The following is a 56,754-nucleotide window of genomic DNA, read 5'->3' as shown; positions in this document are numbered from 1 at the left end:
ATGGGCGCCGGCCGTTGCCGTCTATGACGCCTGGACCGGCCACGGGGTTCCGGGGCGGTCCCAACTGCCCCTGCCCTTCTCCGAATGTGTACCCGCCGCGGCGGAGACGACGCGCTGTCGAATGACGCCAGTCGACCCTAAATAGGCAACGTAACGACCTCTTTTCGGCCAAGTTCAATTCAGCACAGACACCAACAAGACCACCGGGACAATGCTGGACATCGCCTCTCGGGTGCGTGTACATCTGGAGACAGTAGCGGCACCGTAGCGGCGCAGCACGACAGGGGGTTTGCGATGCTATTGAGCAAGCCGGAGGCCGCGTGCGAAGGCAGTGGGCCATGAGCTCACCTCACCCGCCGAAAGTGGCCGGAATCGATCCTTCCCTCCCCGCCCCCACGCACACTTCCGACCCCGTCACGCCGCCCCACGCCCCCAACCCCGCCCCCGATCCCGCGGTCCAGGACCACCTGGCCGGGTGGCTCTCGGACCTCACCACCCTCCACGAACTCACCGAGCGGCTCGCCCTTACGGGCACGCTGGACGACGCGCTGGACGAACTCCTGCGCGCCGGAGCCTCGCTCGTCGGCGCCCGGCGCGGGCTGGTCGCGCTGGAACCGGCCGACGGGCTCGGCCCGGTCACCACCGTCGGCCTCGGCCTCGGGCGCGCCGACCTCGGCCATATCGAGACGATCCCGCGCAGCACCGCGTCCGCCGGCCACCTCCTGGACGGGCTGCCCGAGCCGGACGGCGAGCCGCGGCCCGGCGTCGCCCACCCCGACATCCCGGGCGAGGCCGAACTCGACCCGCGCCACCGCGAAGTCGCCGCCCGCCTGGGCTACTCCGCGAGCTACGCCGTGGCCCTGGACCCGCTCGCCGACCCCAGCACCGCCTCGAACAGTCACACGGGCGCCACCGGACCCCTCGGGCGGCTCGGCGCGGCCGCGTGGCTGTACGACGAACCGGCCGAGCCCGCGGAGCGCCAGCGCCACCTCGTGGGCCTGTACTGCCGCTACGCCGCCGCGCACCTCGCCCGGCTGGTCGAGCTGGCCCGCGCCCGCGCCACCGTCGCGACCGTCCAGGAGGAGCTGCTGCCCACGCGGCTGCCCCGGATCCCCGGAGTCCGCCTCGCCGTACGCCACCGCGCCGCTCCCCGCGGGGGCGGCGACTGGTACGACGCGCTGCCGCTGCCCGACGGCGCGCTCGGCCTGTCCGTCGGCGGGGTGACCGGATCCGGACCCAGCGCGGTCGCCGCGATGGGGCGGCTGCGGGCGTCCCTGCGCGCGTACGCCGTGATGGAGGGCGAGGATCCGGTGGCCGTGCTCTCCGACCTCGAACTGCTGCTGCGGCTGACCGAACCCGCCCGCTCCGCGACCGCGCTCTTCGCCTACTACGAGCCTCTACCGCGCAGGGTGGTGCTGGCCGGGGCCGGACACTGCCCGCCGCTGATCACCGGCGAGCGGCGCACCGAGTTCGTGGAGACCGCCCTGTCCGCGCCGCTCGGCATGCTCTCCTGCTGGGAAGCGCCCAGCGTGGAGCTCGAACCGGGCCGCGGAGAAACGCTCCTCTTCTACAGCGACGGGCTGCTCCACCGCACCGGAGAGCCCATGGACCGGGCCTTCGCACGGCTGCACACGGCCGCCGCGAGCGCCCCCAGGGCCGTACGGAGCGACCCGGACGGTTTCGCGGACCATCTGCTGCGCACGGTCCTCCCCAGCGGCGGGACGGGCCAGGGCGCGGGCGCGGACGACGGCACGGAGGACGTCGTCCTGCTCGTCGCCCGCTTCGACTGACCGCGCCGACCCGCCATCCACCAGCCGATCCGCCACCAACCACCTGAAACCGGCCATAGCCCGCGATCACCGGTGGATCATGCACATCCCGGCTGTCACACCCCCCACCTACCATGGACCCGGTCCAGCTCGAGGAGGATGACGTGACCGAGGAGCCCACTTCCGAGGCCCTGGAGACCCCAGAGGCCGGGGAGCAGCCCATCAAGCAGCGGAAGAACAGCCTTTACACAGGCATTTCCGACGAGCTCACCGAAAACATGAGGTCAGGCTGGGACGACACCGAGCTGCGCGGCCTGGAGCCCATCGAGCAGGCGCCGCACACCGCCCGCCGCCGCGCCGAGCTCTCCGCTCGATTCCCCGGGGAGCGCCTGGTCATCCCCGCCGGCAATCTGCGCACCCGCTCCAACGACACCGAGTACGGGTTCCGCGCCGCCACGGAGTACGCGTATCTGACCGGCGACCAGACCCACGACGGCGTCCTGGTCCTGGAGCCGGACGGCGCCGAGGGCCACACCGCGACCGTGTACCTGCTGCCCCGTTCCAACCGGGAGAACGGCGAGTTCTGGCTGGACGGCCAGGGCGAGCTGTGGGTCGGCCGCCGGCACAGCCTCGCCGAGGCCGAGCAGCTGCTGGGCCTGCCGGCCAAGGACGTGCGCGAGCTCGCCGACGCGCTGCGGGCCGCGACCGGCCCGGTGCGCATCGTGCGCGGCCATGACGCCGGTCTCGAAGCGGCGCTGACGGACAAGGTCACCGGCGAGCGCGACGCCGAGCTGCGGACGTTCCTCAGCGAGCAGCGCCTGGTCAAGGACGAGTTCGAGATCGGCGAGCTGCAGGCGGCCGTCGACTCGACCGTGCGCGGCTTCGAGGACGTGGTCAAGGTCCTCGACAAGGCCGAGGCCACCTCCGAGCGCTATATCGAGGGCACGTTCTTCCTGCGCGCCCGCGTCGAGGGCAACCACGTCGGCTACGCCTCCATCTGCGCCGCCGGCCCGCACGCCACCACGCTCCACTGGGTGCGCAACGACGGCCCGGTCCGCTCCGGGGAGCTGCTGCTCCTGGACGCGGGCGTGGAGACCCCCACGCTCTACACCGCCGACGTGACCCGCACGATCCCCATCAACGGCCGCTTCACCCCGCTGCAGCGCAAGATCTACGACGCGGTGTACGAGGCGCAGGAGGCGGGCATCGCCGCGGTCAAGCCGGGCGGGAAGTACCTCGACTTCCATGACGCCGCCCAGCGGGTCCTGGCCGCGAAGCTGGTCGAGTGGGGCCTGATCGAGGGCCCGGTCGAGCGCGTCCTGGAGCTGGGCCTGCAGCGCCGCTGGACGCTCCACGGCACCGGCCACATGCTCGGCATGGACGTCCACGACTGCGCCACGGCCCGCCGGGAGGCGTATGCGGAGGGCACCCTGGAGCCCGGTATGTGCCTCACGGTCGAGCCCGGCCTGTACTTCCAGGCCGACGATCTGACCGTGCCCGAGGAGTACCGGGGCATCGGCGTCCGTATCGAGGACGACATTCTGGTCACGGAGGACGGCAGCCGAAACCTCTCGGCCGCCCTGCCGCGCACCTCGGATGACGTGGAAGCATGGATGGCCGCGCTCCTTCAGGGCTCGCAGGGCTCGTAAGACCCGCGGGGTTCGGTCAGGGCTCGGACAGGACTCGGGCAGCGGTCGGTCAGGGCTCGCGGGGCTGGTGACCAGCGGTATCGTCCGGTTCCATGGCGGAATCCTGGGTCAATTCGGCAGACGGCCTCGGCAGTGACCTCCACCTGGAGCTGTCCGGTACGGGCAGCCGCCGGGCGGCCCTGATGGGGGCGCTGCGCGAGGCCATCCGCAGTGGCCGGCTCGCCCCCGGCACCCGGCTGCCGCCCTACCGCTCGCTCGCCGTCGACCTCGGCCTGGCCCGGAACACCGTGGCCGACGCCTACGCCGAGCTGGTCGCCGAGGGCTGGCTGACCGCCCGCCAGGGCTCCGGCACCCGGGTCGCGCCCCGCGCCGCCCCGCCCCCGCCCAGGCGTGCCCAGGGACGGGGACGGGGGCAGGGGCGGGGCCGACCGGCCGTCGGCACCGGCGCGCCGTCCGCCGCCGCGCCGGCCGGAGGCGGGCCCGTACGGCGGGCCCGGAGAGCACCCGCGCGCCCTCCCGAGCCCGTCCACAATCTGCTGCAGGGCCAGCCCGACGCCGCCTCCTTCCCCCGCACCGCATGGCTGGCCTCCGGCCGCCGCGCCCTGACCGCCGCGCCCAACGAGGCCTTCGGCCCCGGCGACCCGCAGGGGCGCCCGGAGCTGCGCCTCGCGCTGGCCGAGTATCTGGCCCGCGTCCGCGGGGTGCGCACCGACGCCGGCCGGATCGTGATCTGCTCCGGGTACGCCCACGCGCTGCGGCTGCTGGCCGGAACGCCGGCGCTGCGCGGCACGGCGGCCGTGGAGGCGTACGGCCTCGGCTTCCACCGCTCGCTGCTCACCGCCGCCGGGATCCGCACCGTGCCGCTGTCCCTGGACGCGGACGGCGCCCGCACCGAGGAGCTGGCCTTGCACCAGGGCGTACGGACCGTGCTGCTCACCCCCGCCCATCAGTTCCCCACCGGCGGGCCGCTGCACCCGCGGCGCCGGGCGGCCGCCGTCGACTGGGCCCGGGCCCGCGGCGGGCTGGTCCTGGAGGACGACTACGACGGCGAGTTCCGCTACGACCGCAAGCCCGTGGGCGCCGTCCAGGGCCTGGACCCGGACCATGTGCTGTACGTCGGATCGGTCAGCAAGAGCCTGTCCCCGGCCCTGCGGCTGGGCTGGATGGTGCTGCCCGACCATCTCGTGGACGAGGTCCTGGCCGCCAAGGGGGAGCGGGAGGCGTGGGCGAGCGCGCTCGACCAGCTGACTCTCGCCGACTTCATCGAATCGGGCGGGTACGACCGGCACATCCGCCGGATGCGCCAGCGCTACCGCCGCCGCCGGGACCAGCTGGTCGCGATCCTCGCCGAACGCGCCCCGCACATCCGCGTCAGCGGTGTGGCGGCGGGGCTGCACGCGGTGCTCGAACTGCCGCCGGGCACCGAGCGGTCCGTCGTCCAGGCCGCCGCCTGGCAGGGCCTCGCCATCGAGGGCCTGGCCGACTACCGCCACCCGGACGCCGCGGGTCCGCCCCGCGAGGGCCTGGTCGTGGGGTACGCCACCCCGCCCGACCACTCCTTCACGGGCGCGCTGGACGCGCTGTGCCGCGGGCTCCCACCCGACCTCGGCGACTCCACCGCAACCCCGACCGCAACCACGACAAGCACCACAACGGCCCCCGCAAGCGCGCGGGGAGACGCGACGGTCAAACGCCCGTCAGGGAGTCCTCGCGCCACTTGAGGACCTTGTCGAAGCTGACCACCACACCGCCGTGCCCCGGGCGGTCGCGGTAGCGGACCCGGTCGGTCAGCGCCTCGATCAAAAAAAGCCCTCGCCCATGCTCTGCCTGGGCGGGGGCCGGCTGTCTCGCGGTGGGCTGGGCCTGGGGGGTCTTGGCCCAGTCGCCCCGGTCGGGACGGGAGGGGCGGCGGGGAAATCCGGGACCGGAGTCGGTGACCTCGATGCGGCAGGTGTCGCCGTCGATATAGGCCGTGACTCTGTAGTCCCCGCCCGCGCCGTCCGCGCCACCGCCGTGCTCGACCGCATTCGCGCAGGCCTCGGAGAGGGCGACCGACAAGTCGTAAGAGATTTCGGGATCGACCCCTGCTGTCTCCATGGTGCCGAGGAGCAGGCGCCGGGCGAGCGGGACGCTCGCCGCCTCACGCGGCAGATGGAGTGACCACCAGATGCTCATGCTCCAGCCTCCCGGCCACGGCTCGACATACCGTTACGTATTGCCTGGGTCCATGGTCCGTAAGCGTGCGATTGACGTGACTCCGCTCATTCGGCGGAAGCGCGAATTCCGCATACCGGTGTATGGGGCTGTCCAGGTGTGCGTCGGTACGCCCCACCCGGCGTAGGGGAAATCCGGGCCCAGTGGGATGATGGCGCGGCCATGTCTGCCCCCCACGGTCGCGCCGGAGCCGATCTGCGGATACTGCGGGCCGCGGTTTTCACCGCGGTCTGCGTCGTGCTGTCCGCGGGCGGGCACATGCTCGCCTCCTGTACGACGGTGCCGCTGTGGACGGTCGGCGTGGGCTGCGCGGTGCTGTTCGCCGCGGTGGCCCCGCTGGCCGGGCGCGAGCGGTCGCTGCCGGGCATCGCGGCGCTCCTGGGCGTCGGCCAGCTCGCGCTGCACGCGCTCTTCGCGCTCGGGCAGAGCACCACCCAGCAGACTTCCATGACCCCGGGCACGGGCGGCTCCGGGGGCGGGGTGACCGCCATGGCCGGAAGGCTGCTGTGCGGCGCGGGCCCCGTCCGGCTGGACGCCGCCGCGGCGCACCGCATCGTCAGCCACGCCGGGCTCGACCCCGCCGCGGCGCACCAGGCGCCGTCCGGGCCGGTCATCGCGCACCCGGGCGCCCTGCTGCCGTCGCCGCCGATGGTGCTGGGGCATCTGCTCGCCGCCCTCGCCGTCGGCTGGCTGCTGCGGCGCGGCGAGATGGCCGTGTGGCGGGCGGTGCGGCTGTCGGCGGACGGGGCGCGCGGGGTCGCGGAGGCCGCGCTCGTACGGGCGCTGCGCGCCGCGCTGCGGCTGGTACGCGCGCTGCGCGCCGGTCAGCACAAGCCGGACCCTGCTTCCGTACGCCGTCCGCGCACGCCCGGACGAGACGATGACGGTGCGGGCGCCGGGGCCAAGACGTTCGTACTCCAGCACAGTGTGATCAGGCGGGGCCCGCCGCGCTTCACCCTCGCGGCTTGACCGACGCGGCGCACTCCGGCGGGCCCGGGGCGTTCGCGCGCTCGCCGCACGCGCGCCACTCACCCACCCTGATTCATTCCTGTCCATGGAGTGTTTTGTCATGAACGCCATGCGTCTTCCCCGTCTACGCCGCCTTCCGATCATGGGCGGCATCGCAGCGGGAGCCCTGGTGGTGCTCGCGGCCACCCCCGCCTTCGCGCACGTCAGCGTGCAGCCGGGCCAGGCCGAGCAGGGCAGCTACAGCACCATCGCCTTCAAGGTGCCGAACGAGAAGGACGACGCCTCGACCGTCAAGCTCGAGGTGACCCTGCCCGCCGACCACCCGCTGGCCTCGGTGATGGCGCAGCCGGTGCCCGGCTGGGACGTGAAGCTCACCAAGACCAAGCTCGCCAAGCCGGTCGAGGTGCACGGCGAGAAGATCAGCGAGGCGGTCACCAAGGTCACCTGGACCGGCGGCAAGATCGAGCCGGGCACCTTCCAGCAGTTCCCGCTGTCGGTCGGCGAGCTGCCCGAGGACGCCGACCAGCTCGTCTTCAAGGCCCTCCAGACGTACGACGACAAGGAGGTCGTGCGCTGGATCGAGGCGCCCAAGGAGGGCGCGCCGGAGCCCGAGAACCCGGCGCCGGTGCTCAAGCTCGTCAAGCCGGCCGAGGGCTCCGACGGCCACGGCGGCTCCAGCGCCTCGGGCGACACGGACAGCGCCGCCGAGAAGGCGAAGGCCGAGAAGACGGAGGAGACCGCCTCCGACTCCAGCAGTGACAGCAGCGACACCACCGCCCGTGTGCTGGGCATCGTGGGCATCGTCATCGGCATCGCCGGCGTCGGCTTCGGCGTCCTCGCCGGCCGCCGCCGCAACGCCTGAGCCCCCTCAAGGCCCCTGAGGGGTGGCGGGCGCCATGCCCGCCACCCCCGTACCACCGATCCATCAGTCTTCTTCGGAGAACGACTCCATGCGCACCAAGTCCCTGGGCGCGGCCCTCGTCACCGCCGCCGCGCTCACCCTCACCGCCTGCGGCAGTTCCGACGGCGACAGCGACAAGACAGAGAAGGCCGCCGAGGTCTCCGGCGGCAGCAAGCCCGGTCAGGCGATCGTCCTCGACAAGCCCAAGGCCAAGCCCGATCTGGTCCTGACCGACACCGACGGCAAGAAGTACGACCTGCTGAAGGAGACCAAGGGCAAGCCCACCCTGATCTACTTCGGCTACACCTACTGCCCTGACGTCTGTCCCGTGGTCATGAGCAACATCGGCATCGCGGAGAAGAAGCTCTCCAAGGCCGAGCGCGACAAGCTCCAGGTCGTCTTCGTCACCACCGACCCCGAGCGGGACACCCCCAAGAGGATGCGCTCCTGGCTGAACGGGCAGGGCGGGCAGGACTTCGTCGCCCTGACCGGCGACTTCGACACCATCCAGGCCGCCGCCCGGCCGCTGGGCATCCTCGTCGAGAAGCCGAAGAAGGAGAAGGACGGCAGCATCACCGTCAACCACGGCGCCGAGGTGCTGGCCTTCTCCCCCAAGGACGACAAGAACCACTGGCTCTACACCACGGAGACCACGGCCGACCAGTACGTGAAGGACCTGCCCAAGATCGTCGAGGGGCGGAACCCGTGACGCGGACCGGGGCGGGGCCGACGACCGGCGTGCGGCGGCGGACGGCCGCCGCCGCGCTGGTCCTCGGCCTGTCCGCCGTCCTCGCCGCCTGTGGCGGCGAGGGCGGCGGCGACAGCCCGAAGCTGTCCGTCAGTGGTGCGTACGTACCCCAGCCCCCGACGCAGGACATGGCCGCGGGCTATGTGACGGTGACCAACAAGGGCGGCGCCGAAGACGAGTTGACCTCCGTCACCACTCCGCTGGCCGCCGAGGTCACCATGCACACCACCACCGGCACCCGGATGAAGCAGGTGCGATCGCTGAAGGTCCCGGCGGACGGCGAGCTCAGGCTGGCCACCGGCGGAGATCATCTGATGCTGACAAATCTGACCCACAAGCCAAAGGTCGGTGACAAGGTCAGTTTCACCCTGCACTTCGCCACCTCCGACCCCGTCGAGATCAAGGTCCCGGTCGAGCCGACGACGTACCGCCCCAAGGACTGACGCCCGATGACCTCGCGCACCCCCTCCCTGACCAGGCCGACCGCCAGGCGACTGCTGTCGGTCTGCGGTGCCCTGCTCGCCGCGCTGCTGTGCGCGCTGAGCTTCGGCGCGTCCCCCGCGGCCGCGCACGCCGCGCTCACGGCGACCGACCCCGCCGACGGCGCGGTGGTCAAGACCGCGCCCGAACAGGTGCGGCTCACCTTCTCGGAGGGGGTGCTGCTGTCCCGCGACTCGGTGCGCATCCTCGACCCGAAGAGCAACCGGGTGGACACCGGTAACCCCGCCCATGTGGGCGGCAAGTCGTCGACGGCCGCCGTCGCACTGCGCCCCGGGCTGCCCAACGGCACGTACACGGTGGCCTGGAAGGTGGTCTCGGAGGACAGCCACCCGGTCGCCGGGGCGTTCACCTTCTCCATCGGGGCGCCGTCCAAGACGAAGGCGAAGGTCCCCTCGGACGCGGGCGCCGACGGCACGGTCGAGACGCTGTACGACATCGTGCGGTACGTCGCCTACGGTGGCTTCGCGGCGCTCGTCGGCGGCTGTGTCTTCGCCGGGCTGTGCCGCTCCTCGCGCGCGGTCCAGAAGCTCGCCGTCGGCGGCTGGGTGGCGCTCTTCTCCGCGACCCTGCTGCTGTTGCTGCTGCGCGGCCCGTACACCAACGGCGGGGGCATCGGCGGGGTCTTCGACCTCGGCGGCCTGGGCGATGTGCTGTCCACCAAGCCGGGCGCGGCGCTGCTGTCGCGGCTGCTGCTGCTCGGCGCGGCGGCGCTCTTCCTGGCGGTTCTCTTCGGCTCGTACGCGCGCCGCGCCGCGGACGAGGACCCGGGGCGGCGCCAGGACCTGGCCTTCGGGCTCGCCTTCGGCGGCACCGTCCTCTCGGTGGGCATCGCCGCGACCTGGGCGATGGCCGAGCACGCCTCGGTCGGCATCCAGGCCAAGGTCGCGATGCCGGTCGACGTGGTCCACCTGATCGCCGTGGGGGTGTGGCTGGGCGGCCTCGCGGCGCTCGTGGTCACGCTGCGCACGGGGGAGCCGATCGGGCGGTCGGCCGTACACCGCTTCTCGCGGCTCGCCTTCGGCTCGGTCGTCGTCCTCGTCCTCACCGGCGTCTACCAGTCCTGGCGGCAGGTCGGCTCCTGGGACGCGCTGACCGACACCGAGTACGGGCGCTGGCTGCTGGTCAAGGTCGGCCTCGTGGCGGTGCTCATCGCCATCGCCTCCGTCTCGCGCCGCTGGACGGGCCGCCTCGTGGACGCGCCCGCGGCCGGAGCTGACGACAAGGATGACAAGGCCGACCAGAAGGCCAGCAAGAACGCCGACGTAAAGGCCACCGAAAAGGCCACCGAAGAAGAGGAAGACGGGGACGAGACGGCGGAAGGGACGGCCGCCGACCCCGTGCGCACCGCTCAGCTCGCCCGACAGAAGGCCGCGGTCGCCAAGGCCACCACCCTCCGCGCGCGCTACGGCGACCTCGCGCGCGGCTCGCTCTACCGCTCCGTGCTGGCCGAGACGGTCGTGGCCGTCGTGCTGCTCGCCGTCGCCACCCAGCTGAGCACGACCCAGCCCGGCCGGGCCGCGAGCGCCGTGGCGAGCGCGAAGGACGGCGGCACGGCCGCGGACACCAGCCCCACCGTCGACCCGATCAGCGTCGAGATCCCGTACAACACCGGGCCCAAGAGCGGCCGCGGCAAGGCGATCTTCATGCTGGACCCGGCCCTCCCCGGCGACAACCTGATCCATGTCTTCACCTTCGACCTGGCCGACCGCCCCGTGGACGCGGCCGAGGCGAAGGTGACCCTGACACTCCCGAAGAAGAACATCGGCCCGCTGTCCGTGCCGCTGGAGCACGTCGCCACCGGCCACTGGAGCGCGAAGAGCTTCCAGCTGCCCATGGGCGGCACCTGGCGGCTCGCCCTGACCGTACGGACCTCCGACATCGACCAGGTGACGGAGACCAGGACCCTGAAGATCGGCCAATGAGCAAGACCCCGAACACCCAAGGCGCCCCGAACACCCAGCGCACCCCGGACACCCCGGACACCCGACGCACCCCGGACAGCACCCAGCGCACCGCGCACGCCCAGCCGGAACCCCCTTCCTCGATCTCCCGGCGCCGCCTGCTGGGCACGGCCGGCGCCGTCGGCGCGGCCGGGCTCGTCGCGGGCGGCGCGGCCGGGGCGTACGCCGCCGAGTCGGTACGCAGCGACCCCGACCCGCTCAGCTCCGTCGGCTCGACCACCGTGCCCTTCCACGGTGAGCGCCAGGCGGGCATCACCACCCCCCTCCAGGCGCACGGCCACCTCGTCGCCCTCGACCTGGTGCCCGGCGCGGACCGCAAGGCGGTCGCCGCGCTGCTGCGCCGCTGGTCGAAGTCGGCCGAGGAGCTGACCGCGGGCAAGGCCCCGGCCGATGACACCGGTATCGCGCTGGACGCGGGCCCGGCGTCGCTGACCGTCACCTTCGGCTTCGGCCGCGCCTTCTTCGGCAAGGTGGGGCTGAAGGACCGGCTGCCCGAGGCGCTGGCCCCGCTGCCCGACTTCTCGGCGGACGTACTCGACCCGAAGCGCAGCAACGGTGACCTGTGGCTGCAGATCGGCGCCGACGACGGGCTGGTCGCCTTCCACGCGCTGCGCGCGCTGCAGCGCGAGGCCCGGGAGGTGGCCCGGGTGCGCTGGCAGATGAACGGCTTCAACCGGACGCCCGGCGCGACCTCCCGCCCCATGACGGCGCGCAACCTGATGGGGCAGGTCGACGGCACCAACAACCCCAAGCCCACGGACGACGACTTCGACCAGCGGATCTTCGTCCCGGCGAAGGGGAAGCCGGACTGGATGGCGGGCGGCTCGTACGCGGTGGTGCGGCGGATCCGGATGCTCCTGGACTCCTGGGACCATCTCTCCCCGGAGCGGCAGGAGCGGGTGATAGGCCGCCGCAAGTCGGACGGCGCCCCGCTGTCCGGCGGTACGGAGACCACACCGGTCGAGCTGGCCAAGGTGAACGCGGACGGCTCGCTGGCCATCGCGGGCGACGCACACGTACGGGTCGCCGCGCCGGCCTCGAACCAGGGCGCGGCGATGCTGCGCCGCCCCTTCTCGTATCACGACGGCTTCCGCGAGGACGGCGCGCCGGACGCCGGGCTGCTGTTCGTCGCCTGGCAGGCGGATCCGATGAAGGGCTTCGTCCCGGTGCAGCGGAAGCTGGACCGGGGGGACGGGCTGTCGCGGTTCCTGCGCCACGAGGCGAGCGCGCTCTTCGCGGTGCCGGGCGGCTGCGCCCCCGGAGAGTACGTCGGTCAGGCACTCTTGGAAGGGTGAACCGCAACGTCAGGGGCCGGGCGCTGGGTATCGTGACGGTTCTCGTCCGTTCCAGGGAGTCAGCGTGATGTCGGCCAGTGTTTATACCTACCTCGGTCCCGAAGGCACCTTCACGGAGGCCGCGCTGCGGTCGCTGCCCGAGGCCGCCACGCGCGAGCTGATGCCCATGGTCTCGGTGCCGACGACGCTGGACGCCGTGCGGTCGGGGGCGGCGGCGGCCGCGCTGGTCCCCATCGAGAACTCGGTGGAGGGCGGTGTGACCATCACGCTCGACGAGCTGGCCACCGGCGAACCGCTGATGATCTACCGCGAGGTGCTGCTGCCGATCGCCTTCGCGCTGCTGGTGCGGCCGGGCACCCAGCTCGCCGATGTGAAGACGGTGACGGGCCATCCGGTGTCCCAGCCGCAGGTCAGGAAGTGGCTGGTGGCGAATCTGCCGGACGCCGTATGGGAGTCGGCCGCCTCGAACGGGGACGGGGCGCGGCTGGTGCAGGAGGGGCGCTACGACGCGGCGTTCGCCGGCGAGTTCGCGGCGGCCACGTACGGGCTCGAGCCCCTGGTGAGCGCCATCCACGACGCGGAGAACGCGACGACCCGCTTCGTACTGGTCGGCCGCCCGGCGCAGCCCGCGGTCCGCACCGGCGCGGACAAGACGTCCGTGGCGATCTGGCTCGGCGACGACCACCCGGGTGCGCTGCTGGAGCTGCTGCAGGAGTTCGCGGCGCGCGGGGTCAACCTGGTGCGCATCGAGTCGCGCCCGACGGGTCAGGGCATCGGCCGTTACTTCTTCTCGGTGGATCTCGAGGGGCACATCACGGACCGGCGGGTCGCCTCCGCCCTGATGGGGCTCAAGCGGATCTGCCCGAACGTGCGGTTCCTGGGCTCCTACCCGCGGGCGGGGTTCGAGCCGACGGAGATGTCCCCGCTGCGGAACGGCACCTCGGACGAGGACTTCGCGGTGGCGGAGGAGTGGCTGGCCCGCTGCCAGGACGGCCGGGCCTGACGGCCAGACCAGGGCCTGGGTGAGTTATCCACAGGCTTGAGGCGCAGGCTGGGGACAAGTCGACACATCAACCCGACGTAATCGACGTATCACCCAGCTCGCCTCAACCCACCTACCATCACATCTATCACTCACGTCATCACTTATCTCTTGACCGACGCTCCGGTGTGAGCAAATCCCACCCGAAAGAGTGTGTGAACGAGGTTTGAGTGGGGAATCCATCGCCGAGCACTTCGCGTACCAGATGATCAGCCCGACATCCACAGAACTCACACACAGCCTGTGGATAACTCCGGCCGGAACCACCCCCGCCTGTGGACAACGCAAGGCCAACTCCCCCTTCGCATAAGGGAAGCCGAACGCCCACACCCACCCCTTTGCCCCTTTTCAGGGAATGCGCGCGCCGTCATCGCCGGCATGCGGATGCACAGACGGGCGAATTTCCACGAATCCATACCGTTCTAAACGGGGTGAAGCGTGATGAAAGGGAATATCGGGTCGAGCGCCGGATGTGCACACCGGTAACCTGGTGGGGTGATTGACCTTCGTCTGCTCCGTGAGGACCCCGACCGTGTGCGCGCCTCTCAGCGCGCCCGTGGAGAGGACGTCGCCATCGTCGACGCCCTGCTCTCCGCCGACGAGCGGCGCAGGTCGTCCAGCGTCCGCTTCGACGAGCTGCGCGCCGAGCAGAAGTCGCTCGGCAAGCTCATCCCCAAGGCCTCCGGCGACGAGAAGACGGAGCTGCTGAAGAAGGCGGGCGAGCTGTCCGCCGCGGTGAAGGCCGCCGACGCCGAGCAGGACCAGGCCGCGGAGGAGACCCAGCGGCTGCTGCTCCAGCTCGGCAATCTGGTCCACCCGGACGTGCCCGTCGGCGGCGAGGACGACTTCGCCGTCCTGGAGACGGTCGGCACCCCGCGCGACTTCACGGCCGAGGGCTTCGCCCCCAAGGACCACCTGGAGCTCGGCGAGCTGCTCGGCGCCATCGACACCGAGCGCGGCGCCAAGGTGTCCGGCTCGCGCTTCTACTATCTGACGGGCGTCGGCGCGCTGCTCGAGTTCGCGCTGGTCAACGCCGCGATCGCGCAGGCCACGGCGGCGGGCTTCATCCCCGTCCTCACCCCCGCCCTGGTCAAGCCCAAGGCCATGGAGGGCACCGGCTTCCTCGGCCAGGCCGCGGACGACGTCTACCACCTCGACAAGGACGACCTCTTCCTGGTCGGCACCTCCGAGGTGCCGCTGGCCGCGTACCACATGGACGAGATCCTGGACGTGTCCCAGCTGCCGCGCCGCTACGCCGGGTTCTCCTCCTGCTTCCGCCGCGAGGCGGGCTCGTACGGCAAGGACACCCGCGGCATCTTCCGGGTGCACCAGTTCGACAAGGTCGAGATGTTCGTCTACACGACGCCGGAGGAGGCGGAGGCCGAGCACCAGCGGCTGCTGGAGTGGGAGAAGCAGTGGCTGACCTCGCTCGAGCTGCCGTTCCGGGTGATCGACCTGGCCTCGGGCGATCTGGGCGCCTCGGCGACGCGGAAGTTCGACTGCGAGGCGTGGATCCCGACCCAGGGCAAGTACCGCGAGCTGACCTCGACGTCCAACACGACCGAGTTCCAGTCGCGCCGGCTGTCGATCCGGATGCGCGAGGACAAGCGAGTCCGCCCGCTGGCGACGCTGAACGGCACGCTGTGCGCGGTCACGCGGACCATCGTCGCCCTCCTGGAGAACCACCAGCAGGCCGACGGCTCGGTGCGGGTGCCCGAGGTGCTGCGCCCGTACCTGGGCGGGCGTGAGGTCCTGGAGCCGGTCGCCCGATGAGCGACAGCCCCTCGGTGCCCCTGCCCTACCGGCTCATCGCCACCGACCTCGACGGCACCCTGCTGCGCGGCGACCACACGGTCTCCCAGCGCACCAGGGCGGCGCTCGCCGCGGCCACAGCGGCGGGCGCGGCGCATATCGTGGTCACCGGGCGGACGGTGCCGGTGGCCCGGGGCATCCTCGACGACCTCGACTACCAGGGGCTCGCGGTGTGCGGGCAGGGCGCGCAGGTCTACCACGCGGGCGAGCACCGGCTGCTGACCTCCGTGACGCTGGACCGGCAGCTCGGCGCGCTCGCGCTGGAGAAGATCGAGTCGGAGATCGGCCCGCTCTTCCTGGCCGTGGCCCGCGACGGGCTCGACGGCAAGGTGCTCTTCGGGCCCGGCTACGGGGTGCATCCGGCGGAGCGGGCGGCCCGGTCGCTGGAGGACCGGGCCGACCTGTGGTCCGCCCCCGTCAGCAAGATCTACATCCAGCACGCGCGGCTGGGCGACGACGAGCTGGCCGAGGCCGCCCGCACGGCAGCGGGCGGCCTGGTGGGAGTGACCGTGGCGGGCGAGGGCCTGGTGGAGCTGTTGCCGCTGGGGCTGACCAAGGCGACGGGCCTTTCGCTGGCCGCCCGCCGCCTCGGCCTCACCGCCGAGGACACCATCGCCTTCGGCGATATGCCCAACGACATAGCGATGCTCCGCTGGGCGGCCCACGGCGTGGCCATGGCGGGCGCCCACGACGAACTCAAGGCCGTCGCCGACGAGGTCACCGCGTCCAACGAGGCGGACGGTATCGCCCTCGTCCTGGAGCGGCTGTTCAGCCCAGCGCCTTGACCGCCTGGTAGTACGTCCAGGCGGTGCTGTTGCAGGCGGTCTTCGACGCCCCGCTGTAGCCGTTGCACACCCGCTTCAGGTCCTCGTAGAAGGCGCTGTCGATACGGGCCTTGTTCGCGCTGAAGGTGCCCATGGCCTTGTAGTTGCGGTAGCCGAAGTCATGCCGGGCGCAGGCGGTCTTGAACGGGAAGCCGAGGGGGTTGTCGGGGGACTTGCTGCAGTAGTCGGTCGACCAGTCGAACTGGTAGGCGGACCAGGCGCCCTGGTTGTTGCGCGCCGCGAGCCAGGCGTTGTAGCTGCTGGCGCTCGTCTGGGTCCAGCTGGAGAGCACCTGCGGCTTGTCCGCGGGGGCGGCGTGGGCGGGCCCGGAAAGGGCCATGGTGGCGGCCGCGGCGACCGCGGTGGCGGCGAGGCTCGTGGCAAGACGACGCATCGGTTCCTCCGATGTCTCTGACGGCCCCTCATCAGGGCCGTAGGGAAGGGAGTTGGAACGGGTACGAGGAGTTGCGCTGGTGCACGCCAAGAGTTCGGCAGGTCCCTGACAATCGTCAAGATTTATTGAGTCGTCTGCTTGAACAGAGTTCAACCAACGGGAGTTGGGATCTTCCTCCAAGTGACCCTGCTGACCAGGGGTTTCAGCGGCGAGGTCAGGGAACGCGCCGCGCCGGGCCGCGCGGAGACGGCGGCAGCGGCCCCGCGCCCTTGACCCGGCGGATCGTCGGGGAGGTCTCCATGCCCCGCACCCCGGGAAGCGCGGCGACCCGCGTGGTCAGGTACTCGTACAGATGCTGGACGTCCCGGCACACCACGACCGCCAGCAGATTGTGCGGCCCGGTGGTCGCACAGACGAAGGCCGCCTCCGGGTGCTCCGCCACCGCCTCCCCGGCGGCGGCGAGGTGGGCCGGCAGCACCGACAGCCACAGCACGGCCGTGGAGCCATGGCCGAACATCCGGTGGTGGTAGTCGACGTCGAAGTAGAGGGTGCCGTCGGCGCGCAGCTCCGCCAGGCGGCGGCGTACCGTCGACTGCGACCAGCCCGTGGCGGCTGCCAGCTCAGCCAGCCCCGCCCGCCCGTCGCGCGCCAGCACGGCCAGAAGCTGACGGTCGCCGTCGTCCAGCCGGGCGCGGCCGTCCGGCGGGCGCTGGACCACAGGGACGACCAGCCGCTCGATCTGCCGGGGCGTCAGCGTGCCCGACTTGCTGACCAGCCCCTGCGGCCCGCCGAAGTACTCGTGCAGCACACAGTGCGCGGTCACGCCCACCACCCGTGGAGTACTCGGCAGTTTGCGCAGCAGCAACGCGTCGCTGTCCTCTCCGGACGCCGCGCGCGTGATGCCGGAGATCTCGGTGCCGCCGGACATCAGGCTCACCCATGAGGTGTCGGAGCGGCGGGCCATCGCCTCGGCCACCGACACGGCCGCGTCCGGGGTGCACTGCACCCGCAGCAGCCAGACGACTTCGCCGAGCGCGGCGGGGTCGGTGAGCCCCAGCACCCGGATCGTCCCCGTCGTGCGCAGCCGGGTGTAGCGGCGCGCCACGGTCTGGTCGGAGACGCCGAGCACATCGGCGATCCGGCTGAACGGGGCCCGGCCGTCGAGCTGGAGGGCCTGGACGAGCTGCCGGTCCAGGTCGTCGAACGCGTCGGAATTCACCGCAGCAGGCTAGCCGTTGTCGGATAGCGCCACAGCTGCGGCGCTGGCTGGAAGGGGTGGGGTCCGCTGACGGACTTTGGGATCACGGGGGGTACGGCGTCGGGCCGGGCCCCACTCTCTGTGGAACTCGGAGTTCGTCATGCGGAGCAAATGGTGGCCGCTCGCGGCCATCACCCTCGGCAATTTCATGCTGCTGATCGACGTCACGATCGTGAACACGGCGCTGCCGGAGGTGGCGCAGGGCCTGGACGCCTCCTTCACCTCACTGCAGTGGGTGATGGACATTTACGCGCTGGCGCTCGCCGCCCTGCTCATGGCCGCCGGATCGGCGGCCGACGTCTACGGCCGGCGGCGGCTGTATCTGTGGGGGCTCGCCGTCTTCGCGCTCTCCTCGCTGGCCTGCGGGCTCGCCCCGGACAGCGGGGTGCTGATCGCCGCCCGTGCGGTGCAGGGCGTCGGGGCGGCGGCGATGTTCGCCACCAACACCCCGCTGCTGATGGCCACCTACAGCGGGCGCGACCGCGGCGTCGCCTTCGGCGTATGGGGCGGGACCAGCGGGGCCGCCGCCGCGGTCGGTCCGATCCTGGGCGGGCTGCTCACCGAGTACGCCGACTGGCGGGCGATCTTCCTGGTCAACCTGCCGCTGACCGCGATCGCGGTGTGGATCACGATCCGTACGGTCGGCGAGTCGCGCGGCGCGCCCGGGGCGCGGATCGACTGGCCGGGCGCCGCCCTCTTCACGCTGTGCGCCGGCGCGCTGACATACGGGCTGATACGGGGTGGCGAGGAGGGCTGGTCCGACAACGGCACGATCGCCTCGCTGGTGGTCTCCGCCCTCGCGCTGGTCGTCTTCGTCCTGGTGGAGCGCCGGAAGCGGCAGCCGCTGCTGGATCTGGCGCTGATGCGCCGCCCGACCTTTGTGGTGCTGATGGCGGCGGCCCTGCTGGTGCAGGCGGCGGCCTTCCCGTACCTCACCTACGCGGGGATGTGGCTGCAGTCGGTGCTCGGGCTCAGCCCGGTGCAGGCCGGGCTGGCGGTGACCCCGATGGCCGGGGTCGCGCTGGTCGTCGGAGCGGCGGGCGGACGGGTGCTGGAGCGGGTCGCTCCAGGGCGCGCGCTCGGCGGCGGGCTGCTGCTGGTGGGCGTGGGGGCGCTGATCACCGCCGCGCGGCTGACGCCCGGCTCTGACTGGACTGCCTTTGTCCCCGGGCTGATGCTGGGCGGCCTCGGCATCGGTCTGATCATGCCCGTCCTGGTCTCGGCGGCGCTCGGCGCGGCGCCGCCGGAGCGCGCCGGGATGGCCAGCGGCGCGGTGAACACCTTCCGTCAGCTGGGGTACGCGCTCGGGATCGCGGTCCTGGGCACGGTGTTCGCCGCCCGGGTACGGGACGTCGTCGAGGACAGCGGGACCATCCCGGGGCGCGCCGCCGGGCAGGCGGCCGAGGCGATCAGCGGCGGCCACGCCGACGCGGTGATCGCGGCGGCTCCGGCGGGACGTACGGCGGCGGCCAAGGCGCTGGTCCACGAGTCCTTCGTGGCGGGGCTCGACCGCATCTGCGTGATATCCGGGATCACCGCGCTGGCGGCGGGCCTGCTGGTGCTGGCCGTCGTCCGCGGCGGCCCGTCCGCGGCGACCAGGTCCGACGCCCCCGCGAAGACCGCGCCCCCGGCCGAACCGGCCCGCGCCCAGGCCAGTACCTGAACCCGCAGAGCCTGAGAACCGGAAAGCCGTACCCGAACCCGAAGGCCGGGACCGCACCGACGCGGCACCGGCCTTCGGGGTGTCGGCCCTGGCCTTCGGGGCCTGGCCTTCGGGGTGTCTTCCACCTATCCCGGGACGGCCGCCCGCCCCGAGATAGGTGCATCATGCATCCAGGGGTTGTAGGATGACTGGGCAACCGGGAGATTCTGGCATTTTCGAGCAGGTGAGGAGCTGTGCGCATGGCGCTGCGGGCGGCGGGACGGCAGTCCCTCGTGGACTCGGTCGTCGAGCAGCTGCGCACCCAGCTCACGAGCGGCGAGTGGAAGGTCGGTGACCGCGTCCCGACCGAGCACGCGCTCGCCGAACAGCTCCAGGTCGGCCGGAATACGGTCCGCGAGGCGGTGCGGGTGCTCGTGCACGACGGGATGCTCCAGTCCCGGCAGGGCGAGGGCACCTTCGTGGTCTCCACAGCCGACCCGGCCGCGGTGATGCGCGGGCTGCGGCGCGCCGGAATCCGGGACGTCCTGGAGCTGCGCATCGCGCTGGAGGCGGAGGGCGCCCGGCTCGCGGCGCTGCGCCACCGCCCCGCCGACCTGACGCGGATGCGGGCGGCGCTGACGGCCCAGGCGGGCCTGCACAACGCCGAGGGGCAGCCGGACACCGACCGCCATGAGCTGTACGCCGAGCATGACGTCGAGTTCCACACCGCCGTGGTCGACGCGGCGCACAACTCGGCGCTGAGCGCCACGTACGCCTGGTTCAGCGGGACCGTACGCGAGGCGCTGGTCACGGCGCTGGGCGACCGAGAGATGCCACGCCTGGTGCCCGGCGACCACCAGGCCGTCGTGGACGCGATCGCCTCCGGTGACGCCGAGGCGGCCGAGGCGGCGGCGCGGGCACTGCTGGAGACGCCGAAGCGCGCCGTGGAGGCGCTGCTCGCCACGGGCTCCGGCTGACCCCCGGACTCTCGCCCTCCTTCGCCCTCACCCACACATCCGCCCACACACGCAACAGAACGGAGCCCGCCTTGTCACGCCCGCAGCTGCCGGAACCGCCGCTCACCCGCAACGGGGCCGAACCCCCGCTGGTGGACGCCGAAACCGATCTGCGGCCCACCCCGCAGGTGGTCGCCGCGCGGCGCGCGCTGCGCTCCCACCCGGCGCTCCTGCTGCTGGGCATCGTGCTGGCGTCGCTCAACATGCGCGCCGCGCTGGCCGGAGTCTCCCCACTGCTCGGCGAGATCAGCGGCCACTACGGCCTGTCCGCCACGGCCGGAAGCCTGGTGACGACCATTCCGCTCGTCTTCATGGGCCTCGCCTCGCCGCTGGCGCCCCGGCTCGCCCGCCGCTGGGGCACCGAGGCGGTCCTGCTGGCCGCGCTGGTGCTGCTGTGCGGCGGCGTACTGTTGCGCGTCGCGCCGCCCGTCGTCGCGCTGTTCGCGGGCTGCGCGCTCGTCGGCAGCGGGATCGCCCTGCTCAACGTCCTGATGCCGGGCCTGATCAAGCGGGACTTCCCGGACCGGGCCGCCGGGATGACCGCGCTCTACACCACCGCGATGATCGGCGGCGCCACGCTCTCGGCCGCGGCCGCCGTACCGCTGGAGAACGTGCTGGGCGGCTGGCGCGGTTCGCTCGCCTCCTGGTCGCTGCCGGCCGCGGTGGCCGCGGTCGCCTGGATCCCGCAGGCCGTGCTCGCCCGCCGCGGCACCCACCACGGCCAGGCCGCCGCCGCTCCCGTACGGACCGCGCCCGCGCCCGGGCTGGCGCGCTCACCGCTGGCCTGGCAGGTCACCCTCTTCATGGGCCTCCAGTCACTGATCGCCTACGTCGCCATCGCCTGGATGCCGACGATCCTCACCGACGACGGTATGAGCAAGGGCGGCGCCGGTCTGGTCTTCGCCTTCAGCACCCTGGTGCAGATGGCCGGTTCGTTCCTGGTGCCGCTGCTCGCCGGGCGGATGCGCGGCCAGCGGCTGCTTGCCGTCGCGGTCGCGGCGCTGATGGCGTCGGGCATCGCCGGGCTGCTGGTCGCCCCGGCGGCAGGGGCCTGGCTGTGGGCGGCGCTGATCGGCGTCGGGCAGGGCGGGTCCGTGGGGCTTGCGCTGACGATGATGGTGCTGCGCACCTCGGACGCGCACACCTCGGCGCGGCTGTCCGGGATGGCGCAGACGTGGGGCTACCTGCTCGCCGCGGCCGGGCCGCTGGCGCTCGGCGCAGTGCACCAGGCGACGGGCGGCTGGACACTGCCGATCGTGCTCATGCTGGCGGTGTGCGCGGCGCTGGCGCTGCTGGGCCTGGGCGCGGGCCGCGACCGCAAGATCCACCCCTGAAACCAGGAGCTGTCCCCTGGTCCACAGCTTCCCCGTAGGTGGCACAGGGCCGATCGACAACTCCGCCCGTCAGGATCACCTCAACGGCACCGACGAGGATCGGAGGACGGCATGAGCGACACGGCGGCTGTGAAGCGTACGTCGGGGTGGGTGCGGATGCTGCGGGCACCGTGGACCGTGGCCTGTGTGGCGGCGACCGTGATACTCGGCTCGTCCGCCACCGTGGCCTCGGCCCTGGACCAGGCCAACTCGGCGCCCGGGCACAGAACAACGGCGGTGGCCGCGCCCAGTGCGGCGGCCACCGCCGAGACCGGTTTCCGGTTCAGCTCCGTCCCGGTCCGGTGGCGTCCTTAGGAATCACTGCTCGGGAATCACTCCTCGGGAATCGCCTCTCAGGAATCACTCCTCGCCCGCGAGGGTCAAGGTCCGCAGCTTCCGGCCCGCGTACCAGGTCGCGGCCACGGTCACCGCCAGCAGCAGCACCACCGCGGCGGGCAGGCCGACCTCGGAGGTGACCGCCCCGTTGTCGGCGACCTTCTGGGCGAGCGCGAGCGACCACTGCTGGACGCTGAGGTCGCGGGCCCCGCCCACGAGGCTGCCGAACAGGGACTCCCACACCAGGGCGTAGACCAGCCCCACGATCACCGCGTGCCGGGTGATGGTGCCCAGCAGCAGGAACATCGCGCTGTAGGTGATCGAGGCGACGGTGGCGGCGAGGGCGTAGGCGACCGCCAGCTGCTGGCCGTTCCCGTTGAGGATGTAGCCCGCCAGCAGGGTGGGCAGCGCCGAGAAGACGACCGTGACGCCGGTCGCGACAATGAACTTGGTGAAGATGATCGTCGGCCGCTTGACGGGCTTGGCCAGCAGATAGACCACCGAACCGTCGTCGATCTCCGGGCCGATCGCGCCCGTACCGGCGATCACCCCGATCAGCGGGACCATCGTGGCGAGCGCGAAGCCGCCGAGCACGGCGTCGGCGGTCTGGTCGTCGGCGCCGGACAGCGCCCGTACGGCCACCGCGATGACCAGCAGCAGCCCGGGCAGGCTGAACAGGATCAGCGCGCGGCGGCGGCCGAGCAGGGCCCGGTAGGTGAGCCGGGCGACGGTGGGATGGTAAAGCAAGGGCATCGCTGTCATCGCTTTCAAGGCTCCTTTCCGGCCGCTCAGGCCGCGACGAGGTAGGAGAAGACGCTCTCCAGGGACTCGTCGGAAGGCGAGACCGTGAGGAGCCGGACGCCCAGATCGCGGGCGACGCGGGGCAGCAGTTCGGTGAAACGGGTGAAGTCGACCGCCTGGATGTGCAGCCCGGCTTCGGGACCGCCGCTCGCGTCCACCTCGATACCCGCGGTGGAGTGGTCGGCGATGAGGGCGGCGGCGAGCGCGCGGTCGTCGCTGGAGCGCACCAGATAGCGGTGCGGACGGTCGGTCATCAGGCGGCGGATCTTGCGGAAGTCCCCGGAGGCCGCGTGCCGCCCGGCGACGATCACCTCGATGTGCGCGGCGAGCTGTTCGACCTCCTCCAGGATGTGCGAGGAGAACAGGACGGTACGGCCCTCGTCCCCCATCCGCCGCAGCAGCTCCATGAGTTGCATCCGCTGGCGTGGATCCATGCCGTTGAACGGCTCGTCGAGCAGCAGCACCGACGGCTCGTGGACCAGCGCGGAGGCCATCTTCACCCGCTGCCGCATGCCCTTGCTGTACGTGGCGATGCGGCGGGCGCCCGCGAAGTCCATCTCGACCGTCTCCAGCGCCTTGCGGGCAGCGGCGCGAGGGTCGGGCAGACCGTGCAGTTCGGCGTTGGCGATGACGAACTCGCGGCCGGTGAGGAAGTCGTACATCCCCTCGCGCTCGGGGACGATGCCGATCTGGCGGTAGGCCGCTTCATTGCGCCAGATGGTGGCCCCGTCCAGGGTGACCGAGCCGGTGGAGGGCGCCAGGAAGCCGCCCATCATGCCGATGAGAGTGGACTTGCCCGCGCCGTTGGGGCCAAGGAGGCCGGTGACACCGGGGCCGATGCTCATGGTCACGTCGTTGACGGCGACGACGTTCCCGAACCAGCGGGAGACATTGTCGATGGCGATCGTGGTCACAGCCCGACCTTTCGGTAGCGGCGCAGGAGCAGGCCGTAGGAGCCGGCGATCAGGCCGAGGAGGACGAGGAGGAAGACGAGTCCGGCCCCGGTGCCGGGCCCGAATCCGCCGGGGTAGGCGGAGGAGGCGCCGAGGAAGGCCGTCTGGACTCCGTCGATGATGGTGACCGGCGAGAACAGGCCGATCCAGCTGACCGCGTCGGTGTTGTTCTGGTCCCATGCGATGGCCTGCAGGGTGGACACCGCGCCGTACGAGATGGACAGTACGGCGATGACGGCCGCCACACCGAAGCCCCGGCGCGGGGTGAGCGCGGCGATGACCAGGCTGATGCCGGCGAAGAGGAGCGAGAGCAGAAGCACGGACACCAGTCCTTGCGCGAAGGCCTTAGTCTGATCGGCGAAGTCCAGCTTGGCGAGCAGGGCACCCACGTACAGGATCACCAGCGGAGCGCCGGTGAGGGCGAAGAGCGCGGAGGCCATGGCGGCGAACTTGGCCGTCACATAGTCCGCCGCTTCGATGGGGCGGGAGAAGTAGAGCGGGATCGTCTTGAAGCGCAGGTCCCTTGAGACGGACTGGGGGGCCTGCGCCGCGGTGTACAGGCCGATGACGGCCTGCATGATGATCGCATATCTCGTGTACTCGACGGGAAGTTCGTTCGCCTTGGTCGTCACTGCCACCGCGACGATGATGAGCGCGGGCACGCACATCACGGCGGCCAGCAGCATCGGCGCGACCTTGGACTTGGCGGAGCGGCCGAGGCCGTAGGCGCCGCGCAGGCTCTGGGAGAACAGCGAACGGCGGGCGTAGGCGCGGCCCAGGCGCGGGCCCTCGTAATGGCGGTAGCCGATGTTGTGAATGACATCGGCGCGCTGCTGGGTCGCGGACTCAGGCGGCATCGGCGGCACCTCCGCTTCCGTTCGATGTGCGGCTCCGCCGCGTGGCGTTCCTGTCTCCGTCGGGGGCGTCGTCGGACGCGTGGCCGTGCGCGTCCTCGTGCGCGTCGTCGTGCGCGTCGTCGTCGCGGAAGATCTCGGCGATGCGGTGGCGGCGCTGCTCCATACGGATCAGGCCGAGGCCGAGCCCGGCGATGGCGTCCCGGACCACGTCGTACGTCTCGTCACCCGCGACGTCCACCAGCAGCACATGGTCGGAGGCGGGCCCCCCGTCGCCGGAGCGACCCGCGGGCTGGACGGTGAGACCGGCCTCGGCGAGGTGGGCGCGGAGCGCGGCCGTGCCGTCCGGGTGGGCGGCGGTGTCGGTCACCTCGACCGCGAGCGAGGCCGTGGCCTGCGTGAAGTCACGGGTGGAGCTGGAGCGCAGCAGCTTGCCGCCGTCGATGACCACGACGTGGTCGCAGGTGCGCTCCAGCTCGCCGAGCAGATGCGAGGTGACCAGGACCGAGATGCCGAAGTCGGTGTGGACCCGGCGGATCAGGCCGAGCATCTCGTCGCGGCCCGCCGGGTCGAGGCCGTTGGTGGGCTCGTCGAGCAGCACCAGCCGCGGGTCGTGGACCAGCGCCTGGGCGAGCTTGACGCGCTGCTTCATACCGGTGGAGTAGCCGCCCATGGGGCGGTACCGCTCCTCGTAGAGCCCCACATGGCGCAGGGTGTCGGCGGTCCGCTCGCGGGCGGCGGCGGGCGGCAGTCCGGACATTCGCGCCATATGGACGACGAACTCGGTCGCCGAGACATCGGGCGGCAGGCAGTCGTGCTCGGGCATATAGCCCACCCGCTCGCGGATGGCGCTGCCGTCCTTGGCCACATCGAGGCCCAGGACGGTGGCGCGCCCCTCGCTGGCGGGGGACAGCCCCAGCAGGATCTTGATCAGGGTGGACTTACCGGCCCCGTTGGCACCTACCAGGCCGGTGACGCCCGGCGTGATGTCGACGGAGAGCCGGTCGAGCGCGGTGACCCGGGGGAACCGCTTGCTCAGGCTTTCGGTGGCGATCACAGTCACGTATTCGACCGTAGTGGCGTGCGCCACAACGGGCGTCAGTCCAGACGGCTGGTTTTCCCTAGTTCTCGGGTCTGACGGTCCCGTAAGGGACAGCACTTTCGGCAGGGTCACCGTCAGCGGGGCCGGCCCTCGCGGACGAGCACCGCCGGACGGCATGCTCCGTCCGCCGGGTGCGTGGCATCGTCTCGCGCCTTCGGCGCAAAGCGGCCGGCAGCGGGAAGCAGTGCGGTTGCGAAGAGCCGCGTGTCAGTCACCCACGGTGTCGGTCATCTGTGTGAAGATAGCCCTCATGTTTGGGGGAGGGAACACCAGACCGCCTGGTCAGGGCGGTAAATCAAGCCTGGCCGACCTGGTCCGTCAGGAGACCGCCGCGCAGATGTCGGAGCGAGAGAAGTGGGCGGCGCTGCGCGGGGCGCGGCTGTACTTCCAGCGCCCGGAAACCCCGGGGTTCCTGGTCTCGGAGACGGCAGAGGCCGGCCCGCTCGTGCCGGTCTTCACCTCGATCGACGGCCTTGCGCGCTTCGCGGGGGCGTGTGGGTGGGCCTCCACGACGGTCGAGGACCTGGTGGGGCTGTTGCCCGAGGGCGTACGGGCGTTGGTGGACCCGTTGGGCAAGCAACCCTTCCTGCTGGACGCGCAGACGCTACGCGAGGCAGAAGACCACGACGCGGACGAGGGCCAGGGCGAGGGGGCTGACGATGGCGGATCCTGACGCGCGGAATGTGAACCAGGCCCCCAGCGAGGGTGGCCCGGACGGCAAGTACGGCGGCAATGAAGGCGCCGACGGCTACAAAATCGAGATCGCTGCAGTGAAGGCTCTGATAGCCCCGTTGGAGGAGTCGGTGGTCGGGGCCCGTGCGGTCAAGAACGGCCAGGAGAAGCTGACCGCCTACCTCCAGCACTGCGGTTCACCCGAACTTCTGGAGTCGGGCAAGGGGTTCGTCAAGGAGTGGGCCTTCGGTATGGGTGAGCTCGCGGACCACGCGGACGTGGTCGTGGAGCGGCTGTACGAGGCCGTGGCCGGGTACATGCTGGCGGATCTGATGCGGGTGAAGGACTTCTGGCCCTCGGACGCGAACATGGCCAAGCTGCCGAGCGGCGCGGCCGGTAAGTGGTCCTGGGAGCATGTGGGCGCGCCGGAGATGGAGGAGCGCCCGGGGAACACGGCGTTGGCGAAGCTCGCGCGCCAGGCGCTGGCCGGGTACGAGGACGAGTCCTGATGGCCGACCCGGATGCGGTGCGGCCGCCGCAGATACGGATACCGGCGGGTGCGAAGCCGAAGGACCTGATCCCTGGCAATCCCGATGACGTCGACGACTTGGTGCTGGAGCTACGCGCGTATGCGGGCGCGTTCCAGGATGGCAAGGACAAGCTGCGGCCGGCGGATCTGGAGGATTGGCAGGGCAGGGGGGCGGGTGAGTTCAGGAAGGCTGTCGACCGGCTACCGAGGGAACTGACTTCGGGCCACGACCAGTTCACGCACGCGGCCAGCGCGCTCGCGTCGTACGCGACCAAGCTGCGCTCCGTACAGAAGCGCTGCGAGCCGATCATCGAGGACGCGGACGCGGCGCGCGCGGCGTCCAAGGCGCACAACAAGAAGGTCGAGACCTACAACGACGCGGTGACACGCGGCGACGAGCAGTTGCCGGAGAAGCCCGCGGAGACCGATCCGGGTATCTCCGCGATGGAGGACTGCGTCGGTCGGCTGGACAAGCTGATCGAAGAGTTGCAGCTGGTCGTCGACTCGTCGAAAAAGAAGATCGACAAGGCGGCGGAGAAGGCCCCGAACAAGCCGAGCAACTGGCAGAAGGCCGGGGAAAGCCTCAAGGACGGGCTGTGGAAGGCCCACTACGCCATCCTCGACCTTGGCAGCATCCCCGCCTCTCTCCTCGAAGGCGACGGCGCAGGGTTCTCAATGCTGCTGGCCGGCATGGTGGACGGCGCGGCGTACGCGGCGCAGCACCCGAAGGAGTTCATCAAGGCGGCCACCAACTGGGAGATGTGGTCCAAGGATCCGATCCGTGCGGCCGGCGAAATCACCCCGTCGCTGCTGCTCGCCGTGGCCACGGGCGGCGCGAGCGCGCTGCGCAGGGAGCTGAAGAACGCGGGCAAGAGCCCCGCCGAGCGGCTGGCGGCCCGTAAGAAGGCACTGGGCCGGGACGGCGAGGCGTCCGACCGAGCGAACAGCAAGGGCACGGACAAGTGCGGGGTCGAGAAGGACTGCGAAACCGACCCGGTCGACGTCGCGACCGGCGAAATGCTCATGTCGGCCACGGACGTGTCCCTCCCCGGGGCGCTGCCGCTGGTCCTGGAGCGGACCTTCGTCTCCGACCACACCTGCGGCGGCTGGTTCGGCCGCACCTGGTCCGCCACCCTCGACCAGCGGCTGGAGCTGGACGCTGACGGGATCGTGTTCGTCGCGACCGAGGGGATGGTGCTGCGCTACGGGGTCCCCCATCCCGAAGAGGACACCTACCCGGTGCGGGGCCCGCGCTGGCCGCTGCGCTGGGACGGCACGGCGGGCGGCACGATGCGGATCGAGATCCCCGAGCAGGGCCGCACCCTGCACTTCACACCCTTGGGGGGCGACGGCAACGAGCTCCCCCTCCAGATGATCGAGGACCGTAACGGCCGGTCCATCACCTTCACCTATGACGCGGACGGCACCCCGCTGGAGGTGGTGCATTCCGGCGGCTATCGCATCGCGATCGACACGGACCCGGAGCTGCTGCGCATCACCGCGCTGCGCCTGCTGGGCGTCGGAGACGCCGAGATGGGCACCACGCTGGTCTCCTTCGGCTACAACGGCGCGGGCGACCTGGCGGAAGTCTTCAACTCCGCCGATGAAGCGATGCGGTTCACCTACAACGACCAGCACCGCATCACATCCTGGACCGACCGCAACGGCACCAGCTTCGGCTACGTCTACGACCACCGGGGCCGCGTGCTGCGCACCATCGGCTCGGACAACATGATGACCGGCCGCTTCCACTACGACGAGGCGTCCCGCACCACCGTCTACACCGACTCGCTCGGCCACCAGATCACGTACGTCTTCAACGAGTCGTACCGGACAGTGGCCCGCACCGATGCCCTGGGCCACACCACCCGCACCGAATGGGACCCGCAGACGGGCCGCCTGCCGCTGTCGGTGACCGACCCGCTGGGCCACACCACCCGCTACGCGTACGACGACTCCCACAACCTGATACGCGTCGACCGCCCGGACGGCACCGCGGCCACAGCCACGTACAACGAGCACGGCCAGCCACTGGAAGTCCGAGAACCCGACGGCGCGACCTGGCTCCACACATACGACGACCGAGGCAACCGCGCCCGGACAACGGACCCAACGGGCGCGACGACTCACTACGCGTACGACGAGACGGGCAACCTGACGTCTGTCACCGACCCGCTCGGCCACACCACGAGTGTGGTGTGCAACGAGTCGGGCCTGCCGGTCGAGGTCACCGACGCGCTGGGCAACACGACCACCGTCCGCCGCGGCACCCACGGCCGCATCACCCGCATCACCGACCCCCTGGGCCACATCACCCGCCAGGGCTGGACCATCGAGGGCAAGCCCTCCTGGCGCACCCGCCCCGACGGCACCCGCGAGACCTGGACCTGGGACGCCGAGGGCAACCTCACCGAACACACCGACCCCGCGGGCAACACCACCCGCCACACCCACACCCACTTCGACCTTCCGGCGACCCGAACGGACCCGGACGGGGCGACGTACGCCTTCACGTACGACACCGAGCTACGCCTGACAACGGTCACCAACCCCCAGGGCGGGACGTGGACCTACGCCTACGACGGGGCAGGCCAGGTCACGGCCGAGACGGACTTCAACGGCCGCACGCTCAGGTACGCCCACGACGAAGCGGGCCGCCTGATATCCCGGAAGAACGGCGCAGGCGAAACCCTCACCTACACCCGCGACGCACTGGGCCGCACGATCGCGTCGCACACGGCGGACGGCACGGAGACGACGTTCGCGTATGACGCCACGGGACGCCTGACACAGGCGGCGAACCCGGACACGGACCTGCGCCGCACGTATGACGCGCGGGGCAGGGCCCTGACCGAGACGGTCAACGACAAGACCACCACCTACACCTACGATCAGGCGGGCAATCGCACCGAACGGATCACCCCGAGCGGCCTGCGCTCGGAATGGACATACGACGCGACGGGCCGCCCCACAACGCTCACCACGGCGGACAACGCGCTGCACTTCGCCTACGACGCGGTGGGCCGCGAGACATCACGCACGCTCGGCGATGACGTCAGCCTGACCCAGACCTGGGACGCCCTGGACCGCCTGACGACGCAGACTCTCACCCACGGCGACACGTCCACGCTGCTCCAGCACCGGGAGTACGCCTACCGCCCGGACGACCACCTCACCGAAATCCGCGAGCTGACCTCCGGCACCCGCCGCTTCGACCTCGACCCGATCGGCCGGGTCACGGCGGTCCACGCCCACGGCTGGACAGAGACCTACGCCTACGACAGCGCAGGCAACCTCACCCACGCCACCGCCCCCAACCACGAGGCCCCCGGCGACCGCGAATTCACCGGCACGATCATCCACCGAGCCGACCGCACCACCTACGAACACGACGCCCAAGGCCGCCTCGTCCGCCGCACCCGCAAACTCCTCAACGGCCAGACCCGCACCTGGACCTACACCTGGAACGCGGAAGACCGCCTCACCCACGCCACCACCCCTAACGGCGAGGAGTGGACCTACACGTACGACCCCCTGGGCCGCCGCACCACCAAACAACGCCTGGCCGAGGACGGCAAAGCCGCTGACCGGATCCACTTCATCTGGGACGGCACCCGCCTGGCGGAACAAACGGCAATGGACGGGGTGGTAACAACCTGGGACTACGCCCCAGGAACCCACCGCCCCATTTCTCAAACCGAGCACCGAACCCCGCTGGATCCAATGGCGGAGGAAGCGTCATCCATCCTCCCCCTAGCTGATACCACCCTCCAATCGGAGTACGACGCCCGCTTCCACGCCATCATCACCGACCTCGTCGGCACCCCCACCGAACTCGTCACCCCCAACGGCACCCTCGCCTGGCAACACCGCACCACCCTCTGGGGCAGCCCTCTCCCCACCCCACCCGGCACGGCCGACTGCCCCCTCCGCTTCCCCGGCCAATACGCCGACCCCGAAACCGGCCTCCACTACAACTACTTCCGCCACTACGACCCCGAAACAGCCCACTACACCACCCCCGACCTCCTGGGCCTCAGGCCAGCACCCAACCACCACGGCTATGTGACGAATCCGTTCACATGGCTTGATCCGTTGGGCCTCGAGGGTTGTCCTAACCAGGACAAGAAATCTGGTCAAGATGGGCTGAGGTTCGAGAAGTCGGACAAGCATGGAAAGGTTCAGAGAGGGAGAGCTGGGGCAGAGCCGCTAGACCCCCAGGGCACACTGGAAAAGTCGATCCTCTTCAATCCGAACACGTCGCGCCGCATTAGCGCCAACTATGAAACTGGCCAATTTGCGATATTTGACGAGACACATAATGGAACCGGGATATACCATGGGCATGTGCGAACCTGGGACGAACTCAACGATAAAATGCAGGCCGCATTGCGCAAGGCAGGCTTGGTCACCGCCAAGGGAAAAATAATCAACCCCGAAAGCTAGTGACCGCAACCCAAGGAGAATGACACCGTGAGGTACCAGCCACTGGAACCGGTCTCAAAAGATGAGGCCGAATCAAGATTTGCATCCGGGGATGCGCAACTCACAGCCGAGACACTTATTTCAATCGCTCTAAATTATCCCGATAACGCATGGGTCGAGAAATATATTTCTCGATTCGCCGCCCATCAGCATCCAGATGTCAGGAGAGCTGCAGCTCTTTCACTCGGCCACCTTGCCAGAATCCATGGCTACGTGGGAGATTCTGCGTTGACTGCGGTTCAAGCTCTCATTGATGACGAGGACGTGTCGGGTGCTGCGGACGATGCGCTGGAAGACGTCAAGATGTTCACGCAGCGGAAGTGAAGCCCGGCCTTTGACCAAGAGCCAATGCCTGTGGTACTGGATCCCTTGAAGGCATCGGAGCGAATGATCAATGAGGTTGCCCAAGGACTACGCAGCACGGAAGCGGCCGTGAGCTGGTTCGCTTCACAGGCCCAAGCCGAGCAGAAAGCTGTGCTGCAAGAGGTGGCCCGATACTCGATGCAGGCCCACGTAACATCGGAGGACGCGCGAAATGGCCTGGCACAGTCAGGGGTGAAGCCGACGATGACCCCTGCTGTACTGATAGTTCGAGAACCAATTCTCGAACAAATGGGGAAGATTACCAATCTCCCTCCGAGCGAGTATGCAAAGTCCTTCCGCGTTCTGCTTTCGACATTCACAGTCGCCGACACGCGACGAAGAGAAACGGAGTGTCGCAGCGCATGTAATCATGCTTGGCACAATCTATGAGCCTTTCCGCGATGATGGCAGAGTAATGGTTTGATGCTGTAGCTGCCGGGAATGACCTGGGGGACGACATGAATCAACAGGAGGTCAAAGCAGTCCTAGATCTGCTCGATCTCAATGGGAATGTCGATGATCTGGCTCCCACCGCACGGTCGGCGAGCGCTGAGCAAATCGACGAGGTCGTGTATCTTCGCCCGGAGGGTGCGATCGGGGTGCTCAACAAGTTCCTCTCAGGCAGAGTCTCCGCTCGTGAGCTTACCGAGTGGGCGGAGGTTGTGCATTCTTTGGATGCCATTGGCGTCACCGAAGGGCATGAGGACTTGCTGATTCAGCTTCTCTTTGAAATCTCCACTCCTGAGCTATTTTACGAGATTAACGCGGAGACCTGTTCGAGGTGGATCACTAGGCTGGATCAGGCGATCTCCTGATACGGGCCATGGCCAGGTCCAGTCTTCCGGCCACAGGCGGCTCCGAGTGCCGCGCGGGTGGAACCCGTGAGGACGGCTTCCTCGACGGCTCGGAACAACTGCTCCAGCTCCACAAAGTACGGATCAAGATGCACCACTTGACCAGCAGGGAGTCAACTCTGCCCCGGCGGTCCGGCCGCGTCGTCGACCTCTTCTGATCAGTCCGCGAGTTGCGTGTTGCGTAACCACAGCGCGAGGCAATCGTCGCGCTGCGTCACTGGTAAAGTCCGTGTCATGTCCACCCCACAACATCCAGGTTGGGACAGGGGCCAGGATCCCAATCACGCCCCGCCTGTCGGATACGGTCCCCCGGCGGGTTACGGCCCACAGCCACCTACCGCCTACCAGCCGTACCCTTCGCACGGCCCCGAGGCCGGGCCAGGATATCCCCAGCCGATGACCATGCCAGGGACGGTCCGGGCCGCGCAGATACTGGTCTTCGTCATGGTGGGACTCGTCGCGCTCCGCATAGCACTCGCTGGTGACCCGGAGAAAGCCGGTGAGATCACCGGGGCAAGCTTTCCAGTGATCATTGCCTTTGTGTGCGCGCTCCGCTTCGGCAAGAGCAAAAGCAGGACGACAACGATTGTCGCCGCGTCACTGATGATCGCCATCGCGTTCCGCGCGATGGGACAGGGTCAACCGGCTGGCCTGGTCGACCTGGCGATCGGCATCACGATCGTGGTGCTGCTGTCGCTGCGGCAGTCCGCCCAGTGGTTCCACCGGGCCCGCTCCTGATACAACCACGCCCGGGCGTCGCGCTCTGCGCTGTGATATCCGGGCCGCTACCTCTCCACACTCCGTGCTGGCCCGGCTCTGCGGCAGGACGAGGCGGGGGTCTATACGCCAATGCCAGGGACTCTCACGTCCGAAGCCTGAGTTGCGGTGAGTATCGGACTGCGACATGCCGTGGTGTCGGCGTGTCGCAGTCCGATACTCACCGCAAAATCACTGGCATTGGTCCGTATGCCGAGGTCACTCCCATCGTGGCCTGTCGTAGACGTCGGAATGCTTCTTGGCCTCCTCCGGAAACCTGACGTTTCCGGCGTCGGTCATCCACTCCTGCCCGCCTGCAGCCGGGCGCAGGAAGGCGACGCGGGGCCCGGACATCCTGTGGTCGAAGATGAGATCGTCAACGTGACAGACGTCCTGGAGGACACCGACGCGCCCCGTGGCCGTCGTACGCTTCCTGGCCCACCTTCGGACCCTCGTACGGCGTCGGCCGGCTCATGCGGGCACCCCCCAGCGGGCCGTACGGCTCGGTGTTTCGTGGGACGGGTGGCGGCGGCGCAAGATCTCGTATGCGGTCGCCTGGCCGTAATCCCCGTCCTGCTTGGCCTTCTCGCGCAACGCGGTGTACTCCCTGCACTTCGCGCAGTCTTGGGTTCCAGCGGTCACTCCCCGCGCCATCAACGACCTCACCGACGCGTCCCCCGCTCCAGATGCTTACGGATCGCCTTGGCCAGAGCCTCCGCGCGCTGCTCCAACTCCTTGAGAGTGGGGCGCGGGCCGGGACCACTCGGCGTTTCCTGTGGAGGTGTCCCCGCGCTCATCGCGTCATTCCCAACGCCCGCTCACGCTCGTACTCGACGACGTACAACCCCACAGGGTCGACGTCCCAGACAAGCGGGAAGCGCTCAGCAGCAGGGATGCGCGGGAGGGGGAGCGTCGGCGGGTCCTCGTAGAGGACGGAGGAGGGCGCGGGGGACTCGGTGGCAACGGGCATCGGAGGCGGTACGGGAGTGTGGGCGGGGCGAGCCGCCACGTACACCGTGCTATGCCGACCCCGGCCGCCGGTCGCGATGACGTGCCGCACGCGCCGCAGCAGCTCTCTGGTTGCGTTCAGCGTGCGGCGCAGCCGGAGAGCTATGCGGACGGACACGACGTCCGGCACGGATTCGCTGATCCGTTCGGGGGGAACCACCATCAGGGGCCTTCTTTCATCTGGCGCTCCTGCTCGTGACCAGTAGTCACCTTGCGTGGTCACAGCCTGTCGCCATGCGCGTACGATCTGAAGTCATTGATGTCCCAACCGGCCCATCGGGAAAATGAGATTGCTCGATGCCAGCTCGGCCACGCGCACTGACACCAGATCGCTCCGCCCGCCACCTGTTCGGTTCGGAGATGCGCCGATTGCGTGAAGCGGCAGGGATGTCCCTTGAGGCCCTGGCCGAGGTCACCAGGTTCAGCAAGAGTTCGCTGGCGCGGTTCGAGACGGCAGAATCCATGATTCCGCCGGAGCTGCCCCCCATGCTTGACGCCGCGTTTGGCACTGACGGCATCTTCGGGAAGCTGTACGCCCTCGCTCGCAAGGAGATCCATCCGGACCAGTTCCGCCGTCGCATGGACCTGGAGACACGGGCACGGATCATCCGGGAGTACGCCTGCCAGATCGTGCCGGGCCTGGTGCAGACGGAGGGCTATGCCCGTGCACAGTTCGAGAAGCACAACCCGAAGGCAACGCCGAACGAAATTGACGAGCTGTGGTCGGCTCGTGCGAGTCGGCAAGTACTGCTGCAAGCGGACTCGGCTCCGGACCTGTTCTACATCCTCGATGAGGCAGTGATTCGCCGCCACTTCGGTGGCCCGGCGGTCATGCGGGCGCAACTGGCCCACCTCATTGAGTTGACGGAAACCCCCACAACGGTCGTGCAGGTTCTACCGTTCAATCACGGCGGGCATGCCTTGGTAGGCGGAACGTTGACACTGATGACCCTGGACTCCGGCACGCAGGTTGCCTATGAAGAGAGCATCACAACGGGAACCCTGCTGGAAGACAAAGAGGCTGTCGCCTTCCTCCAGCGGTCCTACGATCTACTCACAGCGCATGCCCTCTCGCCGGGCGATTCAGCTGCGCTCATCCGACGGCCCAGCGCTCATATTCGAGGCCACCGCCTGGGCGTCATTCGTCGCCTTCGCCAAAACACGCGGCATCTGACACCCACAGAGGCAACCCCCACGCGGTGCTCAGCCGGCCATACCGGGCGCGCCCCACACCGGGAACCAGCGGCTCAGGTCCTCCTCAACGCGTAGATCGTCGCCGAGCAGCCCCCGCACCTGGAGCTCGAGCGCGTTGTCGCGCTTCTCGCCGCGGGCGGGCAGCGGGGCGAAGGGGTAGAACGTGCCGCGCTTGTACAAGTACACCAGCGCGAGCGGCCGAGCTTCCGCGTCCCGGAAGCCGACCAGGGAGCACAGCAACTGCGGGCCGAAACCGGCGTCCTGGAGCAGGGTGTTGACCGCGTGCAGATCGCTCACCAGGGCCGCCAGATCATCCCGTGGCTGCCGCGCCAGCAGCCAGGTGTAGCCGTACTCGTCGCGGCTGAACTCGACGGGCACCCCGCCGCGTTCGGTGTCCGCGTCCAGCAGGGCCCGTACCTCTTCCTGGAGCCGGTCGAAGGCGCCGCCCTCGACGCTCGCGAAGCACACCGAGCCAAGCCCCGTGGGGGTGAACCCGGCCCCCGCCTCCAGCGTCACCGCGGCCGACGGCAGCGCGAAGAGCTGGTCGAGATCGGGCCGTGCGGGCTTGCTGCGGCCGAGGACCGCGTCCCAGAACCCCATGGCCTTCAGCTCCTCTCCGCCCGGCCGAGCTGCGCGGAGATGCGGGACAACTGGTCCAGCCGCTGCTCCAGCGTGGGGTGCGAGGACAGCAGCCGGCTCAGGCTCTGCCCGCTGAGCGCCGGGGCGAAGTAGAAGGCGTTGAACGGCTCCGCCCGGCGCAGGTCGCGGGTGGGTATTCGGGCTATCTGCCCGGTCACCTTGGTCAGCGCGGCGGCCAGCGCCGAGGGACGGCCGGTCAGCAGCGCACCGGCGCGGTCGGCGCTCAGCTCCCGGTAGCGGGAGAGCAGCCGGGTGAGCAGGAAGCTGATCGCGTAGACCACGGCGCTCACCAGCGGGATGATCAGCACCGCGATGGCGGTGTTGGAGTCCCGGCTGTTACGGCTGCTCAGGCCGCCCCACAGGGCGACGCGGGTCATGATGCCCGCCAGGACGCCCAGGAACGAGGCTATGGTCATGACCGCCACATCCCGGTGAGCGACATGTGACAGCTCGTGCGCGAGCACGCCCTCCAGTTCCTCCGGCTCCAGCCTCCGCAGCAGCCCTGTCGTCGCGCAGACCATCGCGTTGCGCTGGTTGCGGCCGGTCGCGAAGGCGTTGGGCACGTCGGAGTCGGCGATGGCCACCTTCGGCTTGGGCATATCGGCGAGCGCGCACAGCCGGTCGACCGCGCCGTGCAGCTCGGGCGCCTGCTCGGGGGTGACCTCCCGGGCGCCCATGGAGAACGCCGCGATCCGGTCGCTGAACCAGAACTGCGCCACGAAGAGCCCGCCCGCGATCAGCAGGATCAGCGGCCAGGCCCCGCGCAGCAGGGCCAGCAGCACGCCGACGAAGACCACATACAGCAGACCGATGAAGAACATCGTGGTCACCATGCGGGCGGTCAGCCCCCGGTCGGGGGCGTATCGGGTGCGTGGCATGGGTGCCTCCCAGCAACGGTGGTGGCCGGAATCTCTACACCCGATTCTGCTCCCTATAGCCGTCTTGTCGGAGTAAACCCGCCTCGCCCCGGCAAAACCGGTCACATAGGAGTGAAGGCTTTTGAACCATTTGCACTATTTGGAGTTGCGGGACCAGGGCTGCGGCACCCCCGGCTACCCGCCCAGCTGCGCCAGACCGTCCGTGGCGATCTTCTCGAAGACCGCGAGATCGGCCGCGAAGACCGAATCCGGGATCGGCCAGTGCAGCACGATCTCGTCGATGCCCAGCCGTGCGTGCTCCCCGGCGAAGTCGACGAACGCGTCGACGGAGGAGAGCGGCCGCTTCGGGTCGGGGGTGAAGCCGGTGAGCAGGACCTTGTCCAGCTCCGCCACGTCCCGCCCGGCCTCGGCGCACGCCTCGCCCAGCCGGTCGATCTGGCGCCCGATGGCGGCCACCGACTCGGCCGGTGTCCCCGTCTCGTAGATCTTCGGGTCGCCCGTGGTCACCCACGCCTGCCCGTGCCGCGCCGCGAGCCGCAGCCCGCGCGGGCCGGTGGCGGCGACGGCGAAGGGCAGCCGGGGCCGCTGGACGCAGCCGGGGATGTTGCGCGCCTCACGCGCGCTGTAGTGCCGGCCCTCATGGGTCACCGCGTCCTCGGTCAGCAGCCGGTCGAGCAGCGACACGAACTCACCGAAACGGTCGGCCCGCTCACGCGGCGTCCACGCCTCCTCGTCGCCGGACAGCAGCGCCGTCGCGTCGAAACCGGAGCCGCCCGCCCCGATGCCCAGGGTGATCCGGCCGCCGGAGATGTCGTCCAGGGAGATCAGCTCTTTGGCGAGCGTGACGGGGTGGCGGAAGTTCGGGGAGGTGACCAGGGTGCCGAGCCGCAGCCGGGACGTCGCCGCGGCCGCCGCCGTGAGGGTCGGGATCGCCCCGAACCAGGGTCCGTCACGGAAGCTGCGCCACGACAGGTGGTCATAGGTGTACGCGGCGTGGAAACCCAGCTCCTCGGCGCGCTGCCACACCTGGCGGCCGCCCTCGGACCAGCGGCGTACGGGAAGGATCACGGTGCTCAGTCGCATGCCATCGAGCGTAGGCCCTGCCTGAAGGCACTCGTGCGCGGCATATGCGGGAGGATGGTTGCCGTGACTCCAGCAACCGAGCAGTCCGAGACCCCGGCCGCAGGCAGATCCCGCTCCACCACACCCCGACCCCGACTGATCGCCACCGACCTCGACGGCACCCTGTTGCGCAATGACAAAACGGTCTCGGACCGCACCGTCGCCGCCCTCGCCGCGGCGGAGCGTGCGGGTATCGAGGTGTTCTTCGTCACCGGCCGGCCGGCCCGCTGGATGGGCGTGGTCAGCGAACATGTGCACGGCCATGGCCTGGCCATCTGCGCCAATGGCGCGGCCGTCGTCGATCTGCACGACGGCGGCCGGCTGCTCGACGCGCGCCCGCTGCCCGTGGACCGGGCGCTGGCCATCGTGGAGGCGTTGCGCGGCGATGCCCCCGGCACCTCCTTCGCGGTCGAGCGCACCGAGGGCATCGCATACGAACCGGACTACCCGCCCTTCCACCGCGACCCGAGCGCGATCATCGCCGCCGCCGAGAAGCTGCTGGACGAAGACGGCGAATGCGGCGGCACGCCGGTCCTCAAACTGCTCGCCCACCACCCCGCCATGGCGCCCGACGCCTTTTTGGAGCTGGGCCGCGCGGTGGCGGGGGCACACGGTGACTTCACCCGCTCCAGCCCGACCGCCCTGCTGGAGATCAGCGGGCTCGGGGTGAGCAAGGCCAGCACCCTGGCCCGGTGCTGCGCCCGGCGGGGCATCGCCCCCGAGGAGGTCGTGGCGTTCGGCGATATGCCCAACGACCTGGACATGCTGGCCTGGGCGGGCACCTCGTACGCGATGGCCAACGCCCACCCGCAGGTGCTGGCGTCGACCACCAGCCACACCGCGAGCAACGAGGAGGACGGCGTGGCGGCCGTCATCGAGCGGATCCTTGCGGCGATCCAGGAAGGCTGAGGCGTCGGGCGGCGCGTCCGGGCGGGCCGCCCCCCGGCCGGGTGGCCGGAGGGCGTTCCGCAAGCCAGGAAACGGTCTACCAGAAGAAGACGACGTATCCAGCGCCACCGACGCCGCCCGCCGTGCCGGCCGTATTGGCCGCACCACCCAGGCCACCGTCGCCGCCTTCGCCCCTGATCCCGGGCGGATCGACGATGCCGTCGACCTCTTCGCCGCCCCCGTCTCCGGTTGTGCCGCTGTCACCGGTCCGGTTCACACCGCCCGTGATGCACGAGCCCGTGCCGCCGGCGCCGCCCGCACCGTCGGCGCCGTTGGTGGCGCCCACCCCGGCGCTGCCGTGGAGGCCACCGATGCCACCGGTGGCGCTGAGGAGGGTGGTGGTGCTGGGAGCGATCACGCTCGTGGTGCCACCGTTGCCGCCGTTGCCGCCGTTGACACCGATGGGCCCGGCGGTACCGGAGGTGCCGGCGCCACCCAGGTTCACCGTGTAGCTCTGCAGGGCCTGGACCGGGATGACGCACCAGGTGAAGCCACCGGCGCCGCCGCCACCGCCGTTGCCGCCGACACCGGTACCGGTCGGGGTGGCGCCGCCACCGCCGCCACCGCCACCACCGCCGCCGCCCCATGCCTGGACGTGCACCGAGGTCACGCCCGGGGGAGGCGTGAAGGTCCCGCTCGCGGTGAACTCCCGCACCCCGTGCAGGACGGTGGGGTACTGCGGCGGTCTGGGCGGATTGGGGCGACCGTCCAGGGGGCTCTCGTCCGCGATGGCGGCGGGGGCCGCGGTCAGCAACTGGCTGCTCAGGGCCACCGCGCTCACCGCGGCGGCCAAGACGGCCCGGTAGCGCGCCCGGGATCGTTTGGAGGTTGCGCTCTTGCTGTTCACGTGATGACTTCCTTCCCCGCGTCGGGCCAACAACTGTCGCGGAGTGCGATGGACGATAAGAGGACAAGCTGACCAAACGGCCCGCGAAGCTCATCCCACTGCCCGTTAAGGGAGTGCGCATGCTGACGCAGCGATAGTTGGCCCGCCCAGGTGAGGAGTTGCCCTGACCGGGCTAACTCACGGTCGGCCAATGCCTCATCCGGTCCCTCCATGCCGCTCCGTAAACCGTCCGCCGGGAAAAGTCACCTGGCGCCCGCCGCGGCACCCACCGGGGGAGCAGCCCCCGCCAGGGCGTGGGCCTCCCCGGCCTCGCGCTCCAGCATCCGCCGGAACGGGCCCTCCCCTGCGGCGAGTTGGGCGTACGTACCGCGCTGTACGGCCCGGCCCCTGTCCAGCACGACGACCTCGTCGACCGCCTCCAGACCCGCCAGCCGATGGGTGATCAGCACGGTCGTACGGCCCCGTGTGGCGGACAGCAGATCGGCCGTCAGCGCGTCGGCCGTCGGCAGGTCCAGGTGCTCAGCGGGCTCGTCGAGCACCAGCACCGGGAAGTCCGCGAGCAGCGCGCGGGCCAGGGCGAGCCGCTGGCGCTGCCCGCCGGACAGCCGCGCGCCCGACTCGCCGACCAGCGTGTCCAGGTCGTCGGGCAGCCCGTCCACCCACTCCAGCAGCCGGGCCGCGGCCAGCGCCTCGCGCAGTTCGCCGTCGCTCGCGTCGGTGCGGGCCAGGCGGAGGTTCTCACGCAGCGAGCTGTCGAAGATATGCGCGTCCTGGGCGCACAGCCCCACCAACCGCCGTACCGCGTCGGCGTCCATGGCCGCGGTGTCGCGGCCCGCGAGGGTGTACGTGCCCGTCCGCGGGTCCAGGAAGCGGAGCAGCACATGGGCGAGGGTGGTCTTGCCCGAGCCGGACGGGCCGACGACGGCGATCCGGCGGCCCGGGCGCAGCTCCAGGTCGAACCCGTTCAGGGCGGCTTCGGAACGCCCCGGATACCGGGCCGAGATCCCGCTCAGCACCAGCGGATACGCCCCCTGCGGGGTCTCCGGGGCCGCCGGGGCCGGGCCGGCCGGGCCCTGTTCCGGCGCCCCGTCCGCCCCGTCAGCCACGTGGCACACCCGCCGCGCGGCCCGCCGCACCCGCTGGCGGTGCTGCACGGCCAGCGGCAGCCCCGCGACCGCCTCGAACGCGGCGAGCGGCATGAGGACCACGACGGCCAGCCACACCCCGTCGAGCCGGCCGTCGGCCACCGCCCGCACACCGACGAGCGCTGCGGCGGCCACGGTCAGCCCGCAGGCCAGCGCGGACAGTCCGGCGCCCACGCCGGTGGCGGCCGCGCCCCGCCGGGCGATCCGGGTGAGGTTGCCGTCGGCGCGGCGCACCTCGTCCAGCCGGCGCGGCAGCGCACCGGCGACGGTCAACTCGGCGGTGCCGGTGAGCAGATCCACGACCTGGGCCGACAGCGCGCCGCGCGCGGGGGCCAGCCGGCGCTCCGCATGGCGGGCCACCACCCCGGAGACCAGGGGCGTCACGACCCCCGCCAGCAGAAGTCCGGCCGCCAGCACGGCGCCCGCCTCCGGCAGCAGCCAGCCGGTGAAGCCGACGGAGGCCACGCCCACGGCCAGCGCGGCGCCGACGGGCAGCAGCCAGCGCAAGAAGTAGTCCTGAAGGGCGTCCACATCGGCGACCAGCCGGGAGAGCAGATCGCCGCGCCGGGTGTCCTTCAGCCCGACCGGCGCCAGCCGCTCCAGCCTGCGGTACACCGCGACCCGCAGCTCGGCCAGCACCCGCAGCACGGCGTCGTGCGAGACCAGGCGCTCGGCGTAGCGGAAGACGGCCCGGCCGATCCCGAACGCGCGGGTCGCGGTGACCGCGACCATCAGATAGAGCACGGGGGGCTGCTGTGAGGCGCGGGAGATCAGCCATCCGGAGACGGCCATCAGTCCGACGGCGCTGCCCAGCGCGAGGGTGCCGAGCAGCAGCGCGAGCCCGAACCGCCCCCGCCAGGCCCGCCCCGACTCCCGCACCCACGCCAGCGGCGAGCGGCGCTCCGGTACTCGGTGCTCCTCGTACGCCGACGGGGCGTCGGGGGCTTCACGGTCGGTGCCCTGGTGCGCGCCGTCCGCCGGGACGGTGCTCGGGGCCGCCGCGACCGGGGGCGCGGCGGTGGGGCCGGGCAGCCGCACCACGCGGTCGGCGAGGGGCAGCAGCGCCGGGCGGTGGACGACCAGGAGGACCGTACGGCCCTCGGCCAGCCGCCGTACCGCCTCGACGACCGCCGCCTCCGTCTCCCCGTCCAGTCCCGCGGTCGGCTCGTCGAGCAGCAGCACCGGCCGGTCGGCCAGGAACGCGCGCGCCAGCGCGATCCGCTGCCGCTGCCCCGCGGACAGGCCCGCACCCATCTCGCCGAGGCGGGTGTCGGCCCCGTGCGGCAGCGCGTCGACGAAGCCGAGCGCGCCCGCGTCCCGCAGCGCGGCCCGTACGGCGGTGTCATCGGCGTCCGGCCGCGCCAGCCGTACGTTCTCGGCGACCGTCCCGGCGAACAGATACGGGCGCTGGGGCACCCAGGCGACCTGGCCGCGCCAGCTCTCGAGGTCGAGCGACGCCAGGTCCCGGCCCGCGACCAGCACCCGGCCCGCGGCCGGTTCGGCGAATCCCAGCAGGGCGTTCAGCAGCGTGGTCTTGCCCGCCCCGCTGGGGCCGACGACGGCCACCGTCTCACCCGGCAGGATCTCGAACGAGGTCTCGGCCAGGGACGGTTCGGCGCGGCCCGGGTGGCGGACCACCAGCCCCTGCACGGTCAGCGCCGCACCCCGGGCGTCCGGGGCGGGCTCGGCACCGGTGGCCCTGGGCTCCCGTTCGAGGACCGCGAAGACCTCGTCCGCGGCGGTCAGCCCTTCCGCCGCCGCGTGGTACTGCGCGCCCACCTGCCGCAGCGGCAGATACGCCTCGGGGGCGAGGACGAGCACCACCAGCCCCGTGTAGAGGTCCAGCTCGCCATGGACCAGCCGCATGCCGATGCCGACCGCGACGAGGGCGACCGACACGGTGGAGAGCAGTTCGAGCGCGAAGGAGGACAGGAAGGCCAGCCGCAGGGTGCGCAGCGTGGCCCGCCGGTAGTCGGCGGTGATGGCGCGGATCGACGCGGCCTGGGCCTTGGCGCGGCCGAAGACCTTGAGGGTGGGCAGTCCGGCGACGACGTCCAGGAAGTGTCCGGACAGCCGGGACAGCAGCCGCCACTGACGGTCCATCCGGGACTGGGTGGCCCAGCCGATGAGGATCATGAAGAGCGGGATCAGCGGCAGCGTGGCGGCGATGATCAGAGCCGAGACCCAGTCGGCGGTGACGATACGGGCGAGCACCGCGACCGGCACCACCACGGCCAGGCCCAACTGCGGCAGATAGCGGGCGAAGTAGTCGTCCAGCGCGTCGATGCCCCGGGTGGCGAGGGTGGTGAGCTCACCCGTACCGCCCGTGCCGCCCGTACCGCCCGTACCGCCCAGCCGATCGGGCGCGGGCCGCTCGGGCCCCAGCCGCACCGCATGGGCGAGCAGCCGCAGCCGTAGTTCGGACTTGACGGCCGCCCCGGCCCGATGGGCGGCCAGTTCGGTCAGCCAGGCGACCGCGGCGCGGCCGACGGCGACGGCCGCCAGCAGCGCCAGCGGGCGCCCGAGCTCCCCGGGCGCCGCCCCCTGGACGAAGGCGGCGACCACCACCTCGGCGATCAGCATGGCCTGTGCCACCACAAGCCCCGCCGACACCAGTCCCAACGCCACGGACGAGGCAAGGAACAGACGGGTCGCCCGGGCCTGGCGCAGCAGCCGGGGGTCGATTGGTTTCACGTGAAACACACCACCCGCGGGGTCAGTGACCGGTCGGCTCGGGGATGTGCTGGGTGCCGATCCGCTTGCGGAAGACCCAGTACGTCCATGCCTGGTAGGCCATGATCAGCGGGGTCATCACGCCTGCGATCCAGGTCATGATCTTCAGCGTGTACGGGCTGGAGGCCGAGTCCGCCGCGGTCAGGCTCCACCTCGGGTCCAGCGAGGACGGCATGACATCCGGGAAGAGCGCGAGGAAGAGCATCGCGACCGCCGCGGCGATGGCCACCCCGGACAGGGCGAACGCCCAGCCCTCCCGCCCGCGCCGGTTCATCACCAGCGCCGCAAGCAGCGCGACCGCCGCGAGCAGCAGCGCGGCCAGCGAACGCCCGTTGCCGCTGTCGTGCTGCGTCCAGCCGAGGAAGACCACCGCGAGCACGGCGGCGACCGGGCCGAGCCCCGCCGCGAACCGCCGCGCCCGGGTCCGGATCTCCCCCACCGTCTTGAGCGAGGCGAACACGGCGCCGTGGAAGGTGAACAGCACCAGGGTGAGCGCCCCGCCGAGCAGGGCGTACGGGTTGACGAGATCGAGGAGGTCGCCGGCGTAGTTCTTGTCCGGCCCGATCGGCACCCCGCGCACCATGTTGGCGAAGATCGCGCCCCAGAGGAACGCCGGCAGCAGCGAGCACCAGAAGATCACGTTCTCCCAGTTGCGCTGCCAGCGCTCCTCGGGGCGCTTGTGCCGGTACTCGAAGGCGACGCCGCGCAGGATCAGACAGACCAGGATCGCGAGCAGTGGCAGATAGAAGCCACTGAAGAGCGTGGCGTACCAGTCGGGGAAGGCCGCGAAGGTCGCGCCGCCCGCCGTGATCAGCCATACCTCGTTGCCGTCCCAGACCGGGCCGATGGTGTTGATGAGCACCCGGCGTTCCGTACGGTTCCGGGCCAGCGGCTTGGTCAGCACGCCGATGCCGAAGTCGAAGCCCTCGAGGAAGAAGTAGCCGGTCCACAGGACGGCGATCAGTACGAACCAGACGTCGTGAAGATGCAGTGACATGGCTCTCTCCGGTTCAGTACGTTCAGTACGCGAAGGTCAGCGGCTTGTCGGCGTCGTCGTCGGCGGCGTCGTGCTCCCCCGCCGCCCCGGCGCCCGGTCCGCCGGAGGGCAGCCGCAGCCGGGGGTCCTTGGCCGGCGGCTTCTCATCGGTGTCCGGCCCGGCCTTGGCGTACTTGGTCAGCAGCCGCACCTCTACGACCGCGAGCACGCCGTACAGCAGCGTGAAGACGCCCAGGGATATGAGGACTTCGGTCCGGCTGACGCCGGGGGAGACCGCGTCGGCGGTCTTCATCAGCCCGTACACCACCCACGGCTGACGCCCCATCTCGGTGAAGATCCAGCCGAAGGAGTTGGCGATCAGCGGGAAGCCCATGGTCAGGATGCCGATCCGCCAGGACCACTTGGTCAGCAGGGGGCTCATCTCGCGGTTCTTGGTGAGCATGAGCCGCGGCACCTCGTCCTCGCCGGTGCGGAAGGCGGGCGACAGCCACTTCTTGCGCCGGGTCGTCCACAGCCCGATCAGTGCGGCGACGAACGAGGTCATCCCGAAGCCGATCATCAGCCGGAAGCCCCAGTAGGTCATGAAGATGCTGGGGATGTAGTCCTCGGGCTGCCCGCCGTAGGCGGCGGCCTCCCGCGCGGCCACGTCGTTGATGCCGGGGACGGAGTCGGTGAAGTTGCTGTGCGCGAGGAACGACAGCATCCCGGGGACCTCCAGCTCGACGCTGTTGTGCCCCTTGCTCACATCGCCGACGGCGAAGACCGAGAAGGGTGCGGGCGCCTGGGTGTCCCACAGCGCCTCCGCCGCGGCCATCTTCATCGGCTGCTGCTCGAACATCACCTTGCCGAGCTGGTCGCCACTGATCGCGGTGCCCATACCCGCGATCACGGCGACGACCAGACCGACACGCAGCGACGACCGCATCGCGCCGACCTGCTTCTTCTGCTTCTCGCCGAGCTCTTCGCCACGGTCCTGGCGGCGCTTGGCCCGCCAGAGGTGGAAGGAGGAGATGCCCACCATGAAGGCGGCGCCGGTGAGGAAGGCGGCGGTGAGGGTGTGGAAGACCACGACCAGGGTGGTGTTCTGGGTCAGCACCGCCCAGATGTCGGTGAGCCGCGCCTTGCCGGTGGCCTTGTCGATGGCGTAGCCGGTCGGGTGCTGCATCCACGAGTTGGCGGCGAGGATGAAGTACGAGGACAGGACGGTGCCCAGCGCGACGATCCAGATGCAGGCACAGTGGATCTTCTTCGGCAGCTTGTCCCAGCCGAAGATCCACAGTCCGATGAAGGTGGACTCGAAGAAGAAGGCGAGCAGCGCCTCCATGGCGAGCGGGGCGCCGAAGACATCGCCGACGAAGCGCGAGTAGTCCGACCAGTTCATGCCGAACTGGAACTCCTGGACGAGGCCGGTGACCACACCCATCGCGATGTTGATCAGGAAGAGCTTGCCCCAGAACTTGGTCGCGTGGAAGTACTTCTCCTTGCCGGTGCGGACCCAGGCCGTCTCCAGACCGGCGGTCATGGCCGCGAGCGAAATCGTGAGCGGTACGAAGAGGAAGTGGTAGACGGTGGTGATGCCGAACTGCCATCGCGCCAGCGTCTCCGGCGCCAGAGCCAGATCCACGGGAATCTCTCCTTACGCTGTTGCCCGGTCGTGCCCGCAGGGATCGCCTGCGGCCCCACAAGGGGGAGCTTGTGAACGTATTCACATTCACAAGCAATGATACGCACACACATACGCCCCTTCTCACCGGGGGGTGGAAGGGGCGTAAGCGGAACGTATCGGTAGGATCCGATCGGCATCTCTGCTGGTTGCGGGGCGTTGGCTGCTCGTCGGCTACTCGTCAGCTATTCGTCGGCGGCCCCGTGGCGCGTCACAGCTCCTTGCGGAACTCCTCGGCGACGCGCAGGAAGACGTCGTTCGCCTCGTCCTCGCCTATCGTCACCCGAACCCCCTCGCCCGGGAACGGGCGCACCACCACGCCCGCCGCCTCGCACGCCGCCGCGAAGTCCACCGTGCGCTCCCCCAGCCGCAGCCAGACGAAGTTCGCCTGCGATGTGGGCACCGTCCACCCCTGTCCGGCCAGCGCCTCGCTCACCCGCGCCCGCTCCGCGACCAGCGCCTCCACCCGCTCGCGCAGCGCGTCCTCGCTGCGCAGCGAGGCCACCGCCGCGTCCTGCGCCAGCTGGCTGACCCCGAAGGGCACCGCCGTCTTGCGCAGCGCGGCCGCGACCGGCTCATGCGCGATCGCGAAGCCGACGCGCAGCCCCGCCAGACCGTACGCCTTGGAGAAGGTGCGCAGCACGCACACATTGGGCCGCTCCCGGTACAGCTCGATGCCGTTCGGCACCCGCTCGTCCCGGATGAACTCGATATACGCCTCGTCCAGCACCACCAGCACATCGTTCGGCACCCGGTCCAGGAAGCGCGTAAGACCGTCCCGGCCCACCACCGTGCCCGTCGGGTTGTTGGGGTTGCAGACGAAAATCAGCCGGGTGCGCTCGGTGACCGCGTCCGCCATCGCGTCCAGGTCGTGCACCTCGCCGTCGGTCAGCGGCACCCGCACCGACGTCGCCCCGGAGATCTGCGAGATGATCGGATATGCCTCGAAGGACCGCCAGGCGTACATCACCTCGTCGCCCGGCCCGGCCGTCGACTGCACCAGCTGCTGGGCCACGCCGACCGAGCCGGTGCCGGTGGCCAGGTGCTCGGGCGGCACATCGAAGCGCTCGGCGAGCTCGGCCATCAGCGCCGTGCAGGCCATATCGGGGTAGCGGTTGAAGGAGGCGGCGGCGGCCGTCGCGGTCTCCAGCACCCCCGCGAGCGGCGGATAGGGGTTCTCGTTCGAGGACAGCTTGAAGGCCGTCGGCCCGTCCGCCGCGGCCGGCTTACCGGGCTTGTACGTCGGAATGCCGTCCAGCGCGGCACGCAGCTTGGGGCTCTTCTCAGTCACCGCGGCTCCTCCTCGACCGTCCCGTCCGTGCGCGGCGCCCGCGCACGTCGATACCTCACACTGTATGAGGCATCCTGGGCCCGGCGTATCGCGGTGGGCGGGCCCTGGGGCACGGGCCGTGAGAGCCCCGTATCCGGGGGTGCGAGAATCCCGGCGCGCGGGTGCGCGGAGCGGGCACGCGGGGCCGACCGCGGGCACACGGGGCCGACCGCGGGCACACGGGGCCGACCGCGGGCACACGGGGCCGGCCGACCGCGGCGCGGGATGCGTACAGCTGAGGGGGAGCGATTCCGCTTCTGCCGCGCGCCGGTGGCGAGCGCCCTGGCGCGCATCACCCATGCAGGTGAGTTGAGACCTCTTCGAGACAACGACCAATCGACAGGCGTGGATATGCCAGAGGCGACTACTGACCCACCCGAACCGTCAACTGGCTTGATTTCCAAGGGAATTGGCCGAAGCGCTCATGCAGAAACGTGCCTTCGCAGAGCCGAGCGTACCCCCGCGCGAAGGGGCCACCCTCGCCCTACTATCGGCTCGCCATGACAGCAGCAGGGAAGCACCAGGTGAGCCGGTCGACCGGCCGCCGGCTGACACGGGCGGGCATCCGGGACGTGGCCGCCGCAGCCGGGGTCTCGATCACGACCGTCTCCGACGCGCTCAACGGCAAGGGCCGGCTCCCGGACGCCACCCGCCGCCATGTCCGCGAGGTCGCCGACCGGCTGGGCTACCGCCCTTCCGCCGCGGCCCGCACCCTCCGTACCGGCAAGTCCGGCCTCATCGGCCTGACCGTGACCACCTACGGGGATGAACCTTTCACCTTCACCGAATTCGCGTACTTCGCGGAGATGGCGCGCGCCGCCACCTCCGCCGCGTTAGCCCGCGGCTACGCCCTCGTCATCCTGCCCGCCACCTCCCGCCACGACGTGTGGTCCAACGTCGCCCTCGACGGCACCGTCGTCATCGACCCCTCCGACCACGACCCCGTCGTCACCGATCTGCTGCGCCAGGGCATCCCCGTGGTCAGCGACGGCCGCCCGGCCGGCACCCTCCCCGTCACCGCCTGGGTGGACAACGACCACGAGGCCGCCGTGCTCGGCCTGCTCGACCACCTCGCCGACTCCGGCGCCCGCCGCGTCGGACTGCTCACCGGCACCACCACCGACACCTACACCCGGCTGTCCACCACCGCGTATCTGCACTGGTGCGACCGGGTCGGACAGGAGCCGGTGTACGAGGAGTACCCGGCCCACGACCCCTGTGCCGGAGCCGTCGCCGCCGACCGCCTGCTGGCCCGCCCCGACCGCCCCGACGCCGTCTACGGCCTGTTCGACCCCAACGGCACCGATCTGCTGGCCGCCGCCCGCCGCCACGGACTGCGCGTCCCCGACGATCTGCTGCTGGTGTGCTGCAGCGAATCCGCGATCTACCGCACCACCGAGCCGCCCGTCACCACCCTCTCCCTCAAGCCCCGCCGGATCGGCACCGCCGCCGTACAGCTTCTGATCGACGCCATCGAGGGACCGGGTGCCGAGCACCCCGTCGAGCGGGTGATACCCACCGAACTGATCGTGCGGACGTCCTCGCAACGGCGTCCGCCACGCACCACGGTGAGCGCGCCGCGCAGCCGTGCCGGAGGTTGACCTGAGGAAGACTTGAGGATGACGCGAGACGCACCCGAACCCGATCCGCTTTCCCTACCGGGCCAATCCGGGATAAAAGACCGCCGAACCGGGATTGCGCCCCGATTGACGGCCCCCTGGTGCGTCACAAGCCCGTACGGTCATTCCTATGATGGGCGGACGACACCGCGGACCGCCCTCGACCAGGCATGGTCTACACGGTGGCACGGCGGCGCGATGGTGGAGGGGTCGATGACTCAGGGGGCCGGTCTGGGAGCCACGGCACGGACCACGGCGGCAGTCCCGCCCGTATCCGCGTACGGAACGTCCGCCGCGCCCGGCCCACTCCCGGGCGGCGCGGTCCCACCAGCCCCGAACCCGTACGGCGGGATGCCCTACGGCGCGGTCCCGCACGGCCGGGTCCCCCGCGATCCGGCCCAGCCCGCCCCGCCTCCGGCGCCCGCGGCGCACCCCGCGCCGCCCGCCGCGCCCGAGGGCCCCGCTGCCCCCGAGCGCCCTGCCGCGCCCGCCCGGCCGCCCGCGGAGTACACGCCCACCGAGCGCTCCCTGCCGGTCATGGGCCCCGGACACACCCTCCCGGACACCCCGCTGGTGCCCCCGCAGGACCGCCCGACCGTCGAGCTCACCCCGGTCCCCGACCCCGAGCGCTCCCAGGAGCCCGAGGACGACGGGCCCGGCCCGCTGTACGTGGTCGGCGATGTGCACGGCTACCTCGACGAGCTGCGCGAGGCGCTGGCCGCCCAAGGGCTGATCGACGCCAAGGGCAGCTGGTCCGCGGGCAACGCCCGGCTCTGGTTCCTCGGCGACTTCACCGACCGCGGCCCCGACGGCATCGGCGTCATCGACCTGGTCATGCAGCTCTCCGCCGAGGCCGCGGCCGCCGGCGGCTACTGCAAGGCCCTGATGGGCAACCACGAACTGCTGCTCATCGGCGCCAAACGCTTCGGCGACACGCCCGTCAACTCCGGCGCCGGCACCGCCTCCTTCCAGGCCGCCTGGCTCCTCAACGGCGGCCAGCGCACCGACATGGAACGGCTCGAGGACCACCACCTGCAGTGGATGTCCCGGCTGGACGCGATGACCGAGGAGGACGGCCATCTGCTCGTGCACTCCGACACCACCGCCTACCTCGAATACGGCGACTCCATCGAGGCCGTCAACGACACCGTGACCGAGACGCTGCAGCGCAGCGACGCCGACGAGTGCTGGGACCTGTTCCGCAAGTTCACCAAGCGGTTCGCCTTCCGCGACGAGGAGGCCGGCCCCCTGGCCGTCCGCGAACTGCTCGACACCTACGGCGGGCAGCGCATCGTCCACGGCCACAGCCCGATCCCGTATCTCCTCGGCGAGGTCGGCTCCGAGGACGACGAGGACGGCGGCGCGCCGATCGTCGAGGGCCCGCACGTCTACGCGGACAACCTCGCGGTCGCCATGGACGGCGGCGTCACAATGGCCGGAAAGCTGTTGGTCGTCCAACTCCCGCTGAATGTCTGAGGATTCCTAGGATTCATACCACGCCGCGCGGGGAAGATAGACAGTTTCACCGACGCGGAGCGAATTTCGGGAAACCTACTGTCACCCCGCGCCGGATCGGCTCTACCATCGGCTTATCCGTAGCAGGCTCTCCTCCGTTTCCGCCCCACTGCCCGGTGACAGCCGGCACCAAGGCCCTACGGAGCATCGGGGGATGCACATGAACACCGCTCCGCACCTGCTGATCGAGGACCGCCCGGAGTTCGAGCGGGTTCTCGATGAGGCGCTGCGCACCGCGGACCGCCGCGCGGACCTCAGCGGCGTCGGGCAGCGGCTCAGCACCGAGCAGCTGCGCACCATGGCGATGAACGCCGCGGCGGCCATAGCGGCATGCGCGGCCGACGAATACCACCACTATGTGACCGCCCGCGAGAAGCTGCGCCAACCGGCGCCGTCCGGCTGGCCCGACACCGTGGGCGACGAGTTCACCGCTACGGACAGGGAACGGGACGGCACGGCGGGCGAGGCACCGGGCGTGACGACGGCCGCGGGTGCGACGACGACCGTGGACGGGGCGACCACCGTGGACGGGGCGACGGCCGCAGGCGGGTTCGCCGCCACGGTGGGGGACGCGGCGTCAGGCGCGGGACTCGTCGCCGTGCTCTCCGTCCTGGCCCCGGTCCTGGCCGGCACCGCGGCGGTCATCTTTCTCCTCGCCGGCTATCTGCTGCACCTGCTCAACCCCACGCCATCGATAGCCCAGCCGATGGTCACCGCGGGCTGGCTGTTCGCCGCGCTCACCGCCGCGGGCCTGCTGATCGCCGCCGTCGGCCTTCTGCTCACCGCGATGCGCAACGGCACCGGAGCGATCCGGGGCAGCGCGCGCAGCGCGCAGCGGGAAGAGGTGGACCGGAGTAGAGAAGCCTGGCGGCTGGCGCTGCTGGAGCGGGGCGTGGTGCCCTTCCTGCGCGACGCGCTCGCCGACCCGGCGGCCGCCGACGGCGCCCACACCTCCCCGGCCCCGCCCCCCACGTCCTCCCCGACGCGCCCCTCGTCGGCCTACGCCCCCAGCCGGTCCGAGGCCACCGGCCGCACACCCCACCTCGGCTACAGCCGCCCCGGCTTCTCCACGGAGGGCGACGTCCCCAAGACCCGCCCCCGCTTCACCAGCCCGGACTTCACCAGCCCCGACTACGGCGGCCCGGAACACCAGCCCGACTAGGCCGCGTGCCTTCGATCAGATGGCAGAACCTCAGGCGCTGACCAACTCGGCGTTCGCGCGCTCCGTGACCAGCGCCAACACGCGGCCCGCGACGGCAAGGTCCTCGGCCGGGATCCCGGCGTACAGCCGGGCGGAGATCTCGGCGGTCTCGGCGGAGGTGCTCTCGTACAGCTCCCGTCCGGCGTCCGTGAGCCGCACCCGGGACACCTCCGCCGGGTCCTCTTCCAGCAGCTTCGCGGCCGACAGCTCCTCGATCACGCCGCGCACGACCGACTCGTCGGTCTTCAGCGAGCCGGTGACATCGCCGATAAGCTCGTCCCGGCCGATGGACTCGCCCGCGAGCACGACGGCCACGAGTGTCACACTCTGGTGGAACGTGACGCCGTGGCGGGCCATCACGCCCTCCGCGAGGGCACGCCCGGCATAGTGCGCCAAGGCTATGGCCCGGCCATTGACCGTGGGTGCGGTGGTGGTCATGACTGCTCCTTGTCGTTCTCGGTGTGCGGATCAAGAGGTACGTCAAGAGGTACGTCGAGCAGGGTCGCCAGCTCGCGGTTGAACTGCCGTGTGCGCGTGCTGTCCTGCCCCCCGAGCGGCTCCAGCAACTGGTCCAGCAGACCCTGGACCACCGTGATCGCGCGGCGTGTGACATCGCGCCCCTGCTCGGTGAGCGACAGCTGCATGGCGCGCGGATCGCTCGGGTCCCGGGTGCGGGCGACGAGCCCGGCGGCCTCCAGGGCGCGGGCGAGCTTGGAAACGTACAACGGCTCGAGCCCTGTGTGATCGGCGAGCCGACGCTGACTGGGCCGCAGCCCGGAGCGCGACATGCCGTAGAGCGATGCCATCAACGAGTACTGGGCATGTGTCAGGCCCAGCGGCGCGACCGCCCGGTCGACGGCCACCCGCCACTTCATCGACAAGCGCCAGACCAGGAACCCTGCCGTGGCGCTCTCAGCTGCTGAACTCACACCAAATACAATACATAGCCACTATGTACATGGCTACTATTTTCCCGTGGGCCGAGCACCCCGCCCGGCGATCGCGAGCACCCTGGCGAACGCATCGGCCCCGGGCCCCGGATCGGCCCCCTCCCCGAACCTCCCCGAGGAGCTGAGCGCCGACCCGAACGGCACAAGCCACTCCAGTGCGGCCTCGGCCAGCCCCGGCTCCGGCACGAAGTCCACGCCCAGGGCCTGGGCCAGGTCCCAGGCATGCACGCACACATCCCCCCAGCGGATCATCACGGCGGCGTCCCCGCTCAGCTCCCCGAACACCGGATGCCGCACCACCCGCCCCAACGCCCCTTCCCCCTCCGCCGCCCGCTCCACCCGCGCCGCCCACACCTCGACGGTGTCACCGGGCACGGCGACAAGCTCCTCACCCGTCAGGAGAGCGGTCGCCATGACATGCCCTCCGATCACATGGCCCACCAGATCGCGGATGCTCCACTCACTGCAGGGGGTGGGCAGCTCCCAGTCCTCCTCCTTCGCTTTGCTGAGGATTTCGGCGAACTGGGCGTTGACGACGCGGAGTGCGTGTCGGTTGTCCATCAGGGCTACTCCAGGAGTCGGCGGTTCAGAGTCTGTGGTTCAGGGTCGGTGATCTCGCGCCAGCGGAATGGTTCATTCCCCACCTTTTGAGCGAACTCGCCCTTAATCGTGGGTTGTTTGCGCACCGGGATCCGTAACGTCCGTCATGGAGGTGATGCTCCCATGAGCACACAAAACATTCCGCCGACCCCGGCAGGCAAGCAGGACGCGATCGACATCAACGACTTCGTGTACGCGGCGACCGGAGCGCGCGTACGGCGGCTCACGCTGCCGGATGGGACCCACTGGTTCCCGGCGGTCGATGTGTGCGCGGAACTCAAGCACTCCAACTCGAGGGCGGCCATCCGTAGGCATGTCCCTGAGCACATGCGATGTGTACTCGAAACCGTAATTTCCCGTTACGGTTTGAGCATTCCCGCAGGTCAGGGACTCAAAAAGTCCATGGTGATGTGTAGCCTCAACGGGCTGATCCGCCTCGTCAACGGCTGCGTGAAACCCGAGTGCGAGCCGTTCAAGAACTGGGTGACCGGGGTTGTGGTTGCCGTCCAGCAGCACGGCTCATACACGCTCGAGAAGGCCGAAGTACAGCCCACGACCCCGGACGCCCCCACCGCCTACGCCATGCCGAAGGAGGTCGCCGACTCCATCGTCCGGCTCGAGGAGCACAACCTCGACATGGACGCGCAGATGCTCGCCATGCAGCGCGAGGCCCAGGAGCTGCGCCGCGAGAGCGTCGAGATGATGCGGAAGTCCGCAGAGGCCCAGCAGGAGGTCGCCAAGACACAGCGGGAAGCCCTCGAAGCACAGCAGGAAGCACAGCGCGAGGCGGAGCGCGTTCAGCGCGAGATGATCGAGGCGATCCGCGAGTCCACCGTCGTCCAGCGGGATTCAATCGCCGCCGGACAGACCGCCGCTCATGCGCTGATGCAGTGCATCAGTGAGACCTTTGTGTCGATCAACCGGCTCGCGGACCGTGTCGGAAACGTCGCCGACAGCATTCCACGCCATTGGCGGGACCTGCCCGAGCCGCCCAAGACGGTGACGCCGGCCGTGGTGATCGCCGAGTGGCGCGAGCACAACCTCGTGGTCACCGCCGATATCTGGGCCGTAGCGGCGTACATCCTGCCCGCACTCATCGAGCACGGCGAATGCCTGTATCCGCTGAACGCCATCGCGTCCGTCACCGGGCTCACCGAGCACCGTGTGCATGACGCGCTGCGCATGCTGCAGAAGCGCGGCTGTATCCGGCAGACCGGGGTGACTCCGGACGGCGCTCCGGTGTACGTCTTGAAGTAGTCCACCGCCAAACACGGCACAAGGGCCCGAAGTCGCAAATCGAAGTTGCGGCTTCGGGCCCCCAGTACGTTACCGCTACTCCTTGACCTTGACACAGTGACAAGGGCTTCACTCCAGCCAAGGAGGTGGTCCCGATGACCGAGCAAAGTCAGGACACGGATACGACCCGAGCTCTCCAGGCGCTGGAGGACAGCCGCTCGCAGGTACGGCTGCGGGCGGCGCTGGCGGTCGGCACGACGCCTGACCCGGGGTTCATCGACAAACTCATCGAGCGATGCGCGATCGAGCCCGAGTTCTACGTGCGCGAAATGCTCACGTGGGCGCTCACCCGCCACTCACCGTCGCTAACGGTCCCAGGGCTCCTCAAGGAACTCCGCTCGAAGCGTGCGCAGGGGCGCAGCCAGGCGCTGCACACGCTGTCCAAGATCGCGGATCCGCAGGCGTGGCCGGCGATCACACGGGAGCTTCTGTTCGACGCCGACGACGAGGTGGCGCGGGCCGCTTGGCGAGCAGCGGTCGTACTCGTACCCGCAGATGAGAGGGCCGAGTTGGCCGCGGCGTTGGCGACACAGCTCGGGCGCGGCGAGCGTGAGACGCAGCTGAGCCTCAGCCGGGCACTGATCGCGCTCGGTGACGTAACCTTGCCAACTCTGCGCACCGCGATGACGGATCTCGACCTTCGTGTGCGCACGCACGCGATCGCCACGGAACGGCTGTTGCGCGACCCGGACGCTGGATTCGAATTCGCGATCGAGGAGGCGAAGCGCGCTGTGGCCCTCGGCCCGACCAGCCAGAAGGGGTGATGGGCAGTGCTGATCGGCGATGTGGCACGACGGTCCGGAGTCAGCGCCCGCATGCTCAGGCATTACGAATCGCTCGGCCTGCTGCGGCCGACGGACCGTACCGGCGCCGGCTATCGCGAGTACTCCAGCGACGACATCCGGCGCATCTTCCATATCGAGAGCCTGCGGTCCTTGGGGCTGTCGCTGCGTGACGTCGGGCGCGCGCTCGATGATCCCGGCTTCGCGCCCTCGGATCTCGTCGACGATCTCATCCGCCAGACGCGGGAACGCATCGCAGCTGAGACGGAGCTGCTCACGCGGCTCCGGCGGATCGGTGCCGCGGAACCCGACGGATGGGAAGACGTCCTCCAGATCGTCGCACTCCTCCAGGCGTTGGGTTCGGAGAGCGCTGGGAAGCGCCAGCGCGCGGCCCTGTCCTCAGCCGATGTCGATGGGGTTCCGGTGCCAACGGAAGCACTGGTCGAGGCAGCCCTGAACGAGACGGACACGAATGTCGCCGGAGCCCTTCGATGGGCTTTGGCGCAATCGGGCGATGGCGGATTGGCGCTGCTGGCCGAGGGCCTCGACTCACCGGTGGCCGAGGTGCGGAAACGTGCCGTCCAGTGCATCGCTGAGATGCCGAGTCGTAAGGCGACCGCACTGCTGCAGGACGCCCTCATGAACCCCGACATCGTGGTCCGCAGGTGTGCGGCCATGGCGCTCGGGGCACGTGGAGTGGCCGACGCGGTCCCGACGCTCATCGACATGGTCGTCGAGGACGCGAACGACGTCGATGCGGCCGATGCGCTGAGCGCGCTGGCGAGTCGTCCCGCGTTGGCGGATCAGATCGCTGCCCGGCTCGTGGAGAGTCTTGGCCCCGGCGTCGTGGAATCGTCCGCACGTCGACGGCTGACACAGGCGCTCGCGGAGATCCCGGGAATCACGGCGTCACGTGCCCTCGCGGATCTGTCACACGACGAAGACCGTGTCGTCGCGCTTACCGCGGCATACATTCTCACGATGCGCGACGCACGATGATGGAGCTTTCCCGTGGCCCTGTCGGTGGGGACCAAGTGCCGCAACATACGGACGGACAATGCCGATGGCCTCACCGTTGGTTTGACCACCTGTTAGCGTGCGCGGATGGAAGATCTGGGCCCCGTGGCTTGGCCGCCTGAGCCGATCAGGACCGAGAGGCTCGTGCTCCGCGAGCCCGAGACCCGGGACCGTGCGGTGTTCATCGAGCTGCTCGC

At 70.4% G+C, this 56,754-nt stretch carries 51 protein-coding genes and 2 pseudogenes; 33 read left to right on the top strand and 20 right to left on the bottom strand.

Annotation, left to right across the window (positions count from 1 at the left end; all coding sequences use genetic code 11):
- The first annotated feature begins 338 nt into the window (after nt 1-338).
- The 3 genes from ACFV2X_RS41025 (at nt 339) to ACFV2X_RS41015 (ending at nt 5,139) form a co-directional block, all read left to right on the top strand.
- Nucleotides 339-1,790, top strand: a complete 1,452-nt coding sequence (locus tag ACFV2X_RS41025; RefSeq protein ID WP_385626407.1) for a PP2C family protein-serine/threonine phosphatase — start codon at nt 339-341, stop codon at nt 1,788-1,790.
- Between the two features lie 113 nt (nt 1,791-1,903).
- Complete coding sequence (locus ACFV2X_RS41020; protein ID WP_385626406.1) at nt 1,904-3,418, top strand: aminopeptidase P family protein; 1,515 nt, start codon at nt 1,904-1,906, stop codon at nt 3,416-3,418.
- A 92-nt stretch (nt 3,419-3,510) separates the two neighbouring features.
- A complete protein-coding gene (locus ACFV2X_RS41015) occupies nt 3,511-5,139 on the top strand; it encodes a PLP-dependent aminotransferase family protein (protein ID WP_385626405.1) in 1,629 nt (542 codons plus the stop codon).
- On the opposite strand, the gene ACFV2X_RS41010 is transcribed toward ACFV2X_RS41015, so the two are convergent.
- Nucleotides 5,105-5,593, bottom strand: coding sequence for an ATP-binding protein (locus ACFV2X_RS41010; protein WP_385626404.1), 489 nt, complete (start codon nt 5,591-5,593; stop codon nt 5,105-5,107). The two genes, ACFV2X_RS41015 and ACFV2X_RS41010, sit on opposite strands and share 35 nt — an antisense overlap.
- A gap of 201 nt (nt 5,594-5,794) precedes the next feature.
- Here ACFV2X_RS41010 and ACFV2X_RS41005 point away from each other — a divergent pair, with 201 nt between their 5' ends.
- The 9 genes from ACFV2X_RS41005 (at nt 5,795) to ACFV2X_RS40965 (ending at nt 15,646) form a co-directional block, all read left to right on the top strand.
- Nucleotides 5,795-6,601: a hypothetical protein gene (locus ACFV2X_RS41005; protein WP_385626403.1), complete on the top strand. Its 807-nt coding sequence runs from the start codon at nt 5,795-5,797 to the stop codon at nt 6,599-6,601.
- 100 nt (nt 6,602-6,701) lie between these two features.
- Nucleotides 6,702-7,463 (top strand): YcnI family protein, encoded by a 762-nt coding sequence (locus tag ACFV2X_RS41000; protein WP_385626402.1) that lies wholly within the window; start codon nt 6,702-6,704, stop codon nt 7,461-7,463.
- Between the two features lie 88 nt (nt 7,464-7,551).
- Nucleotides 7,552-8,211: an SCO family protein gene (locus tag ACFV2X_RS40995; RefSeq protein ID WP_385626401.1), complete on the top strand. Its 660-nt coding sequence runs from the start codon at nt 7,552-7,554 to the stop codon at nt 8,209-8,211.
- Nucleotides 8,208-8,693: a copper chaperone PCu(A)C gene (locus tag ACFV2X_RS40990; protein ID WP_385626400.1), complete on the top strand. Its 486-nt coding sequence runs from the start codon at nt 8,208-8,210 to the stop codon at nt 8,691-8,693. Before ACFV2X_RS40995 ends, ACFV2X_RS40990 begins: the two co-directional genes overlap by 4 nt.
- A gap of 6 nt (nt 8,694-8,699) precedes the next feature.
- Nucleotides 8,700-10,673, top strand: a complete 1,974-nt coding sequence (locus ACFV2X_RS40985; protein WP_385626399.1) for a copper resistance CopC/CopD family protein — start codon at nt 8,700-8,702, stop codon at nt 10,671-10,673.
- Nucleotides 10,670-12,007 carry an iron uptake transporter deferrochelatase/peroxidase subunit gene (efeB, locus tag ACFV2X_RS40980; RefSeq protein WP_385626398.1) on the top strand — a complete coding sequence of 446 codons (1,338 nt, stop codon included), beginning with the start codon at nt 10,670-10,672 and terminating at the stop codon, nt 12,005-12,007. The genes ACFV2X_RS40985 and efeB overlap by 4 nt, the downstream gene beginning before the upstream one ends.
- 67 nt (nt 12,008-12,074) lie before the next feature.
- Nucleotides 12,075-13,010 (top strand): prephenate dehydratase, encoded by a 936-nt coding sequence (gene pheA / locus ACFV2X_RS40975; RefSeq protein WP_385626397.1) that lies wholly within the window; start codon nt 12,075-12,077, stop codon nt 13,008-13,010.
- Between the two features lie 534 nt (nt 13,011-13,544).
- Nucleotides 13,545-14,822 carry a serine--tRNA ligase gene (serS, locus tag ACFV2X_RS40970; RefSeq protein ID WP_385626396.1) on the top strand — a complete coding sequence of 426 codons (1,278 nt, stop codon included), beginning with the start codon at nt 13,545-13,547 and terminating at the stop codon, nt 14,820-14,822.
- On the top strand, nt 14,819-15,646 hold the full coding sequence (locus tag ACFV2X_RS40965; RefSeq protein WP_385626395.1) for an HAD family hydrolase: 828 nt from the start codon (nt 14,819-14,821) through the stop codon (nt 15,644-15,646). The genes serS and ACFV2X_RS40965 overlap by 4 nt, the downstream gene beginning before the upstream one ends.
- Here ACFV2X_RS40965 and ACFV2X_RS40960 read toward each other — a convergent pair.
- Entirely contained in the window at nt 15,630-16,079 is a 450-nt protein-coding gene (locus ACFV2X_RS40960; RefSeq protein WP_385626394.1) for a phospholipase, read from the bottom strand. The genes ACFV2X_RS40965 and ACFV2X_RS40960 overlap by 17 nt on opposite strands.
- Before the next feature lie 214 nt (nt 16,080-16,293).
- A complete protein-coding gene (locus ACFV2X_RS40955) occupies nt 16,294-17,298 on the bottom strand; it encodes an Lrp/AsnC family transcriptional regulator (RefSeq protein ID WP_385626393.1) in 1,005 nt (334 codons plus the stop codon).
- A gap of 139 nt (nt 17,299-17,437) precedes the next feature.
- Here ACFV2X_RS40955 and ACFV2X_RS40950 point away from each other — a divergent pair, with 139 nt between their 5' ends.
- The 4 genes from ACFV2X_RS40950 to ACFV2X_RS40935 all read left to right on the top strand — a co-directional run bounded on the left by ACFV2X_RS40950 (nt 17,438) and on the right by ACFV2X_RS40935 (nt 21,683).
- Nucleotides 17,438-19,000, top strand: a complete 1,563-nt coding sequence (locus ACFV2X_RS40950) for an MFS transporter (RefSeq protein WP_385626392.1) — start codon at nt 17,438-17,440, stop codon at nt 18,998-19,000.
- 239 nt (nt 19,001-19,239) lie between these two features.
- Entirely contained in the window at nt 19,240-19,956 is a 717-nt protein-coding gene (locus tag ACFV2X_RS40945; protein ID WP_385626391.1) for a FadR/GntR family transcriptional regulator, read from the top strand.
- A 71-nt stretch (nt 19,957-20,027) separates the two neighbouring features.
- Nucleotides 20,028-21,329: a CynX/NimT family MFS transporter gene (locus tag ACFV2X_RS40940; RefSeq protein WP_385626390.1), complete on the top strand. Its 1,302-nt coding sequence runs from the start codon at nt 20,028-20,030 to the stop codon at nt 21,327-21,329.
- Nucleotides 21,330-21,440: 111 nt separating this feature from the next.
- Nucleotides 21,441-21,683, top strand: a complete 243-nt coding sequence (locus ACFV2X_RS40935) for a hypothetical protein (RefSeq protein WP_385626389.1) — start codon at nt 21,441-21,443, stop codon at nt 21,681-21,683.
- A 45-nt stretch (nt 21,684-21,728) separates the two neighbouring features.
- Here the strand turns inward: ACFV2X_RS40935 and ACFV2X_RS40930 are convergent, their stop codons facing one another.
- From ACFV2X_RS40930 to ACFV2X_RS40915, 4 genes are read right to left on the bottom strand one after another with little or no spacing between them, the layout of a single operon-like run.
- Entirely contained in the window at nt 21,729-22,457 is a 729-nt protein-coding gene (locus ACFV2X_RS40930; protein ID WP_089507512.1) for an ABC transporter permease, read from the bottom strand.
- Nucleotides 22,458-22,492: 35 nt separating this feature from the next.
- Entirely contained in the window at nt 22,493-23,419 is a 927-nt protein-coding gene (locus ACFV2X_RS40925) for an ABC transporter ATP-binding protein (RefSeq protein WP_089507342.1), read from the bottom strand.
- Nucleotides 23,416-24,315, bottom strand: coding sequence for a hypothetical protein (locus tag ACFV2X_RS40920; protein ID WP_089507514.1), 900 nt, complete (start codon nt 24,313-24,315; stop codon nt 23,416-23,418). Before ACFV2X_RS40920 ends, ACFV2X_RS40925 begins: the two co-directional genes overlap by 4 nt.
- A complete protein-coding gene (locus ACFV2X_RS40915; RefSeq protein ID WP_385626388.1) occupies nt 24,305-25,402 on the bottom strand; it encodes an ABC transporter ATP-binding protein in 1,098 nt (365 codons plus the stop codon). The genes ACFV2X_RS40920 and ACFV2X_RS40915 overlap by 11 nt, the downstream gene beginning before the upstream one ends.
- Before the next feature lie 349 nt (nt 25,403-25,751).
- Here ACFV2X_RS40915 and ACFV2X_RS40910 point away from each other — a divergent pair, with 349 nt between their 5' ends.
- The 8 genes from ACFV2X_RS40910 (at nt 25,752) to ACFV2X_RS40875 (ending at nt 33,055) form a co-directional block, all read left to right on the top strand.
- Nucleotides 25,752-26,087 (top strand): SseB family protein, encoded by a 336-nt coding sequence (locus tag ACFV2X_RS40910; RefSeq protein WP_385626387.1) that lies wholly within the window; start codon nt 25,752-25,754, stop codon nt 26,085-26,087.
- The gene (locus ACFV2X_RS40905; protein WP_385626386.1) at nt 26,074-26,595 is read left to right on the top strand and encodes a hypothetical protein; all 522 of its coding nucleotides are present in this window, start codon (nt 26,074-26,076) and stop codon (nt 26,593-26,595) included. The genes ACFV2X_RS40910 and ACFV2X_RS40905 overlap by 14 nt, the downstream gene beginning before the upstream one ends.
- Complete coding sequence (locus ACFV2X_RS40900) at nt 26,595-31,061, top strand: putative T7SS-secreted protein (protein WP_385626385.1); 4,467 nt, start codon at nt 26,595-26,597, stop codon at nt 31,059-31,061. The genes ACFV2X_RS40905 and ACFV2X_RS40900 overlap by 1 nt, the downstream gene beginning before the upstream one ends.
- A 27-nt stretch (nt 31,062-31,088) precedes the next feature.
- A complete protein-coding gene (locus ACFV2X_RS40895; protein ID WP_385626384.1) occupies nt 31,089-31,424 on the top strand; it encodes a hypothetical protein in 336 nt (111 codons plus the stop codon).
- Between the two features lie 24 nt (nt 31,425-31,448).
- Nucleotides 31,449-31,853, top strand: coding sequence for a DUF5958 family protein (locus tag ACFV2X_RS40890; protein WP_385626383.1), 405 nt, complete (start codon nt 31,449-31,451; stop codon nt 31,851-31,853).
- 68 nt (nt 31,854-31,921) lie between these two features.
- Entirely contained in the window at nt 31,922-32,278 is a 357-nt protein-coding gene (locus ACFV2X_RS40885; RefSeq protein WP_385626382.1) for a hypothetical protein, read from the top strand.
- Between the two features lie 8 nt (nt 32,279-32,286).
- Nucleotides 32,287-32,475: a hypothetical protein gene (locus ACFV2X_RS40880; RefSeq protein ID WP_385626381.1), complete on the top strand. Its 189-nt coding sequence runs from the start codon at nt 32,287-32,289 to the stop codon at nt 32,473-32,475.
- Between the two features lie 238 nt (nt 32,476-32,713).
- A complete protein-coding gene (locus ACFV2X_RS40875) occupies nt 32,714-33,055 on the top strand; it encodes a hypothetical protein (RefSeq protein WP_385626380.1) in 342 nt (113 codons plus the stop codon).
- A 489-nt stretch (nt 33,056-33,544) separates the two neighbouring features.
- On the opposite strand, the gene ACFV2X_RS40870 is transcribed toward ACFV2X_RS40875, so the two are convergent.
- On the bottom strand, nt 33,545-33,667 hold the full coding sequence (locus tag ACFV2X_RS40870; protein ID WP_385626379.1) for a hypothetical protein: 123 nt from the start codon (nt 33,665-33,667) through the stop codon (nt 33,545-33,547).
- Between the two features lie 199 nt (nt 33,668-33,866).
- Nucleotides 33,867-34,244 carry a hypothetical protein gene (locus ACFV2X_RS40865; RefSeq protein WP_385626378.1) on the bottom strand — a complete coding sequence of 126 codons (378 nt, stop codon included), beginning with the start codon at nt 34,242-34,244 and terminating at the stop codon, nt 33,867-33,869.
- A gap of 134 nt (nt 34,245-34,378) precedes the next feature.
- On the opposite strand from ACFV2X_RS40865, the pseudogene ACFV2X_RS40860 reads away from it, so the two are divergent.
- Nucleotides 34,379-35,182, top strand: a pseudogene (locus ACFV2X_RS40860) (helix-turn-helix domain-containing protein); the annotation flags it as partial.
- A gap of 102 nt (nt 35,183-35,284) precedes the next feature.
- Here the strand turns inward: ACFV2X_RS40860 and ACFV2X_RS40855 are convergent.
- The 3 genes from ACFV2X_RS40855 to ACFV2X_RS40845 all read right to left on the bottom strand — a co-directional run bounded on the left by ACFV2X_RS40855 (nt 35,285) and on the right by ACFV2X_RS40845 (nt 37,875).
- Entirely contained in the window at nt 35,285-35,875 is a 591-nt protein-coding gene (locus ACFV2X_RS40855) for a hypothetical protein (RefSeq protein ID WP_385626377.1), read from the bottom strand.
- Between the two features lie 5 nt (nt 35,876-35,880).
- Entirely contained in the window at nt 35,881-36,792 is a 912-nt protein-coding gene (gene htpX / locus ACFV2X_RS40850; protein ID WP_385626376.1) for a zinc metalloprotease HtpX, read from the bottom strand.
- Between the two features lie 174 nt (nt 36,793-36,966).
- Nucleotides 36,967-37,875 carry an LLM class flavin-dependent oxidoreductase gene (locus ACFV2X_RS40845; protein WP_385626375.1) on the bottom strand — a complete coding sequence of 303 codons (909 nt, stop codon included), beginning with the start codon at nt 37,873-37,875 and terminating at the stop codon, nt 36,967-36,969.
- 54 nt (nt 37,876-37,929) lie between these two features.
- Here ACFV2X_RS40845 and ACFV2X_RS40840 point away from each other — a divergent pair, with 54 nt between their 5' ends.
- Nucleotides 37,930-38,823, top strand: a complete 894-nt coding sequence (locus tag ACFV2X_RS40840) for a Cof-type HAD-IIB family hydrolase (protein WP_385626374.1) — start codon at nt 37,930-37,932, stop codon at nt 38,821-38,823.
- A 76-nt stretch (nt 38,824-38,899) separates the two neighbouring features.
- Here the strand turns inward: ACFV2X_RS40840 and ACFV2X_RS40835 are convergent, their stop codons facing one another.
- From ACFV2X_RS40835 to hisC, 5 genes are all read right to left on the bottom strand, one after another.
- Nucleotides 38,900-39,709: a hypothetical protein gene (locus ACFV2X_RS40835; RefSeq protein WP_385626373.1), complete on the bottom strand. Its 810-nt coding sequence runs from the start codon at nt 39,707-39,709 to the stop codon at nt 38,900-38,902.
- 242 nt (nt 39,710-39,951) lie between these two features.
- Nucleotides 39,952-43,548, bottom strand: a complete 3,597-nt coding sequence (gene cydD, locus ACFV2X_RS40830) for a thiol reductant ABC exporter subunit CydD (RefSeq protein ID WP_385626372.1) — start codon at nt 43,546-43,548, stop codon at nt 39,952-39,954.
- Nucleotides 43,549-43,570: 22 nt separating this feature from the next.
- The gene (gene cydB / locus ACFV2X_RS40825) at nt 43,571-44,578 is read right to left on the bottom strand and encodes a cytochrome d ubiquinol oxidase subunit II (protein ID WP_385626427.1); all 1,008 of its coding nucleotides are present in this window, start codon (nt 44,576-44,578) and stop codon (nt 43,571-43,573) included.
- A gap of 28 nt (nt 44,579-44,606) precedes the next feature.
- A complete protein-coding gene (locus tag ACFV2X_RS40820) occupies nt 44,607-46,208 on the bottom strand; it encodes a cytochrome ubiquinol oxidase subunit I (RefSeq protein ID WP_385626371.1) in 1,602 nt (533 codons plus the stop codon).
- 250 nt (nt 46,209-46,458) lie between these two features.
- Nucleotides 46,459-47,538: a histidinol-phosphate transaminase gene (hisC, locus tag ACFV2X_RS40815; protein WP_385626370.1), complete on the bottom strand. Its 1,080-nt coding sequence runs from the start codon at nt 47,536-47,538 to the stop codon at nt 46,459-46,461.
- Nucleotides 47,539-48,077: 539 nt separating this feature from the next.
- Here hisC and ACFV2X_RS40810 point away from each other — a divergent pair.
- The 3 genes from ACFV2X_RS40810 to ACFV2X_RS40800 all read left to right on the top strand — a co-directional run bounded on the left by ACFV2X_RS40810 (nt 48,078) and on the right by ACFV2X_RS40800 (nt 51,873).
- Nucleotides 48,078-49,178 (top strand): LacI family DNA-binding transcriptional regulator, encoded by a 1,101-nt coding sequence (locus tag ACFV2X_RS40810; RefSeq protein WP_385626369.1) that lies wholly within the window; start codon nt 48,078-48,080, stop codon nt 49,176-49,178.
- Nucleotides 49,179-49,409: 231 nt separating this feature from the next.
- Nucleotides 49,410-50,672 carry a metallophosphoesterase gene (locus ACFV2X_RS40805; RefSeq protein ID WP_385626368.1) on the top strand — a complete coding sequence of 421 codons (1,263 nt, stop codon included), beginning with the start codon at nt 49,410-49,412 and terminating at the stop codon, nt 50,670-50,672.
- Between the two features lie 193 nt (nt 50,673-50,865).
- Nucleotides 50,866-51,873, top strand: a complete 1,008-nt coding sequence (locus tag ACFV2X_RS40800; protein WP_385626367.1) for a hypothetical protein — start codon at nt 50,866-50,868, stop codon at nt 51,871-51,873.
- Nucleotides 51,874-51,903: 30 nt separating this feature from the next.
- Here the strand turns inward: ACFV2X_RS40800 and ACFV2X_RS40795 are convergent, their stop codons facing one another.
- The 3 genes from ACFV2X_RS40795 to ACFV2X_RS40785 are packed head-to-tail and all read right to left on the bottom strand — an operon-like array spanning nt 51,904 to nt 53,423.
- The gene (locus tag ACFV2X_RS40795; RefSeq protein ID WP_385626366.1) at nt 51,904-52,350 is read right to left on the bottom strand and encodes a MarR family transcriptional regulator; all 447 of its coding nucleotides are present in this window, start codon (nt 52,348-52,350) and stop codon (nt 51,904-51,906) included.
- Nucleotides 52,347-52,841: a MarR family winged helix-turn-helix transcriptional regulator gene (locus ACFV2X_RS40790; RefSeq protein ID WP_385626365.1), complete on the bottom strand. Its 495-nt coding sequence runs from the start codon at nt 52,839-52,841 to the stop codon at nt 52,347-52,349. The genes ACFV2X_RS40795 and ACFV2X_RS40790 overlap by 4 nt, the downstream gene beginning before the upstream one ends.
- 36 nt (nt 52,842-52,877) lie before the next feature.
- Nucleotides 52,878-53,423, bottom strand: a complete 546-nt coding sequence (locus ACFV2X_RS40785) for a TIGR03086 family metal-binding protein (RefSeq protein WP_385626364.1) — start codon at nt 53,421-53,423, stop codon at nt 52,878-52,880.
- Between the two features lie 162 nt (nt 53,424-53,585).
- Between ACFV2X_RS40785 and ACFV2X_RS40780 the strand changes: the two genes are divergently transcribed.
- The 4 genes and pseudogenes from ACFV2X_RS40780 to ACFV2X_RS40765 form a co-directional block, all read left to right on the top strand.
- Entirely contained in the window at nt 53,586-54,719 is a 1,134-nt protein-coding gene (locus ACFV2X_RS40780) for a BRO family protein (RefSeq protein ID WP_385626363.1), read from the top strand.
- A 134-nt stretch (nt 54,720-54,853) separates the two neighbouring features.
- Nucleotides 54,854-55,522, top strand: coding sequence for a HEAT repeat domain-containing protein (locus ACFV2X_RS40775; RefSeq protein ID WP_385626426.1), 669 nt, complete (start codon nt 54,854-54,856; stop codon nt 55,520-55,522).
- A gap of 6 nt (nt 55,523-55,528) precedes the next feature.
- Entirely contained in the window at nt 55,529-56,539 is a 1,011-nt protein-coding gene (locus ACFV2X_RS40770) for a MerR family transcriptional regulator (RefSeq protein WP_385626362.1), read from the top strand.
- A 105-nt stretch (nt 56,540-56,644) separates the two neighbouring features.
- Nucleotides 56,645-56,754 (top strand): annotated as a pseudogene (locus ACFV2X_RS40765) (GNAT family N-acetyltransferase); the annotation flags it as partial.

It is taken from the genome of Streptomyces sp. NPDC059679 (assembly GCF_042734105.1).
Classification (GTDB): Bacteria; Actinomycetota; Actinomycetes; order Streptomycetales; family Streptomycetaceae; genus Streptomyces.
The sequence above is the reverse complement of the archived record's forward strand: the minus strand, read 5'-3'. Positions and strand labels throughout refer to the sequence as shown.

Excerpts from the sequence above, each read along its gene's own strand:
- ACFV2X_RS41025 (WP_385626407.1), top strand. The coding sequence starts at position 339 with ATGAGCTCACCTCACCCGCCGAAAGTGGCCGGAATCGATCCTTCCCTC.
- ACFV2X_RS41020 (WP_385626406.1), top strand. The coding sequence starts at position 1,904 with ATGGACCCGGTCCAGCTCGAGGAGGATGACGTGACCGAGGAGCCCACT.
- ACFV2X_RS41015 (WP_385626405.1), top strand. The coding sequence starts at position 3,511 with ATGGCGGAATCCTGGGTCAATTCGGCAGACGGCCTCGGCAGTGACCTC.
- ACFV2X_RS41010 (WP_385626404.1), bottom strand. The coding sequence starts at position 5,593 with ATGAGCATCTGGTGGTCACTCCATCTGCCGCGTGAGGCGGCGAGCGTC.
- ACFV2X_RS41005 (WP_385626403.1), top strand. The coding sequence starts at position 5,795 with ATGTCTGCCCCCCACGGTCGCGCCGGAGCCGATCTGCGGATACTGCGG.
- ACFV2X_RS41000 (WP_385626402.1), top strand. The coding sequence starts at position 6,702 with ATGAACGCCATGCGTCTTCCCCGTCTACGCCGCCTTCCGATCATGGGC.
- ACFV2X_RS40995 (WP_385626401.1), top strand. The coding sequence starts at position 7,552 with ATGCGCACCAAGTCCCTGGGCGCGGCCCTCGTCACCGCCGCCGCGCTC.
- ACFV2X_RS40985 (WP_385626399.1), top strand. The coding sequence starts at position 8,700 with ATGACCTCGCGCACCCCCTCCCTGACCAGGCCGACCGCCAGGCGACTG.
- efeB (WP_385626398.1), top strand. The coding sequence starts at position 10,670 with ATGAGCAAGACCCCGAACACCCAAGGCGCCCCGAACACCCAGCGCACC.
- pheA (WP_385626397.1), top strand. The coding sequence starts at position 12,075 with ATGTCGGCCAGTGTTTATACCTACCTCGGTCCCGAAGGCACCTTCACG.
- ACFV2X_RS40965 (WP_385626395.1), top strand. The coding sequence starts at position 14,819 with ATGAGCGACAGCCCCTCGGTGCCCCTGCCCTACCGGCTCATCGCCACC.
- ACFV2X_RS40960 (WP_385626394.1), bottom strand. The coding sequence starts at position 16,079 with ATGCGTCGTCTTGCCACGAGCCTCGCCGCCACCGCGGTCGCCGCGGCC.
- ACFV2X_RS40950 (WP_385626392.1), top strand. The coding sequence starts at position 17,438 with ATGCGGAGCAAATGGTGGCCGCTCGCGGCCATCACCCTCGGCAATTTC.
- ACFV2X_RS40945 (WP_385626391.1), top strand. The coding sequence starts at position 19,240 with ATGGCGCTGCGGGCGGCGGGACGGCAGTCCCTCGTGGACTCGGTCGTC.
- ACFV2X_RS40935 (WP_385626389.1), top strand. The coding sequence starts at position 21,441 with ATGAGCGACACGGCGGCTGTGAAGCGTACGTCGGGGTGGGTGCGGATG.
- ACFV2X_RS40930 (WP_089507512.1), bottom strand. The coding sequence starts at position 22,457 with ATGCCCTTGCTTTACCATCCCACCGTCGCCCGGCTCACCTACCGGGCC.
- ACFV2X_RS40920 (WP_089507514.1), bottom strand. The coding sequence starts at position 24,315 with ATGCCGCCTGAGTCCGCGACCCAGCAGCGCGCCGATGTCATTCACAAC.
- ACFV2X_RS40910 (WP_385626387.1), top strand. The coding sequence starts at position 25,752 with ATGTCGGAGCGAGAGAAGTGGGCGGCGCTGCGCGGGGCGCGGCTGTAC.
- ACFV2X_RS40905 (WP_385626386.1), top strand. The coding sequence starts at position 26,074 with ATGGCGGATCCTGACGCGCGGAATGTGAACCAGGCCCCCAGCGAGGGT.
- ACFV2X_RS40900 (WP_385626385.1), top strand. The coding sequence starts at position 26,595 with ATGGCCGACCCGGATGCGGTGCGGCCGCCGCAGATACGGATACCGGCG.
- ACFV2X_RS40890 (WP_385626383.1), top strand. The coding sequence starts at position 31,449 with ATGCCTGTGGTACTGGATCCCTTGAAGGCATCGGAGCGAATGATCAAT.
- ACFV2X_RS40885 (WP_385626382.1), top strand. The coding sequence starts at position 31,922 with ATGAATCAACAGGAGGTCAAAGCAGTCCTAGATCTGCTCGATCTCAAT.
- ACFV2X_RS40880 (WP_385626381.1), top strand. The coding sequence starts at position 32,287 with ATGGCCAGGTCCAGTCTTCCGGCCACAGGCGGCTCCGAGTGCCGCGCG.
- ACFV2X_RS40875 (WP_385626380.1), top strand. The coding sequence starts at position 32,714 with ATGACCATGCCAGGGACGGTCCGGGCCGCGCAGATACTGGTCTTCGTC.
- ACFV2X_RS40865 (WP_385626378.1), bottom strand. The coding sequence starts at position 34,244 with ATGGTGGTTCCCCCCGAACGGATCAGCGAATCCGTGCCGGACGTCGTG.
- ACFV2X_RS40855 (WP_385626377.1), bottom strand. The coding sequence starts at position 35,875 with ATGGGGTTCTGGGACGCGGTCCTCGGCCGCAGCAAGCCCGCACGGCCC.
- htpX (WP_385626376.1), bottom strand. The coding sequence starts at position 36,792 with ATGCCACGCACCCGATACGCCCCCGACCGGGGGCTGACCGCCCGCATG.
- ACFV2X_RS40845 (WP_385626375.1), bottom strand. The coding sequence starts at position 37,875 with ATGCGACTGAGCACCGTGATCCTTCCCGTACGCCGCTGGTCCGAGGGC.
- ACFV2X_RS40840 (WP_385626374.1), top strand. The coding sequence starts at position 37,930 with ATGGTTGCCGTGACTCCAGCAACCGAGCAGTCCGAGACCCCGGCCGCA.
- ACFV2X_RS40810 (WP_385626369.1), top strand. The coding sequence starts at position 48,078 with ATGACAGCAGCAGGGAAGCACCAGGTGAGCCGGTCGACCGGCCGCCGG.
- ACFV2X_RS40805 (WP_385626368.1), top strand. The coding sequence starts at position 49,410 with ATGACTCAGGGGGCCGGTCTGGGAGCCACGGCACGGACCACGGCGGCA.
- ACFV2X_RS40800 (WP_385626367.1), top strand. The coding sequence starts at position 50,866 with ATGCACATGAACACCGCTCCGCACCTGCTGATCGAGGACCGCCCGGAG.
- ACFV2X_RS40795 (WP_385626366.1), bottom strand. The coding sequence starts at position 52,350 with ATGACCACCACCGCACCCACGGTCAATGGCCGGGCCATAGCCTTGGCG.
- ACFV2X_RS40785 (WP_385626364.1), bottom strand. The coding sequence starts at position 53,423 with ATGGACAACCGACACGCACTCCGCGTCGTCAACGCCCAGTTCGCCGAA.
- ACFV2X_RS40780 (WP_385626363.1), top strand. The coding sequence starts at position 53,586 with ATGAGCACACAAAACATTCCGCCGACCCCGGCAGGCAAGCAGGACGCG.
- ACFV2X_RS40775 (WP_385626426.1), top strand. The coding sequence starts at position 54,854 with ATGACCGAGCAAAGTCAGGACACGGATACGACCCGAGCTCTCCAGGCG.